This window comes from Corynebacterium sp. 51B (assembly GCF_008930785.1).
GTDB classification, from domain to species: domain Bacteria; phylum Actinomycetota; class Actinomycetes; order Mycobacteriales; family Mycobacteriaceae; genus Corynebacterium; species Corynebacterium megadyptis.
The window spans coordinates 1-55,855 of the sequence record NZ_PQMK01000004.1; the positions used below are offsets into that span (position 1 = coordinate 1).

Here is a 55,855-nt window from a genome sequence, read left to right on the forward strand (position 1 = left end):
CCCCTGTATGCCCCCACCCAAGAGTTCACGCATCGTTCATATCGCCCCATAGCCCCTGTACAGCGCATATGCGTTTGTTAGGAAAAGAAGTTCTTTAAATCAGGTGCCATGAATGCTTAATGTGTCGTTTACCCGTAGCGCGCACACTGATCGGCGTATCACCACCGTCTTGTTCACACGCCTTTTATTCATCAAGGAGCATCCTCATGCCCCAGCCGAGCGAGCTACCCGGTACCTACACGGATTTTTGGGATTGGCAGATGAAGGGAGCCTGCCGCGGGCACGAGTCCGCGGTGTTCTTCCACCCCGATGGGGAGCGCGGCCGCGCCCGACTCAATCGCGAAAACAAAGCCAAGGAAGTCTGCCATGGCTGCCCCGTCCTCGAGCAGTGCCGTGACCATGCCCTGCGGGTAGGCGAACCCTATGGCATCTGGGGCGGGCTCTCTGAATCCGAGCGTGCCATTATCCTCCGCACCCGCTAAACGTCTCGCTGGAGCCACCACAGCATAAACGCCCAGCCCCTGAGAAATTCAGAGCGCTGGGCGTTGCTGCATTATTAGCCGAGTTTAGTGGTGGTGGCCACAGCCACCCTCCTGCTCCTCGGTTTCGGCCGGTTTATCCACCACGGAGGCCTCAGTGGTCAGCACCATCCGAGCCACGGAGGTGGCGTTCACCACGGCGGAGTGGGTCACCTTCACAGGGTCAATGATTCCCTGCTCAATGAGGTTGTCATACTCCAAGGTAGCGGCGTTGAAGCCGGAACCATTGTCCATCTCTGCGGTGTGGGCGACGACGACGGCGCCGTCCAGACCTGCGTTGGCGGCGATCCAATAGGTGGGCTTGGTCAGAGCACGGGCGGTAGCCAGCACACCGATCTTCTCCTCGCCCTCGAACTCCTCGGCATAGGCCTTGAGCTCTTCGGCGATCTGCACCAGGGCGGATCCACCGCCGGCCACGATGCCCTCATCGGCAGCGGCCTTGGCAGCGTTGATGGCGTCCTCCACGCGCAGCTTGCGCTCGCCGACCTCGGTCTCGGTGGCGGCGCCCACCTTAATCACGGCGATACCACCGGAGAGCTTGGCCAGACGCTCCTGCGCCTTTTCCTTATCCCAGGTGGAGGAGGTGGACTCGATTTCGCGGCGAATCTGCTCGCGGCGCACCTCGACGTCCTCAGCGGAGCCGGCACCATCGACGATCACGGTCTGATCCTTGGTCACGGTGACGCGACGAGCGGAACCGAAGTGGCTCATCTCAGTCTCGGAGAGGTTGATGCCCACCTCCGGGTCGATCACGGTGGCGTTGGTGACCACGGCGAGATCATCCATGAAGGCCTTGCGGCGATCGCCGAAGTACGGGGACTTCACGGCCACCACGTTGAGGGTCTTGCGCAGGGCGTTGACCACAACCATCTGCAGCGGCTCGCCCTCGATGTCCTCCGCAATGATGAGCACGGGGCGCTTGGAGTCCACGATCTTCTCCAGCACCGGCACGAAGTCCGGCAGCGAGGAGATCTTGTTGCGCACCAGCAGGATCAGCGGATCGTCCAGCTCGGCGCGCTGGGCGTCGACGTCGGTGATGAAGTAGGGAGAAAGGAAGCCCTTGTCGAAGGACACGCCCTCGGTGATGTCGAGGGTGGTCTCCATGGACTGGGACTCCTCAACGGTGACCACACCGTCCTTGCCCACCTTCTCCATGGCGCCGGCCACCATCTCGCCGATCTCCGGATCGCGCGAGGACACAGTGGCCACATTCGCAATCTCGGAGGCAGCGGAGACGTCGGTGGCGCGTGCCTTGAGCAGCTCCACGGTCTTCTCCGCCGCAGCCGCGATACCGCGGTTGAGGCCGATGGGGTTGGAGCCTGCCGCTACGTTGCGCAGGCCTTCGTCAATAAGCGCCTGGGCGAGCAGCGTGGCGGTGGTGGTGCCATCGCCGGCAGCGTCGTTGGTCTTGATGGCCACAGACTTCACCAGCTGGGCGCCGAGGTCCTCGAGGGGCTCCTCCACGTCGATATCGCGGGCGATGGTGACACCATCATTGGTGACGGTCGGGGTGCCGAAGGCCTTCTCGAGCACCACATTGCGGCCGCGGGGGCCAAGGGTGACCTTGACGGCGTCGGCGAGAGTATTGACGCCGCGTTGGATGCCCTCGCGGGCCTCCTGGTTAAAAGCAATGAGTTTCGCCATAAGTGGCTCGACCCCTCCTTAGTTCTCGATGACTGCGAGAATGTCGCGCTGAGACAGCAGCAGGTACTCCTGGCCGTTGTACTTCAGCTCGGTTCCGCCGTACTTAGAGAACACCACGACGTCGCCTTCCTTCACGTCCATCTGGACGCGCTCGTCGTTGTCGCCCCAGCGGCCCGGGCCCACAGCGATGACGGTGGCTTCCTGCGGCTTTTCCTTAGCAGAGTCCGGGATAACCAGACCGGATGCGGTGGTGGTCTCGGCCTCGTTGATCTGGACCAGGACGCGGTCTTCCAGCGGCTTGATGTTTACATTCGCCACGATATTCCTCCATATGACATAGCAAGAATGGTTTCCATGTGCCGGTTGGTACTTCCAGCACAGCCGTCGTCGCGGGTGAACAACTGTGGGTCACACAACCTATTGGCACTCTACCCCCGTGAGTGCTAACGCTCAACTGTGCCCACTGCTAGGGTGCTGAGTTCTCGGGTCTGGGGCCTCAGCCTGACGTCGATGCGCCCGCGTCTGCGGAGGATCGGCGGCGCCACTGGGCGATAAAGGGCAGGGACAGGATAATTAGCCCCGCCCCCAGGGTGGCCGCACCCAGCCCGAGGGTAAAGCCACCGAGGATCAGCATGGGGGCAATAATGATCACCAGAATCTCGATGGGCGCGAATCCCACATAGGCCACGCCGAACTCCTCGAGGGTGCCGGACTTCATATTCGGATCCACGATCTTCAAAATGGCAATCGCCGTGGCCACAGAGGCGGTGGACCAGCCCCAGCCAAAGAGGGCGCGCTCAAACCACGGATCCTTGAAGGCGCGCGGCGCCACCACAAAGGCGTAGACACAGCAGAACGCCAGAGCAAAGAGGAAAAGCAGCACCAGCGCTAGGGCATAGTCGGCCACCACCGCGGGAATAATCGCGGCCACGCCCGTGACCACGAGATAGTCGGTAAACCCGCCGGAGATGGAGCCCACCAGGTCCTTATCCACAAAGTGGGGCGCTTTCACCATATGCAGCAGCCCCACCCCGAGCATGCCGACGACGAACGAGGACGCAAATAGCGGCACGGACAGCACCGGAAATAGCGACTCGAGCAGCAGCTTGATCTGATAGCCCACGAACATGGTGATACCCACGACGGAGACATGCAGGGCGATCGGCTCGATCGAGGAAGGATTCGTGGTGGCCTTACCCACGCTGGGGCGCTCGCTGCTCTGGCCGATCCAGCCGGTGCGAATATCGTCGGAGAGGCTGGAAAAATCCGGCAGCTGCGAGGTCTTGCCCGTAGACGACCCCCACTTGGCGATGATCACCCCGCCCACCACGGCGGCGAGGGTGCCGACGGTCGCCGCCGTGAAGCCGAGCGTCATCGCGGCTTCTTGGCCCTGGCTTTCTAGCGATCCGCCAACCGCTGCGGCCACGCCGAAGCCGCCCACAAAGCCGACGGGCACCATCGCGCCGAACCACTCGGGCGTGCTCAAAAGCGGGGCGAAGAGGAGCACGCCGAGCAGGGCGAATATGCCCCACTGTGTAAGGAACATCGACACCGATACCGACCACATTGTGCGCGCCCCGGAGCGAACCTCTTGGGAGAAGTTCATGGTGTAGGGCAATGCGCCGAAGACGGCCGCGATGAGCATGGTGGTGTAGGTGTTGAGCTGATCGGAGAAGGGTATCCAGCCCAGCCCTTCGGGGCCAAGGGCGAGGCCGAGAATGCCCGCGGTAATGGGCGCGGGCACCATGAGTTTTTGGAATACCGGCACGAATCGCCGCAGCAGTTTGCCCACCACGAGCAACACGGAGATCCAGCCAAGGTCTAAGAGCAAAACATAGGGCGAAAAATCATCCATCTGTGTACCTCACATCTGTGGAAGCTCTATGACTTAAGCCATATTTACAACAATGTCAGCTACACTACAGACTTTTCTTAGCGTCTCGAAACCTTCCCCCACACAGGAGGAAGCGCCCACGACGAGCGGGCGCTGTCGTGGACGCGAGGGGCACCGCGGGAGGGCGAGGCCCGTGCTGCACGGGGCGCGTCTACTCGGCGGCGCGGCGGCCGAGGTTGAGCACTGCCGCGCGCCAGAGGGCATAATCCTCCGGCTCGTCTTCCCGGTAGTTGTCCACAGCGCGGATACCGGAACGCACCTGCTCGATATCCTCATCGCTGATATCGGAGCCATCGGCGCCGACAAAGAGCACCGGCCCACAGACGGCATTGGTGGGGTCGGTGAGGAAGGCGGAGTTTCCGGTGGTGGCCTCTTGGCGGCCCATGGATGCCACGGGGTTGGGCTCGGCGCCCTCGCTGGCCGCCGCGGCGGCGTAGAGCGCGGCCACGGTGGTGCCATCATCACGGAAGGTGACGGACAAACGCTGCCCGTCGGCGCCGAGATACGAGGCGGCGTCCTCAAGCTCGAAGGTAATCAGCTGCGAAGAGGAATCGGGGTGCACGAGCAGGCCACGGGGCATGGAAAAACAACCTTTGCTAGTTCTGCGTGAGGAGCGCGCGGGCGCAGGGACATCTTCTGTGTCTAACAGAGCAACCAACCCAGGCGCCTGCCTTCGCCGCACAATTCAGCAGATGTTTCCCAAAGTTTCACCCCGCGTGTGCGCTGCGGCAACTAAGCCTGGGGCTGTTCCACCTCAAGCGAGGGGTCGGTGCCCACGCTGAGATCCGAGGGAGCAGCCCCGGCGCGGATCCGCTCGGCGCAGAGCGCGGCGATCATCACTCCGTTATCGGTGCAGTAGCTCAGCGGCGGCACCCGTAACTCGATGCCGGCGGAGCGGCAGCGCCGCTGGGCGAGCTCACGCAGGCGGGAATTGGCGGCCACTCCCCCGCCAAGCAGCAACACGCTGGCGCCGGTGTCGCGGCAGGCGCGCACCGCCTTGGCGGTGAGGACATCCACCACGGCTTCTTGAAAGGAGGCGCACACATCGGGGATATCGATCACTCGGCCTTCGCGCTCGGCCTGTTCCACATAGCGGGCGACGGCGGTTTTGAGCCCGGAGAAGGAGAAATCATAGGCGGATTTGCGCATGCCGCGGGGAAAGGCGATGGCCTTGGGGTTGCCTGTGCGGGCGAGGCGGTCGATCACGGGCCCGCCCGGGTAGCCGAGACGCAGCAGCCGGGCCACCTTGTCATAGGCTTCACCGGCGGCATCGTCCACGGTGGAGCCCAGTTCCACCATGGGCTCGCCTACCGCGCGCACCTCGAGTAGCTGGGTGTGCCCGCCGGAAACCAGCAGTGCCACGCAGTGCGGCAGCTGCTCGCCGTCGATAGCGGCGACGGCCACGTGGCCGCCGAGGTGATTGAGCCCGTAGAAGTCCACGCCCCAAGCCGCGGCATAGGCCTTCGCGGCGGAGGCGCCCACCAGCAGCGCGCCGGCAAGGCCGGGGCCGACGGTGGCGGCCACGACATCGGGCTTATCGATGCCGGCCTCCCGCAGGGCTTGGTGCATCACCGGCTGGATGGATTCCAGGTGGGCGCGGGAGGCGATTTCGGGCACCACGCCGCCGAAGCGGGCGTGCTGGTCCATGGAAGAGGCGACGGCATTGGCGCGGACGGCCATGCGGCCATCCTCGAAGAGCTCGATGATGCCGACACCGGTTTCGTCGCAGGATGATTCGATCCCGCAGATAAAGCGTGACACGACTGTGAATTGACCTAGCTGGGGTTGGGGGCGCCGTGCGGATTGCGCTGCATCACATAGGCATCGGCGCCGGAGGGCTGATAGTAGTTCTTGCGCTCGTCGATGACACCGAAGCCATAGCGCTGGTAGAGCGTCACCGCGGCGGTGTTATCGGTGCGGCATTCGAGGAAGATCGGACCCTCATAGTAGTCGGCCACGTCCACGAAAACCTGCAGCATGAGGGTGGCGATGCCCTGGCGGCGGTAGTCGGGGTCCACGCCGATGGTGTGGATCTCGAACTCGGGATCATCTTCCGGCCCGAGCATGGCGAGGCCGGCATAGCCCACGAGCACGCCATTGTCCTCGTAGCCGAGATAGATGGTGCGGCCGGCGAACTCATAGTAGAAGGCCTGCTCGCTCCACGGATCATCCTCGCCGAAGAGCTGCTTTTCCAGCTGGGCGCAGCGCGGGGCATCCTCGTTGTTCAACGGGCGCAGCGCGTCGGGCAGGATCAGCTGCCCATCGTCGTCGGTGATCGCAGGGCGCGGGGTGGATGATGACGCAGGGTTGGAGTCACTCACGGGAACAGTTCACACTTCCTTGACGGGTCTCACTCGGTGTTGATGGGCGATGCCCGGCGCTACACGGGCGGTGCCGCGATGCGCCGCTTATCTTCGACACTATACGCAGCCGCTAGCCCAGATTGATGTCGGGGATCGCCGGCGATAGCGGCCGCGGCGCGGGTTCCACGGCATCGGGCCGGCGCAAATAGAGCGGCACCAGCGGCTCGGGCTCACGTCCCCACTCCGCCACCGCCACCAGCGATGCCGGGGTGGGGCTGATATCCACGCGCCGCGCCGTGGCGGACAGCTCAATGTGCGCGGGGCAGTTGAGCACTTCCACCGGATCGTCCTGCAGCAGCTCGGCCACATGGGCGGGGGCGTGCACCTCGGGTCCGATGCTGCGCTGGCCGTCGCGGTAGCGGGACCAGTAGACCTCGCGGCGGCGGGCGTCGGTGGCCACGAGGAGGCTGCTGGGCGGGGAGGCGGCGTCGATAAGCTGCTGGGCGATCGCATCGTGAGAGACCACTCCGTGCACGGGGATGCCGAGCGCATCGCCGAGGGCGGCGGCGGTGGCCATGCCCACGCGCAGGCCGGTGAAGGGCCCCGGGCCGCAGCCGACCACGATGGCGTCGAGATCAGGCAGGGTGCAGCCGGCGCGGGCGGCGCAGTCGTGGATGGTAGGAATAAGCACCTCATTGTGCTTGCGGCAGTCGCGCACCAGCTGCACGGCGAGCTCGCCGTGGGCGGTGTCGACGATGCCGGCGACAAGTGTAGGTGTGGAGGTATCGATGGCTAAGCACAACACGATGTATCACCCTACCCACCCGCTAGGCTAGGAGCCTATGCAGGCAACAGTGACCACCGCCGTGGGCGCCTTTACTCTCACCGCGGGCGCGCACGGTATCACTCGGGTGGATTTCGGCGCGGAGCAGCCCATCGCCCCAGCTTCTGACCTGCTGCGCCAGGCCTGCGAGGAGTTGTGTGCCTATGCCGCGGGCGAGCGCCGGCAGTTCTCGGTGGCGTGGGACTCTCGCCCCCACACCGCTTTTCGACGCCATCTCTCCGCGGCTCTGAGCACTGTGGGCTATGGCGAGACCCTTAGCTATGGCCAGCTCGCAGCGCGGGCCGGCCATCCCCAGGCGGTGCGCGCCACCGGCACGGCGCTCCGGCTCAATCCTGTGCCCGTGTTTTTGCCCTGCCATCGGATTCTGCGCGGCGATGGCAGTATCGGCGGCTATGCCGGCGGGGTGGAGCTGAAGCGCCGGCTGCTGCGCCTGGAGGGCGTGGAGATCTAGTCGGCGGTGGCGCGGCGCTGGCGCACATCGTGCACCCCGATCGCGGTGGCGCTGAGCATGATGACGACGATGATGCCGAAACTGCCGGCCACGGCTACCGGCCAGGCCACGCGCTCCAGCAGGGCGAAGAGCACGGCGGTAATCATGGCCAGGCCGATGGCGGTGCCGATGCGCTGGCCCACCTGCAACACCGCCCCGGAGGAGCCGGCATAGTTTTGGGGCACATCCGCTAGCGACAAGGTTTGGTTCGGGCTGATCACGCTGCCCTGCCCCACGCCGACGATGCCGAGGGTGGCCACCAGCCACCACTCGCTGAGCATGCCGCGGTGTTCGCCGAGGATCACCAGGATGCTCAAGATCATGCCGGTGGTGGCCACGAGCATGCCGCCCACGACCAGCGGGCGGCCGAGGTCCATCACGCGCCGGCCGGCCCAGTCCGCAGAGAGCGAGGAGGCCAGCGCGGCGGGGATCCCCACGGAGCCGGCCACGAACGCCGAATAGCCCAAACCTTGCTGGAAGTACATGGCCACGATCACCCAGATGCTGGTGATGCCCAAAAAATACAGCGAGGATAGCGCGGCGCCATTGCGGAAACTCGAGACAACCAGCACATCGAGATCCACCATGGGGGCGTGGCCGGAATCCTTATAGGAGCGTTCCCAGCGCACGAAAGCGGTGAGCAGCAACAGGGAGACCAGCACTAAGAACCACACCCACGGCCTTTCTTTTCCTTCCACGAAAGGCAGCAGGAAGAGCAGCACGGCGCTGGTCAGCAGCGCCACGCCCACGGGGTCAATGGCGCGGATTACCGAGGAGATCTTGTAGCTGCCGTCCGCCGTGCGCACCGGATCGGCGCTCGCCAGCGGCCGCGGGAACCATAAAAGCCCCAAGATCAGCACGATCAACCCGATAGGCAGATTGACGAACATGGTGAGCTGCCAGCCTAAGTCTTCCCCGCCGAGGCCGATGAGGAATCCGCCGAGCACAGGGCCAATGGCCACCGCGATGCCCACGGTGGAACCGAAGAAACCGAAGGCACGGCCGCGTTCTTTACCGGTGAAATAGTACTGGATCATACCGATCAGCTGCGGATTCATCAGCCCCGCACCCATGCCCTGTACCAGCCGGGCTCCCACGAGGAAGGCGGGAGTAGGTGACAGGCCACCTGCGACGGAACCGCTGAGGAACACAATCAGGCCGATGAGGAAAAACCCAGGGCGGCCGAAAATATCTCCGGCCCGACCGGCGGGCACGAGGAAGGCACCAAAGACGAGTGTGTAGCCGGAGAGCACCCATTGGATATCGGTGTGGGTGGCGCCCAGGCCGGCCTGGATCGCGGGCAGCGCCACGTTCATGATACTCACGGACATCAGGGACATAAACACGGACACGAGCATGAGCCCGAGGATTTTCCAGCGAATAGGATCCGCGGCAGCGGGGGTGGTACTCAACTGCTTAGTCTCCTCATCTCTCCATCGTCACCACACTGGGCTCGTCCTTCATCGGCGCCGATCATGCACAGCCGCAGCGTCGCTTCTACACAGACCCGATACGGCGGGAAGGCGGCATCTCTCGCTGCCGACGTGCTGGGCCGAGCACTCCTCGAAAAAATTCGTGGAGTAGTGCTCCGGCTGAACGCAGCACCACCCTACTCATACTCCTCTTTCTCCGGCGCTGCCCACTGGACGCGCCTACAGTTATGAGCCATGGCGACATCACCGCGGAGAGTCGATGGGCTCGATATCGCACGGGCGCTCGCGATCATCGGCATGATGTACGCGCACACCGTGTATCACGGGCCGAGCGTACTCACAGATCTTTCGGACGGCTATCCTTCTACCCTCTTCGCCGTGCTCAGCGGCATCACCTTGGCCATCATCGTGGACAGACATGATTGGGGCGTGGCCACCATCAGAGGCATCGCCCTGATCGCGGTGAGTATCGTCCTCACGCCCTTCAGCGGCGCGATCGCCGTCGTCCTCGGCACCATTGGCGTGGCACAGATCCTGCTCGCGCCCCTCGCCCAGTGGAGCACGCGGCGCTTAGTCATTCTCACTGGGGTGCTCGTGCTTATCGCGCCGTTGCTGCAGACGGCGCTGCTTATGTCGATGAGTCCCATCGGCCTGATAGGAGACGGCGCCTACCCGCTGCCGGCATGGCTGGCCTACACCCTCCTCGGGGTCCTGCTCGCCAGGGTGTACTGGGCGCGAGCGCTGCTGTGGTGCATCCCCGCCGGCGCAGCTGCCGTCCTTGCCCGCTTCGTGCTTATTGATCACAACGATTCTTTTCTCGCCCCCGCAGATATGACAGATTCGCCGTTGTCCGCTGCGCTCGAGTTCTATCTGCTGCCGCTGCCGCACAGCGGCTCCATCGGCGATATGGCGGTTACCGGGCTTGCGGCCGTGGCCGTCATCGTGGCCCTGCGATATGCCCACTTCTACCCGCTGCACGCTGTCGGCTCCATGGCCCTGACGGTCTACGTCACCCACGTTCTGCTCACCGCGCCGCTGACGGCGGCGCTCAATCCCGCGGCGGATGGCTATTCCTCCGCCCCGGTATTCGGCTCCTCCGTATTCGGCACAGATGACTTCGGCCCAGATGACCCAGACACAACTCCGGGCAGCACACGCTACGAAGAAGGCGACTCGGTGGCCGACTCCGCGGACGCAGAGGTGTTGCAGCAGCGCCAGCGCGCCCTGGATGTGCTCCACATGCGCCTGCGCGGGCCTCTCAACAGCGAGCAGTTCGAGCGCGCTCTCAGCGAGTACACCCTGGACTATTACATGGCCGAGCCCGATCCCGTTATCGGCTCACCGCCGCCGCTGTCCGCCGAGCAGGAAGAGCTCCGCGATGAGCTTCTCGCACTCGACTCCCCCGCGGCGGCCAGAGAGAGTGCTGAGCGCTTCATCGGCGAGTACTCCCCCGATACAGATGGCAGCGTCGGCGAGATCCCAGCACCGGACGCCGAGCCCTATAGCTGGCAGGACGTGAGTGTGTTCAGCATCCAACTGCTGATCGTCCTGCTCGGCACCTCGCTCTATCGCCTGCGCTGGCGGCGCGGCCCCATGGAATATCTGCTCCACCGCCTCAGCATCGCCACGAGCGCCAGCGGCGGCGCGCCGCCCTCGCGCTCGCCCTCGTGGGTGCTGCGGAGGAGGCGCCCACGCGCAGCTAGTGCCACTGCCAAGAGATGAGGCGCGCCTCCGAGTCCGGGTCGGCCTCCACCGCGGAATGGCGATCGAGGGTGAGCAGCAGATAGTGCTCGGCGAGCTGCTCCATCAAGCCTTTACCCCACTCGGCCACCACCACCGCTTCGTGCAGCTCGCTATCCATATCCAAAGAGTCAAGCGCGCCCACCGGATCCACCGGGCCGCTGCCCTCCCCGAGCAAACGATAGGCATCCACGTGGATCAGGCTCGGGCCGCTGCCGCGCGGGCGATGCTCCCGAGCGATAGTAAAGGTCGGCGAGGTCACCCGCCCTTTGACATTCATGCCGCGGGCGATGCCCTGGGTGAGACTAGTTTTTCCCGCCCCCAACGGGCCATCCAGAATCACCACATCCCCAGCTTCGAGGACACGGCCGAGCCGTTCCCCGAAGGCGTGGGTGTCCTCCAATTCCTCGCAACGCTCCTGCCCAGAGGCGGGCCACTCTTTAAGCATCTACTCCTACTCCTCCACTGGGTTGTGCTGCTGAGCCGGCATATAGTGCCGCACCGTCCGCCCCTTCGGGGCGCACACCATCTCATAGGCGATCGTGCCGGCGGCCGCGGCGAGCTCAGCGGCGGTCATCTCTCCCGCGCTGCCATCGCCTAAGAGCACCACCTCATCGCCGATGGCCACCCCCTGTGCATTATCCCCGAGATCCACCACGATCTGATCCATACACACCCGGCCGATCTGCCGATAGCGCTGGCCCTTGATACTCACCCAGAGATCGGATTCGCCGCGCCGGGTCTGCATGGCGCGCGGCAGCCCATCGGCATAGCCCACCGCCACCACGGCGGTCACACTCTCCCGCGGGGCACGCCACGTCAGCCCGTAGCTAACGCCCTCGCCGGTGTGGGTGGTTTTGATGGTGGTCACCCGCGCCGTCCACCGCATCGCGGGGAGAAGCCCCCACTCCTTCACGTCTCTTCCGGCGAAGGGAGAGACCCCATAGAGCGCCAGCCCGGGGCGGATAGCCTCAAAGTAGAGATCGGGGCGCGTCAGGGTGGCTGGCGAATTGGCCAGATGCCGCAGCCGTGGGCGCAGGCCGCAGCGCTGGGCGCAGTCCCAGGCGCGGCGCAGCAACTCTGCTTGGGCGTCGATGCTGCTATTGCTGGGATCATCGGCGCAGGCCAGGTGGCTGAAGATGCCATCGACCGTCACCGTAGGGGCCGCGGCGAGCAGGTGAAAGATCTCCTCCCACTCCTCTTCATCCACCCCCGAGCGATTCAGCCCGGTATCTACCTTGACGTGCACGGTGATGGGGCGCCCCTGTAGCTGGGCGGTAAGACTTCGGGCCTGCTCCAGGTTCGCGATGCCTAGCACGACCCCTGCTGCGAGCGCAGCATCAAGGTCCTGGGCGGGATGCCAGAGCCAGCACAGCACCGGCTGCTCATAGCCGCGCGGGCGCAGCGCGGCGACCAGCTCGAGCGCCTCAGGCAGGGTGGCCACCCCGAACATATCGGCGCCCTCGCGCGCCATCACGGCAGCGCATTCCGCCATGCCATGACCATAGGCATCGGCCTTCACCACCGCGATGAGCTGGGCATTCCCGGCACGCGCCTTGAGCGCACGGGTATTGTGCGCAATCGCCTCAAGATCAATGGTGGTGCTGAGCAAATCCATAAGCCACATTGTGCCACTGTCACCGCAGCGTAGGATGAACCGCATGTTCGTTTCCGCTGCCCGCCGCCCCCACCTGTCACGATCGCGGCGCTCAGCGCTTATCGACGTCGCCCTCCTGGTCGGCAGCCTCGCCATCATCAATTCCCTCGCCCACTTCACCGAGCTGGCGTCCTATCGTTCCACGGTGCCCTTGGGAGTAGCGGCGATGGTGCTGGTGGCCTTCGCCCGCGGCTATACCCCACAAGCGATGGGGATCTCCCGGGCTACGCTGCGTCGCGGGGCGCGCTGGGCTGGGATATCGATGGCGGCGGTGATCCTCGTGGTGGGTGCTGGGCTGGCGTTGCCGTTGACGCGCGAGTTCTTCCTCAATGACTCCTACGCCACGCTGCGCCGCGCGCTGCTGGCCGCGCTGGTGATTATCCCGCTGCAAACCGTGGTTCCGGAGGAGCTGGCTTTTCGCGGCATGCTGCACGCCTCCCTCGATCGCCTCGGCGGCACCAAGCTGGTGTTTGGGGCGGGTTCTGTGTTGTTCGGGCTGTGGCATATCAGCTCCTCGCTGGGGCTGACCGCCTCCAACGCGGGCTTATCGGGGCTGCTCGGCTCCGGCAGCCTCGGCACCTGGATCGGGGTGGGCTTAGCGGTGCTGGCCACTGCCGGTGCCGGCGCGGTGCTCACCTTGCTGCGCCACCACACCGATAGCGTGATCGCCCCCATTGGTTTGCACTGGGCGCTCAACGCCACCGGGGCGCTGGCGGCCGCGGCGGCGTGGACGTGGCTCTAGGACGGCGTCGATAAGCAAAAACTCGAGCACCACGGCATGTGAGCTCGAGTTCTTTTTGTTGCTGGGACTATTCCACAGTCACGGACTTCGCCAGGTTACGGGGCTTGTCGATGTCCTCGTTACCGCACTCGCGGGCGATGAACGCGGCGAGGAACTGCAGCGGCACGGTGGCCAGCAGGGGCTGCATGATCGTAGAGGTCTCGGGGATACGGATGAGCCAGTTGGCGTAGGGCTCCACCGCGTCATCGCCCTCCTCGGCGATCACGATGGTCTTCGCGCCGCGGGCACGGATCTCCTGAATATTCGAGACGATCTTGGAGTGCAGCAGCTTCACCCCGCGCGGCGAGGGCACCACCACAACCACGGGGAGATCATCCTCGATGAGCGCGATCGGGCCGTGCTTGAGCTCACCGGCTGGGAAGCCCTCGGCGTGAATATAGGCCAGCTCCTTCAGCTTCAGCGCGCCCTCCAGCGCCACGGGGAAGCCCACGCCGCGGCCCAAGAACAGCATGGTGGGAATCGCGCCCAGCACCTCCGAGATGCGCTTGGTCTCGTCCTCGACGGCGAGCAGAGTCTCGATCTTCTCCGGGATGGACTCCAGATCGTGGTAGATATCCGTGATCTCATCCGGGTACTTGGTGCCCTTGGCCTGCGCCAGGGCCAAGCCCACGATGTAGTTGGCGGCCACCTGCGCCAAAAAGGCCTTGGTGGAGGCCACACCAATCTCCGGGCCGGCGTGGGTGTAGAGCACCGCATCGGACTCGCGGGGAATCTGCGCCCCGTTGGTGTTGCACACCGCCAGCACCTTGGCGCCCTGGGCCTTGGCGTGGCGAACGGCCTCGAGCGTATCGGCGGTCTCGCCGGACTGGGACACAGCCACCACCAGGGTGTTTTTGTCCAGCACCGGATCGCGATAACGGAACTCGCTGGCTACCTCGATCTCCACGGGGACGCGGGCCCAGTGCTCGATGGCGTACTTGGCCAGCAGGCCCGAGTGATAGGCCGAACCGCAGGCCACCACGAAGATTTTGTCCACGGCCTTGAGATCGGCCTGGCTGAAGTTCTGCTCGTCCAAGACGATGCGGCCGTCCTGGAAGTGGCCGGCCAAGGTGTCGCGCACCGCCGCGGGCTGCTCATGAATCTCCTTCATCATGAAGGAATCGAAGCCACCCTTCTCGGCGGCGCTCAAATCCCAGTCAATGGTGAAGGGCTTGCCCTCAGCGGGGCTGCCATCGAAGTTGAGGATCTCATAGGAATCACGGGTGATGATCACCACGTTGTCCTGGCCCAGCTCAACAGCGTCCTTGGTGTATTCAATAAAGGCCGCCACATCCGAGCCAAGAAACATCTCGTCCTCGCCGATACCAACGATCAACGGGGTGGAACGGCGGGCCGCAATGATGGTGCCCGGGTGATCGGCGTGGGTAAATAGCAGGGTGAATGCGCCCTCGAGGCGATTGAGCACATGCAGGGCCGAGGCCTGGAAATCGCCCTTGGTCTCACCCTCGTTATAGGCGGCGGCCAACATGTGGGCAGCCACCTCCGAGTCGGTTTCCGAGAGCAGCTCCACGCCGCTGTGCTCCAGCTCCTCGCGCAGCACCGCGAAGTTCTCGATAATGCCGTTGTGCACAATGGCCACCTTGCCATCCGCAGACAGGTGCGGGTGGGCGTTGCTATCGGTGGGGCGCCCGTGCGTAGCCCAGCGAGTGTGCCCCACAGCAGTGTGGCCCCGGAAGTTATCGGCACCTTCCTCATCGATACGCATCTCGAGGTTGCTAATCTTGCCGGCCTTCTTCACAGCATTAATGCTGCCCGCACCGTCTGCGACGGCGATTCCTGAAGAGTCATAGCCGCGGTATTCCATGCGCTTGAGGGCGCCGAGCGCCACATCCAAGCCTTCACGATGACCGATGTATCCAACGATTCCACACATGCCGTTCATCCTAACCCAACCCAGAGACACCTCCCCTCGCAGCAGCTCACCGCGCGCCGCGAGCCATAAAGCCCGCCCCTGCACCTCGGCCGTGCACTCTCCGGCCGGAGCCGCAGCCCCACGGCCTGGCGTGCATAGACTATCCTTGAACACCGTGGCTGAGAACTTGAAGAAACACCTAAGCAAACTGTCCAAGCGTGGCCCCCACCGCGTGCTCGTGGGCGATCTGTCCTATGCCGGTATCCCCGGCAAGGTTTATACGCCCGCCGAGGGCCAGGGACTGCCCGCAGTGGCCTTTGGCCACGATTGGCGACAGGGCATTAAGCGCTACCACGCCACCCTGCGCCACCTCGCGAGCTGGGGCATTGTGGCGGTGGCACCGGACACCGAGACCGGTTTCGCCCCCGATCACCGTGGCTTCGCCGCCGATCTAGAAACCTGCATGCAGATTGCCGCAGGGGTGAAGCTCGGCCAAGGCAATATCACCGTCGCCCCGGGCAAAATCGGCTTGGTGGGCCACGGCATGGGAGCCGGCGCCGCGATCCTTGCCGCCGTGGACCGCGATCTGGTCAAGGCCGTCGCCGCCATCTACCCCTCCGTTACTGCCCCCTCCTCCGAGGAAGCCGCCCGCCACGTGAACGTGCCCGGGCTGGTGCTCTCCCCGGGCCGCGGCGAGTTCCTCGATATGGGCAACCCGCCGAAGGTGGCCTTCAACTGGGGCGGCGATGTCGCCTTCCGCGTCGTGGACAAGGCGAGCCAGACCGGCTTCCGCGAGGCGAGCGTGAGCAAGCTCCTCACCGGAATCAGCGGGCTCGAGTTCGGCCCCCAAGAGACCGCCCGCGGCCTAGTCACCGGCTTCCTGCTGCACCAGCTCGCTGGGGAGAACAAGTACTCGGCATTCTCTGCCTTCGCTGCTGAGGGCAAGGGCGTGACCGGCTGGACCCGCCAAGAGCTACGCGAAGAGGTAGCCAAGCACGACCCCTATGTGAATGCCTCCACTGAGGATGCCGAGCAGGACTAACCTCCACATCTGATCTTCATCCCCGCCCCGAGCGGTGCCTTTAAGGCGAGTTTCTCAGCACTCCCCGAACAGGACCGCGCGGGGCGGGTTTCTTCTGCGCTGGGCGCGGCCATGCCCGCTCTGCCGCATTCACCGCCGGGCGCTGCGTGGTGCTCCTATGCGACGGGGCGGGAGTGTGTTCTGCGCTGCTCCGCGCCTCGCGCCGCGCCTGGGCGGTGAGCTCATCGAGGGAGCGGGAAAACTCCGCTAGCCGCGCACTCGTGTGACGCTGGAAGGTTTCGAGGTGCCGGAGGAAATCGGGGTTCACGTTAGTCACCATGCACCTGCCTTGTGGGGCCAGCTGGTGTGCTCACTGTGGTCTCCTTCGTCAGTCGGTGGGGCGGCATCGCCGGCAGCTGCTGCCGGTGCGGCAGCCTCGGCGGGCGGTTCTGGTTCTGGCTCGGCCGGTGCCGGTTCTGGGGCTGGGTCAGGGTTTGGGGCTGGAGCTGGGGCTGCCTCCTGCGCCACGTTCTGCATAGCCACCTTCTGCGCCGGCGGCTCGGGTTCGGGCACAGCGACGAGATCCTCCGGCGGGCAGGGATCGGCCGGCTGAGGCGCTTCTGGCTCAGTCTCGGGCTGCGGTGCGGGTGCGGGGTCGGCAGCCGGCGCCGCCGGGGCGCAGGGTTCGTCTACCACCGGCGGGCACTCCACTACCGGCGCGGGCGGGCAGGCGCTGGGTGCTTGTCCGAGCTCGGCGGATACCTCGATAGTGCCGGCGATAGCGGCCTCGAGGTGCGCATGAAGCGAGGCCTGAGCCTGTGCCACTCCCACGGCGGCAGCACTGGCCATCGCCTGCCCCACCGTGAGTGCCGAACCACTCACCAGCTGCCCGAGCTCGGCAGCAGGGCACGGCGGCGCGGCGGCGGGAGCAGGAGCCGGTGGCGGGGTCGCCGGGGTGTCTGGCACGCAGGGCTTAGGTGGTGCTGTCGGTGGTTGTGGCGGCGGCGCGGCGGACGCGGGTTCGCAGGCTGGGGCCGGTTGTGGGGCCGGCTGCGGCTCTACCGACGGCGCCGGCTGGGGTGCTGCCGCAGGCGCCGGTGCTGGTACCGGTGCTGGCTGCGGTGCGGGAGTCTCTGTCACGCAGGGTTCCGGCTTCGCTATGGGCGGGGCGGCCGCGGGCTCACACGGCGGCTCCGGGGTGCACGCGGGAGCTTCGGTGGCGCAGTGCTGCTCAGCGTGGGCGATCAGCTCATCAAAACAGCCCGCCACGGCGGAGTCATGATCGCCGAAGATACCCAGCAGCTGCTGGCCGGCGCTATCGATGAGCCCTGCGCCCATGTGCACTAATTGCTGCGCCAGCCCGCGGGCACCGCTACTGCCCAGCAATTCGAGGGCGTGGCACACCGCACGTACTGCCTCATCAAGGCTCAGCGTCATCGCCTGCGCCGCCTCATGGGCACTGCTAGCGACCGCCTCGATGCTATCGGCGCAGGAATGCGCGGCCGCCTCTACTGCTGCGGCACCGTCTACCCGCTGCTCCCACTGCCGCATAGCGCGGCTCAGGCCGCCGCACATGGCCCCCTCGGCCACTCCGGCGAGAGCGGGGCTGAGCACCTCCTGTACCCAGCGGCCGGCGTCCTGCGGGGCGGATTCCCCTAGGGCGCAGCTCGCGGCTGTGCGTAGTGCGGAAGTATCCAAACCGGCGAGATTCTCGGCGGCGGCGCTTAACTCCTCGGCGCTGATCTGCGGCCCAGCATAGAGCCTGCCCGCGGCCAGACGCAGCGCCTCCACCGTGGAGGCGTAGCAGGTCACGGAGCTGTTCATCTGCCCTCACCTGCCCTATCGATGCGGTGCAGAGCGTCGGCCACCTCGTGGTCCTGCTCTGAGAGGGCGCGGAGATGATCGCTGGCGGTATGCGTCGATAAGCGAGCTGCGTCTAAAGCAGTGGCGGTATCGGTGTGCAGTTGGGTAAAGACACGGGCGAGAGCTTCACCGCGTTCCCGCAGCCCCTTCCCTGCCGCGGCGGGCGGGAACTGTGGTGCGTGGCGCTGGTGCGCGCTCGTGTTCTCGGCGATAGTGCGGAGCAACTCGGCGGTATGCGCCAGCGCGGTTGGTGGATCGACATCTATGTCAGTGTGCGTCATAGCCTCCCCCATGCGAGGTCAAAGAAACGGCGGCGTGCACCCTGACAGGGCGCACCTTCTCACCGAGTTAGACGCACACTTACCCCTCGGAGGTTCCCGCGGCGCAGAAGTATTGTGCGCAGTCCGCGGGAATGATGCCGCGAGGAGGGTTTAGACCTCAGCGACCACGGCGGCCAGACGACCGGCCACCTTTCGGGCCTGCTCCTCGTGGGCGGCCTCCACCATGACGCGGAAGAGATCCTCTGTGCCGGAGGCGCGCAGCAGCACCCGGCCGGTGTCGCCCAGCTCCGCCTCGGCCTTGGTGATGGCCTCCTTGACCCGAGGATGATCCATGATTACGGACTTGTCCGAGACCGGAACGTTGATGAGCATCTGCGGCAGCACCGTCATCACGGTGGCCAATTCCTTCAGGCTCGAGCCGGTCTCGGCCATGCGGGCCATGAGCGAGAGACCGGTGAGTACACCATCGCCGGTGGTGCCGTGATCGGGGATCACAATGTGGCCGGACTGCTCGCCGCCAAGGCTATAGCCGCTGCGGTTGAGCTCGGCGAGAACATAGCGATCGCCCACCTGGGTGGTGAGCACCTCAATGCCGGCGTCCTCCATGGCCAGCTTCAGCCCCAGATTCGACATCACGGTGGCCACCAGGGTGTTCTTGCGTAGCTCGCTATTGGCCTTCATCGCTACGGCCAGAATCGCCATGATCTGATCGCCATCAACGATGGTGCCCTCGGCATCCACGGCGAGGCAGCGATCGGCGTCGCCATCGTGCGCCAAGCCAATATCGGCGCCGTGCTCGCGGACCGCGCGCTGCACCTCCTCGATGTGGGTGGAGCCGCAGCCATCGTTGATGTTGTAGGAATTCGGCTTGTGGTGAATCGGGATCACCTCGGCACCGGCGGCGCCATAGGCTAATGGGGCTACCTCGGCGGCGGCACCATTGGCGCAGTCCACCACCACCTTGATCCCGGAAAGATCCTGCGGCACGGCCTGGGCCAGGTGCATCAGATAGCGTTCCTGGGCGTCCGAGGCTTCCTCAATCACGCGGCCGATACCGTGCCCAGTAGGGCCTTCGGCGGCGATATTGTCCATGCGGCGCTCGATCTCATCCTCTACCTCATCGGGCAGTTTATGGCCGCCGTCGGAAAAGAACTTGATGCCATTATCCGGCATGGGGTTGTGGCTGGCGGAGATCATCACGCCCATGTCTGCGCCATAATCATCGGTCAAAAATGCCACCGCCGGGGTGGGGATCACGCCGACGCGCAACACGTCCACACCGCGCGATGCCATGCCCGCGGAGATCGCCGCGGCCAGCATCTCGCCGGAGACGCGCGGGTCGCGGCCCACGATGGCGACGGGGCGGCGCTTGGAGTTGCGGTACTCCTTTGTCAGTACCTCCGCAGCCGCTGCACCGAGCTGCAGCGCCAAGGGGGCCGTCAGCTTCTTATTGGCTAATCCACGTACACCGTCTGTTCCGAAGAGTCGAGTCATTCCTCCATTATGCACGCTCGGCTACCCCGATCCCACGCCAGACATTCCCCTGCGGTGGTGCTCAGACGTATGACCCGTGCCCATGCGGGAGCAGCTGCCCGTGCGCCGGGGCTGACAGCTAGTAGCCTTGCAGCCATGCCAGTAGATGCCCGCGATAGTAGTGCCGTTATTATTCGTGATCCCCGCCGCCGCCTGCTCACCGTGCCAGAGCCCGCCGGCACCGCGCTGACCCTCCCCCACGCCGTAGCTCGGCTGGGAGAATCCCCCGTACAAACCGCACTCCGGGCGCTGCAGGAACTCGGCATCACCCTCGCGGCAGCGGAGCTCACCCCCTGCGGAGAGATCACGACCCGCGCGAGCAGCACGGACACCGAGCCTGCGCGAGTGGCACTATTTCTCGTCCCCGGCTCGCCGCTTCACGACGCAGCCGCCCAGGACAGAACAGCTCCTGCGGCGGGACAGGGGCTCGGCCCCGAGCGGCAGTGGCTCGCACTCGATGCACTCGATGATCGCTCCGCGCCGCTGGCGCCGCTGCTCACAGAGCATGTGCTGGATTATCTTCAGGCCCACCCGATTCACTCGGTGGCGGTGTTTAGCGGCGCCCGCGCGGGACAGGATGAGCGCCACCTCGTGACTGCCCGCGCTGTGGGAGAAAGCCTGGCACGCAATGACATGCGCCTCGTCTATGGCGGCAGCGCGGTGGGGTTAATGGGGGCTGTGGCCACGGCGGCTCTCGAGGCCGGCGGAGCGGTGAGCGGGGTGCTCCCGCAGAGCCTGATGCACGGCGAGATCGCCCATCCTGGGCTGACGCAGCTCGAGGTGGTGGAGACGATACACGCCCGCAAACAGCGCATGAGCGAGCGTGCCGACGCCTTCCTTTGCCTGCCTGGCGGCACCGGAACATTGGATGAGTTCTTCGATGTGTGGACCGGCCAGCAGCTCGGCTATCACGCCAAGCCGATCGCGTTTGTAGACAGCGACTATTGGGCTCCCACGCTGCGTGCGCTCAGCATCATGGTGGAGGAGGGCTTTGTGCGGGCAGAGGATTATGACGCGCTCATCCTCGGCGATAGCCCCGAGGAGATTCTCCAGGCCATGCGCACCTGGACCGCCCCGAGACCGAAGTGGAGCTAGCAGCACCGCGGCGGGTGTGTCTGGCCGTGGCGCTGCTAGAGGTGCCCCAGAAACGAGCAACGCCCGCGGCCGAAGCCACGGGCGTTGAAGAAGCGTTGGTGTTTAACGCTTGGAGTACTGCGGAGCACGACGGGCCTTGTGCAGACCTGCCTTCTTGCGCTCCACGGCACGGGCGTCGCGGGTGAGAAGGCCAGCCTTCTTCAGCTGCTTACGCTCAGCCGGGTTGTACTCGTTGAGGGCGCGGGCGATAGCCAGACGCATAGCACCGGACTGACCGGTGGGGCCGCCACCGGAGATGCGGGCACGGATGTCGAACTGGTTCTCGCGCTCCAGAAGGGTCAGCGGGGTCTTGATGTCCTGCTGGTTGAGCTTGGAGGGGAAGTACTCCTCGAACTCACGGCCGTTGACGGTGATCTTGCCGGTGCCCTGGGTCATGGTGACGCGGGCGACGGCGCGCTTACGACGGCCAACGGTCTGGATCGGCTGGCTGAGATCGGCCGGGCCCTCGGCTGCGGGAGCCTCGGCGGTCTCGGCGGACTCGTCCACGAGGGAGTCACCGATGGTGTTGGTGAACTCCTCGGTTGCGGCCTGCGCTGCAGCGATGTCCTCAGCGGAGGCTACCTGGGATTCGTTCTGATTCTGTTCGGTCACTGGGCCACCTGCTTGATCTCGAAGGTCTCGGGCTTCTGGGCTGCATACGGGTGCTCGGAGCCGGCGAAGACGTGAAGCTTCTTCACCGAGGCGCGGGAGAGACGGTTGTGCGGCATCATGCCCTCAACAGACTCGAACACAACGCGCTCCGGGTGCAGCTCGAGGGAGCGACCCAGGGACATGGTCTTCAGACCACCCGGGTAGCCGGAGTGACGGTAGCGGAACTCACGCTCGCGCTTGTTGGAGGAAACAGCAACCTTGTCAGCATTGATGATGATGACGTGGTCACCGCAGTCGACGTTGGGTGCGTACTGGGGCTTGCCCTTGCCGCGCAGGAGGCCTGCGGCGGTCACTGCCAGGCGACCCAGCACCACATCAGTGGCGTCGATGACATACCACTTGCGGGTGATGTCACCGCTCTTCGGGTGATAAGTAGACAATGCAAAACCTTTCAAAGTCTATTCTGCTCGCTGCCAGCCAAACGTGTCAGTTATGGATAGCGCGGCGGCCGGTGGAGACCCGCGCTATCAGTACTCTTCCCAGCTTCCGCATCCCCTCAGAGGGCAGGCGTTACTACGGCGAGTACACACGAAGAGTGAATTTTAGCCCCCTATAGCTGCGCAGCGCAAACTCCTCGCCGCATCACTACTCCGGCTAGCTCGGGAATATCGTCTTAGGCCGTGACGTTGGTGCCGCAATGAAACACCGTGGTCTCTCCCCCAGAGTGGAACCACGAATCTACATCTTAAGGAGGACAGCTATGTCTCATATCGTCATTATTGGTGGCCACGGAAAGATCGCCCTTGAGCTGGCCCCGATTCTCAGCGAACGCGGCGATAGCGTCGCGGCATTGATCCGAAATCCCGACCATGCCGCCGATGTGGAGGCCGCCGGAGCACATCCGGTGGTGGTCGACGTGGAAGAATCCTCGACCGCAGAGCTCACCGCGGCCCTGCGTGGCGCCGATGCCGTGGTGTGGTCCGCCGGCGCCGGCGGTTCTGGTGGGGCGGCACGCACCTACGCCGTGGATCGAGACGCCGCTATCCGCAGCATGGACGCCGCCCAGGCCGCCGGGGTGAAGCGCTATATTATGGTCTCCTTCAATGGTTCGCGCTCCCCACTACAGATTCCGGAGGATCATCCCCTCTACGACTACGCCGTGGCCAAGCTCGCGGCCGATATGCACCTGGTGGGCAGCGACTTGGACTGGACCATCCTGGGCCCTGGCGCACTGGACGATGAGCCAGCGACGGGGACGGTGCGCGTCACTCCGATAACGCACGGGATGTCCTCCGAGACCTCCCGCGGCAACGTTGCACAGGTGGCGGCCGCCGCGCTGCAGCAGCCCGCCACCATCCACCGGGTGATCCCCTTTATCAATGGCTCCACCCCCATCGCCGAGGCCCTCGCCGAGGTGCCTGAAGACTACTCAGAGATCAGCTAATACCGGACAGCTCTCGGGGGGGCGTGAGACAGCACACACCCCGCGGTAGCGTGCCGCCCATTCATCACTGGCGGCTGGTGCTACTACGCGGGGTGTGGCTGCATATTGTTCGATGAGGTGGTGGTTCTTGAAACCGCGCGGCACGAGGCGGTGCGCTCACGCGAGTGGCTGGCTGCGTCCCTGGATTTTGGAGATACACGGAGAACACGGGGATTCCACGGACACGCCCGCGCGCGAGACACACCGGCCCGAGCCTCTGCGGCGGCGGGCGGCTAGCTCCAGCTAGCGGCAGCGCGGCGATTGACATCGCTCATACGCTCATTGCCTTCTGCCACAGTGCGGGAGATGGTGGCCAAAATGGTGTTGATCTCCAGCGCGGCGGCATCCCACGCGCGCTGGGCTTCCTGGTAGGCGGAGGAGGATTCGCCTTCCCACGCCGCGGTCATCGGCGCGATCTGGGCTTTGAGGTCCTCCAAGTTGGCGTTGATCTTGGCGGAGGTGGCGCGAATATCCTCAGCCGCTTGGCTGATGGCGCCGAATTGATAACGAATCGTGTCCATGAGTGGCATGAGCCTTTCTGTGTTGCGCTCTTATTAAGTGTGCTGATGCAGATGAGTGGGATGCGGCGGCGCTAGAGCGCCAAGCCGCCACCGACCTGACGGAATGCGGTTTCGTTCTCGGTCTCGGAAACGTCGAAGGCGCGGGCGTTGGCGCGGATATTCTCCGAGATGGAGCTCAGCGCCTCCTGCAGCTGGCGTGCCGAGGCGTCCCAGCGGCTCATGAGATTGGTGAAAGCCAGCTGCGCGCTGCCTTGCCAGCTACCGCCGATGGCGTCGACGGTGCCGCGCAGCCGGGCCAGCTCGGCCTGAACGTCGTGATTGGTCTGATCCACCTTGCCTGCGGTGGCGACCATGGTCTGTGATTCTGTGCGAAAGTGCCCAGTCATAGATACTCCTTGAAAGATAATCCTGTGTGCATTGATGCAGCAGCTGCTGCCGGATATATAGGGAATGGACTGCACAGTGATCGGATGTGATGCTCCCCCGAGTGCTCCACACAATCCCCCCCTGTGGTGGTGAAACCAAGCGGCTTCATGGGATATAGACGTCAGGCACAGCCACTGAGGTTCCGCCCCGGCTAAAAAAGCTTCTCCCCATCGCCGGTGGTGTTATCGCGGTGCTCGAGACTATCCACCGCCATGCGGCAGCTGGCGGTATGCGCATGGCTGGGGTGATATCGCGAATGACAGCCCACGCTGATCAACGTGTCCCGCTCAACCCACGCGGTCCAGCGCACCAGCGAGCCATCGCCTGGTTCTTCGATATAGCTGGTCTGAGCGGGCTGGCCGTGCCGGCGAAATACGGCCGCCTCGGTGCGCAGTGTCTCATCCACAGCCACCATCGCCTCTATCTCAGCAATCACCGCCTCCGGCGACACGGAGTAGACCTCATCGAAGGAGATGAGGATGCGCAGTTCGGGATCGGCACCGTTGAGCTGAAAACTACTGTCCCCGCGGTCACTAATCTCGAATCCCTCTGGGGTGCGCACCCGCACCGGGCCACGCTCTACCACTATCTCTCGCGGCGCCGCCGCGCTTGTCGACGCCTCCTCCCCGGCACTATCACTCGGCGGCGGGCTGGAATCTGGCTGCTCCGGTTCCGCCACGGTGCGCATCGGCGCCGGCTCCAAGGACTGCTGGGTAGACCACCAGCTCACCCCCACCACGAGCAGCACCACGGCCACAATGCCCACGCTAAAGAGATTGACCCGCTCCAGCAGCCGGGCGATGCCGCCACCGTGGAGGGAGCGGCGGCGCACACCCTGTGGCGGCTGCGGCCACGGGCCGTCCTCGGGCTCCGGCCGCGACGCCTCAGCAGGTCGCCGCGTGCTGGTGGGCGGGGCGGGTGGCGCTGCAGGCGCGGCGGGCTCGGGTGCTTCGACTGGCTCGGGTGGCGGCTCACCATAGCGCCAGGCCCGCACGCGGGCGGTGTGACACTGCTCCAGCAGACACTCGCCGGGTTCTTCGGCGGCGTCGATAATCACCTCCACCTGCGGCCACTGGCTACCGGTCAGATCCCGCAGCTCGGAGACTAAGCGGCGGGCCTGATCGGGCTCGCTTAAGGCGGCGGCACCAAGATCATAGAAGTAGTGTGCTTTAGCGGTGGTTGCTTCGACCACGATGGTGAGCGCATCAGTGACGGAGACTTCCCAACGGGGCATCATTTAGTCACTCACCACCTGAATGAGTCCTTCGGCACTGCCGCCGCGGATCAACTGGGCCCGGCCCGGCGCGAGGGTGGCGGGCCGCGCCCCGAAGAGCGGGCCTTCGTCTTTATCGCTGTCGAAGAGCAGCACCAGCGGCGAGGAGTCCTTCAATTCGGCGAGCCCGGGCGCGAAGAAGGCGCGGGAGGCACCGCCGGATTTGCGGGCGTAGATCAGGTGCAGGCCGATATCGCTGGCGTGCGGGAGCAGGGGCGCGAGCGGATCGAGCAATCCGTGCGGCAGCAGCTCGGCGTCGTCGATAAGCAGATATAGCTCGGGCCCGCTCCACCAGGAACGTTGCAGCAGCTGCTGCGGAGTGATGTCTTCGCTGGGGAGGCGTTGGCGCAGCGTGGTGCAGAGATCGCTGATGAGGCTGCGGCTGGCGTCGGTGGTGCCGCTATAGCCGGCCAGCATGTGCTCGGGGAATAGACCGAGGTGGCGGCGACGATGATCGATGACCAGCAGCCGCGCCTGCTCCTGCGGCAGCTGGGCGAGCTGCCGGCCCACGACCTTGAGCAGCTGGGATTTGCCGCAGCCCTTGTTGCCGAGGGCAATCACGTGCTGGGCGTCGCTGAAGTCCACCGCCACCGGCTCGAGTCGGGCTCCGCCCATGCCCAGCAGCACCTGCTCGGAGTCGGGCAGGCTGGCGGCCGGCAGGCTAAGAGGCAGGGTTTTCAGTGCCGGCACGGCCGCCATGCCGGCCTCCTCGCTCTGCCGGGCCACATGGGCGATGTCCTGGGCGCTGGACTGGGCGATGAGGATATTCTCCCCTGCCGCGTTCAGCCCCCGGCCGGGCAGGGCGGGGAGTTTTTCTTGGCGGCGGCGATCGATCATGGAGTCCATGGCCTCGGGCAGGCGGAGCTCATAGCGTTGGCCGATGAGATCCCGCACCGATGGCCGCAGGGCGGTCCAGCGGGAGGTAGAGATCACCAGGTGCACCCGCGCCGCGAGGCCCTCGCTGGCGATGCGCTGCAGGCTCGGGGTGAGCTCCTCGAAGTCGGTGGTAAGTGCCTGCCAGCCGTCGATAAGCAAGAAAGTGTGGCGCTGCTCCGGCTCATCGATGAAGCCGAGCACCTCATCCACCACGCGGGCGATGGTTTCTTCCTGCTCTCGGCCCGCCACCCCGGCGGTGTGCGGGAGGCGTTCGAGGGTGCCGAGCCCGCCGCCGCCGAGGTCCAGAGCGTAGAGGCGCAGCGTCTCGGTGCTGTGGGTGGAGGCGAGCGCGGTAGCGATGCTGCGCAGCATGGTGGTTTTGCCGCTCTGCGGCCCGCCGCAGACAGCCACATGCCCGTGTTGGCCGGTGAAGTCCACCACGAGGGGATCTTGGCGCTGCTCATAGGGGCGATCGATCACACCCACCGCAGCACGCAGCGGGCCGAGATCCTCCACCACCCCACCGAGCGGAATGGCAGCCGGCAGCGGATCCAGCCACACCTTGTACGCCTTCAGCCCCAGCTGGGCGGCGCGGGCGGTGGTGAGTTCCACGGTGAGATCCACGAGCGTCCGGGCGCTCGAGGGGTCCTGCTGCGAGCTGGCGCTGGCGGCGGGCAGGCGCGGCTCGGGCAGGGTATCGGCGCGGGTATCGAAGCGGCCCACCCGCACGATCGCCTCCGCCGCGGGGCCGGTGCTGGCACTGACTGGGCCGGAGACATAGCTGGCTTGGAAGCCGCGCACCTCGGCGGCATCGGCTTTGATGAAGCCACGGCCGGGATGATTGGGCAGCTCATAGGCGTCCGGAACGCCGAGCACATGGCGGGATTCCATGGCCGAGAAGGTGCGCAACCCAATGCGGTAGCTTAAGTGCGAGTCCAGCCCGCGCAGCCGCCCCTCCTCCAGGCGCTGGCTGGCGAGCAGCAGGTGGATGTGCAGGGAGCGGCCCAGCCGGCCGACGGCGGCGAAGAGGTCGGCGAAGTCGGGGTGCTGGCCGAGCAGCTCGGAGAACTCATCGATCACGATCACCAGCGCCGGCATCGGCTCGGTGCCGGCTGCGGCCGCGGCGGCGTTGAAGGCCTCCACATTGGGCACGTTGCCGGCCGCGCGCAGTACTTCTTGGCGGCGGTTCATCTCCCCGGAGATGGCGTCGCTCATGCGCTCTACTAGGTCAGCTTCGGCGTGCAGGTTGGTGATCACCGCGGAGGTATGCGGCAGGCCATCGAGGCCGAGGAAGGTGGCGCCGCCTTTGAAGTCCACCAGCACAAAGTTCAGCTCCGCTGGGGAGTGGCTAAGGGCGAGAGAGACCACGAACGTGCGCAGGAGCTCGGATTTTCCCGATCCAGTCGCCCCGATGCACAGCCCGTGCGGCCCCACCCCGCCGTGGGCGGATTCTTTGATATCGAGCAGCAGCGGCTGGCCATCGCTTCCCACACCGATGGGCACGTTGAGGCGAGTGGGATCGCCCGGGGCGCGCGGCGCCCACAGGGTCTCGGCGCGCACATGCTCCTGCTCGTGGTAGCCGAGCAGCGGCAGGAGCTCTCCCACAGGGGCGCTGCTGTGCTGCTCTGGCCGGTCGTGCGGATGAAGGGCCTTGGCTAGGCAGGTGGCCTCGGCGATGCTGAGGGTATCGGGCACCCCGATGGTTTCCTCGCCGCCGAGAATCGAGACCACCAGCGCGGCATCGGCGTGCAGGATCAGCCCATCATTGAAGGCTGCCTCATACAGCGGCGTGGCCTGGTGGGCGTCGATGGCGATGATGAGATCCCAGCGGCGCGAGCCCACCAGGTGGGCGGGCTGCTCGGCATCGTCGATATCCACGATGAGCACCCGGCAGGCCGCCTCGCTGGGAGTGCGGGTGTGCGGCAACCATTTCAGCCACTGCCACTCCCCCTCGGCGGCGGCAGCGACGTCGGCGGTAGTGGCTCGCGCCCCGCTGAGCACCTCGATGCCGATGGCCTCGGGGCCGTGGTGAAAGACCAGTTGGGCGATGAGTGCCCGCGCGAGAGCCCGGGCCTTCTCCCCGTGCAGCGAGAGCACGCTAAACGATCCCACCTGCACCACCAACGGCATGGCGGGCACGGTGTCCACGGCGGTCACCATGTGGCGCAGCGCCACCGCGCACACCGGGTCAAGGTCCTCGGTGGCGTTGATGTTCTGTAATTCGATCGGCGTGCAGAGCGCGGTGGTACCACGCCCGATACGCACCTCCCCCACATCGGGATCACCGAGGCTGCGCTCCCACATCCGCGGCGAGCCGGCGGCGGCGTAGAGTGCCTTCGGATCGGGGTGGCGGTGCAGCTCGTGGGCGCGCTGCGCGGCGGCGTTATTCAGCGCGGCGCGGCGCACATGCGAGAGATGCCGCAGATAGGTGCGGCGGGTGTCATCGCTATCCTCGCCGCCCTGGGGCAGAAACATCGCCAACATCGAAGCGCCCATCATCAGCGGAAAGAGCAGCATCATGGGATTAAGCTGCCGCTCCCCCGTGAGCATCAGCGCCACCATGCCCACCATGGCCAGCACCATCACCACTGGGATGATGATGCGCACCAGCGGCACCGGCTGCCGCGTCGGGGCATCCGGCACGGCTTCCGGCTGGATGCTGCCGCTGGGCAGCGGTGGTGCGGCAATCCGTTCGATCGCTCTGGTTTCTTCTACTGCCTGCGGAAATGCGACAGCCATATCTCAAACTCCCCCCGTAGCACGGATACTGGCTGCACCCGGCGCGCAGGCATGTCCCCCATCCCCGCGCCGCATGCATGATCGACGTCGCCCCCTCGCTCAGCCCCACCGGAACAGCGGTGCTCGGCCGCTGCTTCGGTGCGCCTCGAGTGGACACGGCACTGATCCTAAGCCAAGCTGATGGGCACTGCAGGCCAACGGTTGTGCGCCTGCAGCTCGCCAGCACCCCATGGCGGGTGGAGGGGGAGATGGTTCGGGGGAACCATCGCAGCAGCACTCGGCGCTATCGTCTGCGCGCGCGAGCACCGCTATCTCTCTGCGCCGTCTGTGGGCGTGATCGTGTTATCTACTCAGGGGGAATTTCTTGTGACGCTGTCACTTCACTCACCATCGGCGCCGCCGCCCGAGCCGCGCCCCGCCACCACGGCGGTGACCACCACCATCCGTCTCGACGTGCCGGAGCAGCCCGAGCGCAATCGCCAGCTCGATATTGTATTGCCGCCGCGTTCCTCACTGGCGGAGGTGCTCGATGAGGTCTTAGAGCTCCTCGATGCGCCGAGCATCAGCGTGCCCTGGCAGGGCCGCACCGCCGCGGGGGTGCCTATCGACGCCACCCGGCCGCTGCACACCGTGCCCTTTCTGCATGGGGGCGTGCTGGTGCTCGGGCCCTATGAGCAGCATGCCGCGCCGGTGGTCAAAGACACCGCCCATGCGCTTGCCGACGCCGCCAGCACGCCCTGCCGACGCGGCCTCGATACGCTACCGCTGCTGGTGGCGGGCCTAGTGCTGTGTCTCGGCGCGGTGGCCGCACCGCTGAGTGCCACCGCGGTGGCGTGGTGGGGTGCCAGCCTCACGCTGGCGGCCAGCGCGGTGGCCCTGCGGGCGCGCCGCCGGCTCAGCCCAGAGGCCACCGCCTGCTATATGGGCATTGCCCAGCTCAGCGCCGCGATATCTGGGGCCAGCGCCGCCCAGCAGCGCGGCGTGGAGGCCCTCGCGCTCTCGAGCAGTGCCGCGGGGTGGACGTTGGTGGCTGCTGCGGGTGGGCTGGCCGCCGCCACCGCCCTCGGGGCGAAGGCCCTGCATATTCGACACTGTGCCGCGGCGATCACCACGGTCGCACTACTGACGGTGTGCGGCGGGCTGCTGGCCGCGAGCGGCGAGTGGGTGGCTGCCAGCGCCGGCACCATCGCGGTGGCCATGGTGGCTATGAGCGCCGCGCCCAGTGTGGCGCTGAAAACCGCTGGTCTCCGGGTGTCGCTGATCCCCTCGGCCGGCCAGGACCTCGAGGTGGCCGATCATACGATCGCCGAGCCGGAGAAGAAGGCCCGGAGGACTGCGCAGATCCTGGGCGGTTTCTACCTCGGGCTCACGGTGGTGCTGAGCCCGCTGCTGCTGGTGCTCGCCCAGCGCGCCGATGTGTTCGCCCTCGCCTTGGTGGCCTGCACCGTGGGGTCCGTGGTGGTGCATGCCGCCCGTCATCACGATGTCTGGAGCATGTGGGCGTTGTGGGTCTCTAGCTGCGCCGGGGTGGTCGCGCTCGCACTTTGCGCGCTGCGTATAGCCACCGCAGAGCTTGCCGGCCAGGGCTCGTGGATTATCTGGCCGATGGTGATCGCTGGGGCCGTGCTCGCGCTCGCGGGTGCCGCTCCCCTGCTCACCGGGCCGCTATCCACCATGGAACCCACATGGCAGCGGCGACTCGAGCGAGTGGAGCATATCGCATTGGCCGCCATCATTCCGCTCTCCGCGCACCTCATGGGCATATTCACCGCGATCCGCACCTGGGAGTGGTAGGCCGTGATGCGCTTCGTGTGTCCCCTGTTGGCCGCCGCGCTGCTCCTCGGCTGCGCTCCTCTCGCCGTCGCCCAGGAATCGCCGCCCGCGCCGGATGCCCCAGACATTGCCTGCGCTCAGCCCGTGCAGATCAGCGACTCCGCTGACGATCGTGCCGCGTGGGATGAGGCTTTACGACGCTCCCTCGCCCTCCGCGATACCCACCAGCACGCCACCGGCGCTGGGGTAAAAGTCGCCGTGGTCGATACCGGGGTGGCACAGCATCCGCGCCTGCGCATGACCCCGGATGCGGATTTTATCCACCCCGAACAGCCGCGCGCGGATCATGATTGTGACTCCCACGGCACCGTGGTGGCGGGGATCATCGGCATGCGCCCCGACCCGAGCAGCGATGAACTCACCGGCATCGCCCCGGATGCCGAGATCCTCAGCATCCGCCACACCAGCGCCCACTATCGCAGCCCGCAGCGCAACAGCAGCGGCAATCTCGCGAATCTCGCCGAGGCTATCGATGCGGCTATCGACGCCAAGGCGGATGTGATCAATGTGTCGGTGGTGTCCTGTGTCTCTCCCGCCCGTGCCGCGGGGCTGAACACGCGAGCGCTCCGCGCTGCGGTACGGCGGGCGGAGGCCAGCAACGTCGTGGTGGTCGCCGCAGCCGGCAATGCCTCCGAGAAGTGCTCCCCCGGTGATGTGGTGTATCCGGCGCATCTGCCCACCGTGATCGCGGTCAGCGCCGTCGATCACTCCGCGCGCAGCCTCGCCGACTACGCACTCCCCGCCGCCGAGGACACTGGACTGAGGCTCAGCGCCACCGGCGATGTGCCCATAGCCCTGCACTCGGAAGGAAGTGGCCTCGCCTCTGGGGTATATGGCGACGAAGGGCAGGTACACGGATACATCGGCACCAGCTTCGCCACGCCGGTGGTCTCCGGCACCGTCGCACTCCTGCTGCAGCGCGACCGCCACGCCAGCCCGGCGGAGATCCGGGCGCGACTGGCCACCATCGCCGACCCAGCGCGGGGTGAATTCGATATCCACGCCGCGCTCACTCACCTCGATCTCGACACCCGCACCACCGCAGCGGAGCGGGATATCACCATCCGCACCGCGCAGAGCGATCCCACGCGCAGCCGGGTCGCGATCATGGCAGCGGTGGCCCTCGCCGCGATCGCACTCCGCGCCATTACCCGCGGCTGGCGCAGCGACCGAGAGGCCTAAAACCCCTCGCCCCTCGCCCACAGGCTGCGGCGAGGGGCGAGGGGATACTTTTACTCCTCTATATCGCGATGCGCGGGAGCACGGGCCGCCTCAAAAGACAGCACCTCGCCCTCCGGCAATAACGACACCACCGACCACGAGGCCGCCGTGGTGGACTCCACCCCCACCACCGCCAACTCTTTGCCCGAGGGCACCGCATGCCGCCGCCCCGTCTCCGATATCACATGCGTGCCCTGGGCGGTATCCACCCCAAAGGCCAGGCCCGAGCGCTGCTCATCCTCATAGGCCGGACGGTAATGGGTGGCATGGGCACCCAACACGGGGATCGAACCCTCCAGCGCGCCCATCCGCACCCCAGGGCCGCGCTGGGCACCCGCCGAGCACACCGCCGCTGGATGCGACTCGGGCGCGCCGAGGAAGGGGGCGTCGATAAGCGAATACGGGCGACGCAGCAGCTGCAGTGTCTGCCCACTATCGCCGAAACCACTGATGTCCTCCCGCGTGCGCTCGCGCGTCCGCGCCCCCAGTTGCACGAGAATGCTGCGTTGCATGTCCGTGAGCTCTATCAGGCCCTCGCGGCGGATGAGATAGGCGGCCCCACCCACATCCGCGATCTCCCACGGGCCCGAGGGCACCGCGAAATCCGGCAGCGCATGCACAGTATTCAGCCACGTACTAGAGGTCTCCACCACCGGCGTGTCTCTATCCACCCCCATTGCCTGGCGGGTAGCGGCCCCCAGCTCATCACGCGCAAAAGGCAGCCGGCGACGCCCCTCGGAGGTGATCAACCACTGCGTACCACGCTCATCGCGGGCCACAAACGCCTCCTCCTCCGTTAGCGGCCGATACGCAATCCCCGAGCCCACGTGCAGCTCATCACTACGCACCTCGTGGCAGGCCACCAAAGGCTGCTCCGGCGCCGAATCCGCCACGGCCGACGGCGCCACCCCGATGCCCACCTCATGCGCGAAACGCTGCGTGGCCAGCACCGCATCCGAAATCCGCGCCGGGGTGGCGGCCTCGCCCACCACCAGCCGCGCCGAGGCCAGATTAGTCACGGGATGAACACCCTCCTCAGAGCGCACATAGAGCGCCCCCGAATCGGCCACCATGATCGGCGCCTCCCCTGGATCGCGCTGCGGCGAAAATAGCGCCATCGCGCCGGCGCCCAACCCCACCACCACAGCCGCGACAGCACCAAAGGCCAGCGCCTTATTCCGCGCCCCGAGCGGATCGTGGATCATTCGAATATCGCCCATCACCGCCCCGAGCTCGGCGCGGCGGAGCAGAAACTTATAGCCGCTCACCTGCGCCTGCGTGGTGGGTTGCAGGATCGACCGCAGCGGCTGATGGTGTGTATCGGAGTGCTCACCCATGTGGCACCAGACTCCTCCCCCGAGAATGACTATTAGGACCGCGCCCTCGCACACACACTCACGCGAAAGCCTCTACGTGGCTTTTCGACGCACCCCCGTCCCCCGACGAGCGCTGATGGCTTCAAGGCCTGCAGATTCTGTGCTGTGTACATGCGCTGAGCGACGCTGCTCTCACTTTAAACGCTGCGCAGGCGGGGTGCAGGGTGAGGGCAGCGCGTGCTCCCCTGTACTCACTGAATCATTCCCCAGAGCTCTACCCCCACCCGGTATTCTGCAGAGGTTGGAGTACTCAACCATCTTGTGGAGGAACACTGTGGGTATTTTTAAGCGCCGGCCTGGGCAGACCCCTTCATCGTCTGATTCGAAGAACACCAACCTCGTGGGGTCGATGGTGGACAAGCTCGGCGCCAAGGTCGATTCCGAAATCGCGTTGCAGAAGCGGATGCTCGCCAAAACAAAAACCATCCAGAAGCATCTCCCCGCATTTGAGCATGCCTCCTGCCCTGTAGCAGTATCACAGGCTGGGACGGTCCTGCGAGACGATGAAGAGATTCTTTTTGCAGCCGTAGCCAAAGAAGCGGACTTAGATGTCCGATGCGTACTTGTCGCCACGGTGGATCGCATTTTTATTGCCTATAACAAGACGCTCAACTTCGCCCATACAGAGCTGCTCTACAGCGCAATCGACCGTATTGACGTGGGGAGTAACCTCCGAGGAGCATGGATTAATCTGTGGTCTAATGCCCAGATGATTCAACTCGAAAAGTGCACTCGGGATTTCGAGGAATTGCAGGACATTGTGCGTGAGCGCCAAACAGCCGGAGCGCAGGATGCAGCCACTCCGCCTTCCCAGGCCGCGGCTGCCCCTTCGGATCTCGATACCGGCATGGAACAGATTAAGAAACTTGCTGATCTTCATGCCCAAGGAATTCTCTCCGACGAGGAATTCGCCGCCGCGAAGGCCAAGGCCCTCGGGCTCTAATAACCGCCATACGATGAGGTATCGCTAGTCACGACATCGGGCCGCTGTGGTCGTGACGGTGGCCTGGTGGTAACACTGGAGCGCTTGGGATGGGGACACCCGAGTCAAGGGACCTCCATCCCAGTGCGAAGAATTATACGCCGTTTGTGGAGCATCGCCACAGCGCGATAAGCGATATCGCTGACTAAGCGAAATTCTGAGTTGGGAGGCCCGAAGTACGGGTAGTCTGAAACCATGTCTGTTAGCTCGTTATCTGCTAGTACCCAGAATTATGTGAAGATCATTTGGGGGCTGAGCGAATGGAGTACGGCGCCCATCACCACGGGAATGATCGCGGACAAAGCTGGGGTGAAGAAGTCCACGGTCTCCGATGCGTTGCGCAAGCTTAGTGACGCCGGCCTCGTCGAGCACTCGCGCTATTCCGCAGTGACTCTAACGGATCTGGGCAGAGAGTACGCAGTGGCCATGGTGCGCAGGCACCGCCTGATCGAAACCTTCCTCGTGGACACCTTGGGATATCGCTGGGAACAGGTGGATCGCGAAGCGGATGCTCTTGAACATGTGGTGTCCGATCTGATGATCGAGCGATTGGATGAGCATCTTGGCCATCCACAACGCGACCCACACGGGGATGCAATTCCTGACTCGCAGGGCACTATTATCCGCCCGCCCGCGGTGCGATTAACGGAATGCGAACCGCATTCCGTGGTGACCATTGCCCGCATTGCCGATGATGATCCGCAGCTTTTGCAGTACCTTGCCGAACATGACATCGGCCTCGATACGCGCGTTCAGGTGACGGCGGGGCCACCCTTTAGTGAGTCGATTACTATCACGCCGCACGATGGCGAGGAGGCGCTCACTATCAGCAGCACCATAGCGCAGTCGATCTTCGCTATTCCCTCGCAGCCGCAGGACTAACTACGCTGCGCCGCGCGATCAGAAGAATCCGCGGAGCGCATCTGGGATCTGGGGCGGCGGCCCCATCTGCCACGCTGCATCCACAAAACGAGTCACGTCGTCTTGATCGGCGTTGCGCAGGTAGAGGCTGACCATCCTCATGAAATATTCCATGACCTCTTCAGGCGCATGGGAGCTAGCCAAGATGCGCGTAGCCGATGCGGGGTTTCCCTCTTTGAGATCACTAAACATGCCCACGGCCTCTATCCAGTGACCATCGGAAGCTGGTTGTGCATCCATCGCTCTTCCTCCCTCGTATGACGAGAAGTGTCCATCCACCGCACCAGCACCGGCTGCGTCGAGGACACAGCCACTGCCCATATCGGTGAACATGTGCATGGTCTTCGGTTCGCGCACTGCAGATCACAATAGACCCTCAGTGTTCGCCTAGCCGAAGTTAAATGTTTGACACAGCCTATCACAAGCGCTCATAATTGCCGTGGATAACTACACACTGGTGCCCGCGGTCGCTTCGGGCGGGGCGGATTAGCGCATTTGTGCAGCTCAAAGTGGATCACCACCGCTGCGAATGCATGAGTACGAGCCTTTCGAGCGGGCCCGCACGGCCCCTCCGCGATGGAACTTTCCCGTCGCGTGCTCATCGTCTCAGCGGCACGTGCCTCAGCGTGGTTATGCCACAGCACGGCCCCCACACCAGGATCGTCCTCCACTGCGGGAAGCGCCGAGCAGCCCCTCAACACCAGCTACACGCGCTTTAAGGAGTATGTATGACTAACAAGAACGTAGTAGTACTTGTCGGAAGTTTGCGACGTGGATCCTTCGCCCGCAAGATCGCGAAGAATGTGATCCCCATGTTCCCCGAGGACATCTCCGCTGAGATCGTGGAGATCCGGGACCTGCCTTTGTACGACTTCGATTATGACGACCCCGAGGTTGAGGACAAGACTACCCCGCAGGAGTACACCGAGTTCCGCGAGCGGCTCAAGCAAGCCGATGGCGTTCTCTTCGTGACGGCAGAAAACAACCGCACCATCCCCGCGGCACTGAAGAACGCCGTAGATATCGGATCCAAGCCCAATTCCGATGTGGCATGGAAGGGCCTGCCCGCCGCGATCATCAGCCACTCCGTGGGCCGCATGGGCGGCTACTCCTCCCAAAAGAACCTGAAGCTCGCACTCTCCTACTTCGACATGCCGATGCTGGGGCAGCCGGAGGTATTCCTCGGCCAGTCGCCGACGCTTTTCGACGACAATGACAAGATCGCCGTGGAATCCACGGTGGAATTCCTCCAGGGCCACGTCCAGCGCTTCGTCGAGCTCATGGAAGCCAACCCACGAAACAAGGCCTAACGCCCCGCGCGGAGGGGGTACGTACACCCCAACCAATCGCGCTCAGGAACTAAGCCGCGCCAATCGTGTCGGTCTGCACGTACCGGCGATTAGTGGAGGCAACAGCTGTGGGTCCCTAGCTACCACCCACTAGCTGTGCAGCCTCCTGGCGCGGCTTTTTCGTACCTCTTTAACGGCGCCACCAAGGTGCGGTGAGTGCTATGAGGGTGCCGATCCACATGGGCGACTGGGCAGTACTCCACTATGCGCGGCTCTACCGAGCTCGCCCTCGATCACTTCGGATCCCTCAACAAACTCATTGTGCGCGGTGTCATCGGGCGGAGCGAAGCGCCGCATCGGATACCGCTATCCGGACAAGCGATAGTAGTTAGGCCGCGCGAGGAAGTGCCCTGCAGCTGCTTTGTCGTCGATGCGCATGCCGCGTTGCTCGAGCAGTTCTACCTAGTGCTCGTAGCTCAGCCAGCCTTTCGGCATCGTGTATGCCTCCATAGAAATGAAAGGCCCCGGTCATGTGTGCATTACCCACAAGGGGAAGAGGCCTGACCGAGGATCTATCACCGAAAATTCTATGTCACCGCACACACTGGCACAACGGTACTGCTGTCAGGGTATCCGGATCGGGGAACGTTCACCGGCGAGGAGCACGGCCACCTACGCCCTATGGATCGAATCCACACCTATCCGCCTTTGCTCCCCCACCCCGCTAGCTAGCGCTCATCATCTCGCTCGTCTGCGCCCTCGCCAGAGTCCCGCCGCTGCGATGGGCGCGGGCCTCTGCCGAGGACCTTGGCGGCGACCACCACTGTGGGAGTCACCAAGGTGATGAGAAAGATGAGAACAATGATGAGGATGTCGCCTGCGCCCATAGTTGCGCACCTCCGTGGTGTCGTCGGGTTAGGAGTCCTTGTCTTCTGTATCAGCGTCCAGGATCGGCTGGGGTGCTGGGCCGCGGGGAGGATCACCGAGGTGATCGCCCTTGAAGCGCCAGCCCTGCATGGTGGCAGAGAGCTCCTTCGGATCGCGGTCACGATTCTTATTGGGCTTAGAGGGGCGATGGAAATAGGGCGCCTCTTCGCCCTCGTCGTTGACGCGGGTGGGCAAGGGCGGCAGCTTCTCCGGGGAGAAGCGTGAGTTCTTGCGAATCTCCAGCAGCTCCTTGTCGGTGAAGTTAGCGTTCACCGCCCAGATCACTGTGTCGTGGTCCTTGTACACCGGGGTGAGCCCAGGCGATTCCCAGCTGCCGTGGTCGAGGCGCAAGTGCGGGTGCTGGAAGGGCCAGAAGATCGGCGGGGAGGAGATGTAGTACTTCACGTTGAGCTTTTTGACCATCTCATCGGCAAAGTTCTCCTCATCCGGATCATAGGTGGTGCCAGCGCCCACCAGGTTCGGATAATCATGAGCGATGTGTGTCGGCGAACCAATGGGCGGCTCGGGCCACTGATAGTGCTTAAACACCGCGGGCAGCCCGTTATAGGCATACATCCACCCATGACCATCCGCCGGCTCACCAATAATCGTTCCCTCATAGGCACCGGGCTGCTTGGCCAGCCAGTCGAAGGCGTGGCGATCATAGGGGGTGACCATCCGCTCTACGCGGTAGGTGGCGCCCACCGCCCACTGGTCGCCACCGCGCACAGCCGCCTCGGCCTCGTCGATGGCCACGAGTGCCACGATTCCGCTGAAGAGCAGCGATACCGCGGCAGAGGCCGCCGCCCAGACACGCACCTGCTTGCTTGGGGCGGGATCGTCATAGTCTGGGGAGTGGGCATGCTCCCCCGCCGCGGCACGGGCGCGGCGTATCTGAGAACGACGCAGCCACCAGGTCACAGGGGCCAAAGACACCAGCCGCACCGCGGCCGCGAGGGCCACGCCGGCCCCGGCGGCGATGAAGATCCCCACCGGCATCACCAGCCGGTGCGGGCCGTTGTAGTGCAACGCCGAGATCATGTGCAGCAGCTCTCCCACCCCGGTGTCGAAGGGCTCGAAGGCTTCGGTGGTGACCGCCAAGAACACTCCATAGGCTGCGGCGGCCCACAGCGCGCGACGCCACAGCAGTGCCACAATGCCGCCGGCCAATGCCAGCCAGAGCAGCCCCATGTGGAGCTCAAAAATCTCGGTGTGGCGGGTCTGCAACGTAGCGGCGTGATACCACGCCTCCGAACGGGAGAAACCGAAGTCCTCCCCGAAGGCCTCCACTTCCTTCGTTGCGCCGAAACCAGCCACAATCTGGGGCAAGAGCACCAGTATTGCGCCTGCACCAGTCGCGGCAAGCAAGCCCACATCCTTCAACCGGACGAGAATGCGTTCCCGACAATTCTCCGGTGTCGTCGACGGCGACCACAGCAGATACAACAGCCAATAACAGGCCACGAGTGTCACCACGATCGTGACTACCGAGGAATGCACTTGAGCCGCGCCCAAAAAAGCCATCCCCGCGGCCAACGCCCGGCCAGGGTTCTCCGGCACCTTCATCATCGCGCAGCCAGCGATCATCGCCATGCCTACACCCGCGATATACGGCCAGGCCCCCACATAGTGCCCGATCCAGAACAAAGCCGGAATAGCGTAAACAATGATCCCGGCGAAGGCGGCCGCAATGCCCGCCGCCATGCCGCGGGAGCCAAGGATGCGCCATGCCACATAGGCTGCGGCCATCACAAAGCCCAGTGCCGGGAGCATGATGGAGGATATATTCAGTGCCTCGATAACGGAGTAGTCGCTGGCGTCGACAAGCGCAAAAACCCCGGCATGCCAACCGGAGGGATAAAACTGGCTCACCTCGGGCTCGGGGGAGAGAACCTCGCCCATGCGGGTGGGCGACGCCATGTGGTTCTCCGCGATATAGCGCACCACATTGGCGTGCCATTCCACATCCCAGCCTTGATGGATCGAGCCCAGGCCTTCGGGGGTGTCGGTGAGGATCTCCAGCCCCCGTCGGAGGAACATGCTGACACCCAGGAGCACACCGACAGCCGCGATCAACCAGGTGTAGGTGCGGCTATTGCGCACGCGGCGTCGCACCGCGTCGGTAATGCGCGAGGAGGCATCGCCCCAGCCTTCGCCGCCGCGCGCCCGCGCGAAGCGCCGTTGGGCAATCACGAGCCGCGCCACGCCCCATAGGGCTGCGATCACCCACATGCTGATGATGCCGCCGCGGATAAATCCACCGTCGTAGTCTTTATCGATGGCGCCGGCCAACCACGCCAACAACCCGTAGATGCCGAAGCTCAGCGGCAAGGACATGGCAGCTGCGCTCGAGGGACGCAGCCCGCTGATCAGGGCGAAAATAAAGCCGGGCAACAGAAAGACCAGACTGGTGATGGTGAGCACCGAGAACAACAACGTGTCTACCCTGCCTTCATTACTCGCATGAGGGATACTGCACGGACTTTTATCCTAGACCCACTACCCCACGAGCCGGTATGCCCGCGCTGCACACCGCTAGTGATCGCGGCGTTTTTTGGTCACGAGGGAGCGCGCCTGCAGCTCTTCGACGCTTGTTGGATAGTCCACCCCGGCCAGCGCCAGCCCTCGTGCTGGGGCCAGCCGCAGCCGCGGGGAACGGGTGTCGCGAAGAAGCAGATCGTCAACGAACTCCACCGGTTCGGCGCCGCGACCTACCTCGATGCAGGCGCCGACGAGGGCGCGCACCATGTTCCAGCAAAACGCATCCGCGCTTAGCGACGCTTGCAAGAGCCGAGGCTCTAGGGCGGTGGAGATATCCTCCCACTGGAAGTACTGCAGGGTGCGGATCGTGGTGGCGTGGGGCTTGGCTTTGCAGAAGCCCGCAAAATCGTGCAGACCGAGCAGCCGGTCCGCGGCCTGTTGCATCAGCTCAAGATCCAGTTCCTGACGGACCTGCGCGGTGTCGCGGCGACGCAGCGGGTGGGCTCCGGCGCGGGCACAGGTGAGACGGTAGACGTAGTGGCGTCGTAAAGCGGAAAAACGCGCGTCGAAACCCTGCGGGGCGAGCTGCACATCGCGGACCTGGATATCGCCCTGGAGCATCTTATTCAGCCGCATCACCAAACGCGCGGGATCGCCATTGATGGAGCGGGACTCCAAGGCCGCAGCCGGCACATCGGCATGGGCGACCTGGGCGAGGGCATGGACTCCCGCATCGGTACGGCCAGCCACCACCAGCTCAATGGGCTGGCGAAAGATCGTGCTCAGCCGCTCTTCCAGCTCCTCTTGCACCGTGCACGGGCGCGGGGCATCGGGGTGCGCACGGTTGAATTGTTTGGCCCAGCCGTGAAAGTCCGTGCCGTCATAGGCGAGGTCAAAGCGCAGGCGGACAGTATCAGACTGCGCGGTGTCGATCTCAGACACGGGAGATAATCCTCCTTGCGGGATGAGCGAGACGTGGCCACGGTGACGCGGCCGTTTAGTTGTTCATAAAATACTTGGTGAAACGCTTGGAGCCGGTGAGCACCACCGTCAAACCATAAAACTGCAGCCACAGCCCGAGGGTATCGAGCGAGATGCGCTGGAAGATACCGCCCGAGGCGCCGGTGACCGCCACGAGGAACATCATCGCGGAAACAACGGAGAAAAAGAGTATGAGCGCGGTGGTGATGATGAACGCCCAGCCGGCAGCCTTCACCCCGTGCGCGGCGCGGGCGCCGACGATCACGATAAACGTGACCACCAAGGTAGACCACGCGGATATGTAGATCAGCCCCAGCATGGCCTCATGCACCCACCGGGTGATATCGAGCGGCGCCAGCCCGGCCAGGCCCACGCCCACACCCCACACGCCGATCAGCCGGGTCACGCGGGCATCTAAGAGCGGGTGGAGGCGGGTAATGCCCATGCGGAGCTGCTCGCACATCAATGAGGCGGTGAGCATCAACACCCCGGTGGCGAGGAGCGCCCCGTTAAACACGAAGAATCCCGGGGAGCAGATCTCCACCGCGGGGATCTCCATGGGCAAGGAGCCGCAGGTGCGGGCACCGAGATCATCGACACGGTTGGTCTCGATATTGAAATCGCCCAGATAGACCCGCGCGGCATAGAGGCGGGCCAGGAAAATCAGGAGCGGCCCGAGGAAGATCATCCAGCCGATCGTGCGGATGCGCGACCACTGCATCGCGGCATTGGAGGGGCGGTCCTCATAGCGGGGGCGCGGTCGCTGCTCCTCGCCCGTGTCCGCGGCGCTCGACGTGGCGCTCGGGGTGGCGCTGGGCGCAGTGCTCGGGGTGGCGGCACTCGATGTATCCGCAGCACGAGAACCCTCCTCGGGTGGCTGCGGGTACTGCGGGGCGCCGCTGGTTTCATTCACGCCTCTACCCTAACCGATCGCCTGCAACCGACTAGCGATCACGAGGAAGAAACCTCGAGCACGCGTGCGGACACCGCCACTGCCCTGCGCCACCCAATTCTTAGGGCCGCCTTGCCTAACTATCCTTGTCTCCGATAGCATCGACCTGACTAACACGCCATGATGAGCCACGAACGGGTAAAGGACAGTGCAGCATGAGCAAGGGAATATACGGCACGATCATGAAACTGCTGCGGGCGGAGGATCTGCAGTGCACGGTCGAGCGGGTGTGGATGCACACCGACACCATGAAAGCGCTGCGCATCAGCTCGCCCGAGTTTATCCGCACCCACCGACCCGCCGAGGGCGAGTATCTGCGCTGCTGGTTCCCCGAGCTGAACAACCCGGATAAAGAAGTAATGCGCGGCTACACCCTGACCGATATCGACTATGACACCGGGGAGTTCACCCTCTATTTCCTGCTCCACGAACCTGCCGGGCCCGCGTGCGCGTGGGCGCAGAGCGCCACAGAGGGCGATACATTCGACGCCGCCTACTATGGCTCCAGCCCCTTTCGTGTCGAGGGTGCAGAGCCCGATGGCTACGTCTTCATTGCCGACGCCGCGGGGATTCCCTATGTCAACGCCCTCGCCGCTGATGTAGCACCCCACTGTCCCGTGCAGGTGTGGATGCTTGATTGGCACCCTACCGACCATGACATCCCCATCATGGAGCACGAGAATATCTCGGTGGAATGGGTGGCTCCGACCAGCGAGGCACTGCTGGAAAAGGCCCGCGGCTTCGACTGGGAGGGCTGGTATCCGCACCTTATTTGCGAAACGAAGGTGCTGCTCGCCACGCGACGCTACCTGTTGAAAAAGGTGGGCATGAGCAAAGGCGATATGCACATCCACGCGTATTGGATTGCCGGCAAGGCGATGGGTACGAGCCGGGACGTCTCCCGCGCTCAGGATTAGGCGCCCGTACCGCGGCCGCGGCTCACACAGCCGAGCGGCCCAGCGCAGCCCTAGAAAAGACGAACACCGCAGGGAAATCCCTGCGGTGTATACGTCTGAATCCGACGAATGTCGGGCTTAGCGAAAGCGCTTAAGCCTTATCCTCGGTGGACTCGGTGGTCTCAGCGGCCTCGGTCTCCTCGACCTCGGTCTCCTCCGCCTGAGCCTCTTCAGCCTTCTTGGAGGCTGCGGCGCGGGTGGCGCGCTCTGCCTCGGTGGAGACGGTGGGCTCGAGCACCAGCGAGATCTGGGACATCGGGGCGTTGTCGCCGCGACGGTTCTCCAGCTTGATGATGCGGGTGTAGCCGCCCTCGCGACCCTCGAACTGGGGAGCCAGCTCGTGGAAGAGGTGGAAGATGACATCCTTATCCTGGATGTGCTTAGCAACGTTGCGGCGATCCGCGACGGTGCCCTTCTTGGCCTTGGTGATGAGCTTCTCCGCGTAGGGGCGAAGCAGCTTGGCCTTGGCGTGGGTGGTAACGATCTGCTCGTTCATGAACAGCTGGGCTGCCAGGTTCGCCAGAATCTTCTTCTGGTGAGAAGCCGAGCCGCCCAGACGGGCACCCTTCTTCGGGGTAGGCATAATGGTTCTCCTCGTATAGGAATGTTGTGAGCTTATTCCCGCCGCGGGCCCAGCCGTTTAGCGCTGGTGGGCGGCGGTTTCGCCCGGATATGTCTTACTCGGAATCTTCAGCGTCGGAGGCGTCAGTGTCCACGAAGTCGCCGGTCTCGGCGTCGTAGCCCTCGATTTGGGTGGGATCGAAGTCCTCCGGCGCGTCCTTGAGGGTCAGGCCCAGCCCTGCGAGCTTCACCTTGACCTCGTTGATGGACTTCTGACCGAAGTTGCGGATATCCAGCAGATCCGACTCGGTGCACTCTGCGAGCTCACCGACGGTGTGGATGTCCTGGCGCTTCAGGCAGTTGTAGGAGCGAACGGAGAAGTTCAGATCCTCGATGGCCACGCTGTAGGCGGCGATGTTCTCGGTCTCCTGCGGAGAGGGGCCGATCTCGATGCCCTCGGCGGCGGTGTTCAGCTCGCGGGCGAGACCGAACAGCTCCACCAGGGTCTTGCCGGCGGAGGCAAGAGCGTCGCGAGCGGTGATGGAGTTCTTGGTCTCCACATCGATGATGAGCTTGTCAAAGTCGGTGCGCTGCGCAACACGCGTTGCCTCAACCTTGTAGCTCACCTTGAGCACCGGCGAGTAAATCTGGTCCACGGGGATGCGGCCGATTTCCTTGCTGCCGTTGTACATGGTGGCGGGAACGTAGCCGCGGCCGCGCTCCACCACCATTTCGATGTCCAGACGCCCCTGCTCATTCAGCGAGGCGATGTGCAGATCCGGGTTGTGGATCTCCACGCCAGCCGGCGGCTGAATATCAGCTGCGGTGACGTCGCCTTCGCCTTCCTTGGACAGATACATCACAACCGGCTCGTCGGAGTCGGAGGACAGCACGAGGCCCTTGATGTTGAGGATGATGTCGGAGACATCTTCCTTCACACCCGAGATGGTGGTGAACTCGTGGAGCACACCGTCGATCTTGATGCTGGTCACGGCCGCGCCCGGGATGGACGACAGCAGGGTGCGACGCAGCGAGTTACCGAGGGTGTAGCCGAAGCCGGGCTCCAGCGGTTCGATCACGAAGCGTGAACGAGCCTGTTCAACGAACTCCTCGGTGAGGGTAGGGCGTTGCGAAATGAGCATGGGATAGAACTCCTTGTGTGGCGACCGCTATATGACGCCTGAGATAAGGAACATATGACGTTGGTGTGCTGCCGGTGCAACAACCACCTGGGTGACATCGCACCAGCACGAGCACGTGAAGATTCCTCTTCGGTAATGGCGCCCCGCCGGCCGCTCTGGGCCAGCGAGTGGCTGCTATTACTTCGAGTAAAGCTCGACGATGAGCTGCTCCTGCAGCGGAATGTCGATCTGGGCGCGCTCGGGCAACTGGTGCACGAGGATGCGCAGGGTGGAGGGCACGACCTGCAGCCATGCCGGAACGACGGCGTCCACCTGGTTGTCCTGGGCCTCGTCGAACCAGACCATCTTGCGGGACTTCTCACGGACATCGATGATGTCGTACTGAGAAACCTGGAAAGACGGAACGTTGATGTTCTTGCCGTTCACGGTGAAGTGACCGTGGGAGACAAGCTGACGAGCCTGACGACGCGTGCGGGCGAGGCCGGCACGGTAGACAACGTTGTCGAGACGGGACTCGAGCAGGATGAGCAGGTTGTCGCCGGTCTTGCCGGGCTGACGGTTCGCCTCTGCGTAGTAGCGGCGGAACTGCTTCTCCATGACGCCGTAGGTGAAACGAGCCTTCTGCTTCTCCTGCAGCTGCAGGAGGTACTCGGACTCCTTGATGCGAGCGCGGCCTGCCTGTCCCGGGGGGTACGGGCGACGCTCGAAGGACATATCTCCACCGACGAGGTCGACGCGGAGACGGCGGGACTTACGGGTTGCTGGGCCGGTATAACGAGCCATGAGTTTCTAACCTTCCTTTCCCGAATTCTTAAACGCGACGACGCTTCGGCGGACGGCAACCGTTGTGCGGCTGCGGAGTCACATCCGAGATCGAGAGAACCTCAAGGCCGGCGGCCTGGAGGGAGCGGATTGCGGTTTCGCGGCCCGAACCCGGGCCCTTGACGTAGACGTCAACCTTCTTCATGCCGTGATCCATTGCCTTGCGGGCAGCGTTCTCGGCAGCCATCTGCGCAGCGAACGGGGTGGACTTACGGGAGCCCTTGAACCCGACGTGGCCGGAGGAGGCCCAAGAGATGACGGCACCATTCGGGTCGGTGATAGACACGATGGTGTTGTTGAAGGTGGACTTAATGTAAGCGGCACCCTGTGCCACATTCTTCTTTACGACGCGACGGCCAGAACGGCGAGCGCCGGAGCGAGTCTTTGGAGGCATTACTTCTTCTTTCCTGCGATCGTCTTCTTCGGGCCCTTACGGGTACGAGCGTTGGTCTTGGTGCGCTGACCGCGCACGGGCAGGCCACGACGGTGGCGCAGACCCTGGTAGCAGCCGATCTCGATCTTGCGACGGATGTCAGCCTGAACCTGGCGGCGGAGGTCACCCTCAACCTTCCACGAGTTCTCGATAACATCACGCAGAGCAGAGATCTGCTCATCGGTCAGAGCGTCGGTACGCAGGTCGGGAGAGATGCCAGTCTCTTCCAGCAGCTTGGCGGCGCGAGCCGGGCCAATGCCGTAAATGTAGGTGAGAGCGACCTCCATGCGCTTATTGCGCGGGAGGTCAACTCCAGCTAGACGTGCCATGAGGCATTACCTTTCCGGTTGTTACGGTGGTTTTCTCCCAACTCGTCCCCACCAGTTGACGCTTCGCCCGGATGCGGTGCCGGACTGTGGGCCAAGATACGTAGGGCTTCAGCCACCGATTGCCGAAGGTTGGTTGAGTGCCAAGGTTGGATCCGCCGTGCAGGCGCATACATGAGCAAGAACCCAACGTGAAATAACCGTCGGGTTCCGTCTCGCCTCGGGGCACTCGGTAGAGTTAGGAGGCTGTGAGTTTTACTTGTAGCGGTAGACGATGCGGCCGCGGGACAGGTCATAGGGAGACAGCTCCACTACCACGCGGTCCTCGGGCAGGATACGGATGTAGTGCTGACGCATCTTGCCACTAATGTGCGCGAGCACCTTGTGGCCGTTGTCCAGCTCTACTCGAAACATTGCGTTCGGAAGAGGCTCGATAATTCGACCCTCGACCTCAATTGCGCCTTCTTTTGCCATATCCTCAAACATTTCCCCAGCCACTGCTGTGGCCGGTTTGATGGTCGTCTGCTACATCGGTGCGACAGCCAAAGCAGTCACACCAAATCGCAAGCTTACCGTTTCTGCTGGAAATCGCAAAATGGCGGCGTCATCACGCGCGAGGTGCCGGCGAGTTTTAGTCCTTCTTGCCGGCGCGAAGGAGGGCATCGCCTTCGAGGCGGAAGATTTCTTGATCCTCCAGCGCCCCACCGCCCATCCTAGTGTAGAAGGCGCGGCCATTGTCATTGTCCTTGGAGACATTCCACTCCATGCGGGCATAGCCGCGGTCCACGCATTCGGCGGCCAGCGAGCTCAGCAGCGCTTGGCCATAGCCCTTGCCGCGGTGCTCCTCGCGCACATAGAGATCCTCCATGTGAATGACGGGCGTGGATTCCCAGGTGGAAAATTTATAGAACCACAGGGCGAAGCCGGCGAGCCGCTCGGCGCCGTCTTCCTGAAGCACAGTGACCCGCGCCAAAGGGTGCGGGCTAAAGAGGTGCTGTTCGAGACGCTCCTCGTTGGCGCGTACGCCATTGGGAGCACCCTCGTGTTCAGCGAGACAGTGGATGAGATCGAGGATCTCAGGGATGTCTGTGTCACGGGCGGGGCGGATCGTATAGTCCTGCATAGCTATCCAGTGTAGCGATCTAAGCCACACTATGATGCCAGCAGCGGCTGAGCGCTGGCCCCGCCGCGCGTTAAGGGGTGCTTATCGACGCACGCGCCCGTTGGGAACGCCGTAGTCCACATCGCCCCAGACATAGACGAGATCGCCGATGTTGAGGTGGTTGAAGTACCGCTCGGACTCACGCATGGGCACGTGCACGCAACCGTGGGAGAGCACCTCGGGGTCACCGCCGTGGAAGGCGATGCCGTTGTAGGTGAAGTACACGGAGTTCGGCATGGGAGCGTTGAAGAACTCGCGCGAGACCTCGTCCTTGACCTTGCGGTTCACATAATGGCGACCGGCCGGGGTGTCGTAGCCATCGGCGCCGGTGGAGACGCGGATGACGTCGCTGACGCGGTGGCCCTTGCCATCTTGCAGCCATGCCACCTGGTTATCAGCATCCACGCAGGCACGTGCCTCCTTCGGGCACGGGCTGGGAGTGGGGCGCGGGCTCGGAGCCGGAGCGGGCTGCGGGGCCGGAGCGGGGGCCGGATTCGGTGCGGGGCGCGGGCCGGAGTGGCGGGCGATGATGCCTGGGTAGACGGCCTCGAGGGTGCGGTCTACGGCGTCCTTGGCCTGCTGTGCCAGCGGTGCCGGCAGCAGCTGGTCGGCGCTGCGATGCAGATCACCGCGGGTGCGCCATGCTTGGGCCTCGCCCTGGGCCTGGAAATCGGACTGGGTGGGGATGGTGAAGCCATCGAGGCTCGGCAGCTCGAACTGGGAGGAACCGAAGTTCGGCACCATGTTGTCGAGGCCGAAGGGAAGCTGTGCGTGCGCTGCCGGAGCAAGCGGGAGAGCAACAGCGAGGGTGGCGCACACGGCGGTAGCGCCGCGCACGAGCCGAGCACCAACACCGCGGTCGGAGGAGTGACGAGAGCCCATAGGAGTGTAGACGTCCTTATTCTTCAAGCGACACCTCATGTGGGCGCCGCAATGTGTATTTCAAGCCCACCCTATCTGATCACACTCAGGTTGGGCGACATTTTAGGAATCTTATCCCCTTATGGTGCGGTGCAGTCAAGGGGACACGCCCTAGGAGAAGTCCCCCTCTGGGCGCGTGGTGAGAATCCGCGGCCCCGCAGCGGTGGCGGCCACCGTGTGCTCCCAGTGCGCGGCCGGCGAGCCATCCTCGGTGACCACCGTCCAGTTATCCTCCAGCACCTCCGAATAGGCGGTGCCGCCGGCGAGCATGGGTTCGATCGCCAGCACCGAGCCTTCCTGGATGAGCGGTCCCCTATTGCCCCGCCCTTCATTGGCGAGGAAAGGATCCTCGTGCATGGTGCGCCCGATACCGTGGCCGCCATAACCGTCCACGATGAACAGCTCCACGTTGAACTTCTTCTCGGCCGCGCGGGTGGCCATCTCGAGGGCGTGGGAGATATCGGTGAGCCGATTGCCCGGCACCATGGCCTCGATGCCCTGGCGTAGCACCCATGCCGTGGCCTCATTGAGCGCGGACGTGGCGTCGTCAAGCTCCCCGATACCGAAACTGAGCGCGGAGTCGCCGACCCAGCCGTTATAGGTGGCGCCGCAGTCGATCGAGACGAGATCGCCGGGCTGCAGGATGGTCTCGGTGTTGGGGATGCCGTGCACGATGGCGTCGTTGACGGAGGCGCAGATGGAGGCTGGGAAGCCCTCGTAGCCGAGGAAGGTGGGGGTGGCGCCGTGATCGCGGACGACGGTCTCGGCGATGCGGTCGAGCTCGAGGGTGCTCATACCCTCGCGGGCGGCGGCGCGCACCTCGTGCAGGGCGTGGCCGACGATAGCGCCCGCGGCCGCCATCTTCTCTAGCTGCTCGGGGGTTTTGGCGGGAATCTTTCGGTTGTTCTTGCGACGCGCCATGGGCGGCGTTCTCCTTTGGTTCTTGGTTAGGGGTCGGCACAGCACAACGCCGACCATCCTCTCGAGGAGAGGAGGCCGGCGGAGGCGAGAGATGGACTTATTTGCCGAGGGCGCTCATGGCGCGCTCGTTGATCTCTTCGATGCTGCCTTCAGCTTCGACGGTGTAGACGCTGTCGCCGTAGTAGTCGATCACGGGGGCGGTCTGCTCGCGGTAGACCTCCATGCGGGTGCGGATGGTCTCCTCGTTATCGTCGGCGCGCCCGCGGGCGAGCATGCGCTCGACCACGACGTCCTCGGATACCTGGAAGTTCAGCACGCCGTCGACGTCCACGCCCTGCTTCTGCAGCATCTCAGCCAGCAGGTCGGCCTGCTCGGTGGTGCGGGGGAAGCCGTCCAGCAGGAAACCCTCGCTGGCGTCGTCCTCGGCGAGGCGGGATTCCACCATGCGGGCGGTCACCTCGGTGGGGACGAGCTTGCCGGCGTCGATGTAGCTTTTCGCCTCCACGCCCAGCGGGGTTCCTTCGCCAATATTTGCTCGGAATAGATCACCGGTGGAGATGTGCGGAACACCCAGCTTCTCGGAGAGAATCGCAGCTTGGGTGCCCTTGCCTGCACCGGGAGGGCCTAGGAGAACGAGTCGCATTACTTCAAGAATCCTTCATAGTTGCTTTGCAGGAGCTGACTCTCAATCTGCTTGACGGTGGTCAGAGCCACCGAGACAAGAATCAGAAGTGCGGTACCACCAAAGGGAGTTGCACCTGCGTCTATGTTACCAACTCCGAGGTCCAGCATGATGTTCGGCAACACGGCGATGATGCCCAGATAGGCCGCACCCACGAAGAGCAGTCGGTTCATCACATAGCCCAAGTACTGGGCGGTGGGACGCCCGGGGCGAATGCCCGGCACGAAGCCGCCGTACTTCTTCATGTTCTCGGCCTGCTCGTAGGGGTCGTACTGCACCGAGACGTAGAAGTAGGAGAAGAACACGATGAGCACAAAGTAGAGCACGATGTACTGCCAGGAGGAGGGGGTCTGCAGGTGCGCGATCACATTGCGCATCCACCAGTTATCCGGCGGCGTGGGGTTATTGGAGTTGACGATCTGGGTGATCAGCACCGGCATGTAGATCAGCGAGGAGGCGAAGATCACTGGGATCACGCCACCCTGGTTCACCTTGAGCGGCAGGTAGGTGGAGGTGCCACCGTATTGGCGGCGGCCCACCATGCGCTTGGCGTACTGCACCGGGATGCGGCGCTGGCCCTGCTCGATGAAGACCACGCCGATCACCAGCAGGATCACTGCGGCGAGCACGACACCGAAGACCACCCCACCGGAGGATTGCAGGATGTTCATGCCGTCGGTGGGCAGACGCGTGGCGATACCGGCGAAGATCAGCAGCGACATACCATTACCAATGCCACGTTCGGTGATAAGCTCGCCGAGCCACATCACCAGCACCGCACCGGAGGTCATCACCACGACCAGCATGAGCAGGGTGAAGATATTCGAATCTTCCACCAGCACGCGCTGGCCTTGGCCCAGTAGCTGCTCGCGATCGGCGAGCGCCACGATGCCGGCGGATTGCAGCAACGCCAACGCCACCGTGAGGTAGCGGGTGTACTGCATCATCGTGGATTGGCCTGATTGGCCTTCCTTTTTGAGCTCCTCGAATCGCGGGATCACCACTGTGAGCAGCTGCACGATAATCGACGCCGTAATGTAGGGCATGATGCCGATGGCGAACACCGAGAGCTGCAGCAGCGCACCGCCGGAAAACAGGTTAATCAGCGAGTACACGCCGGAGTTTTCCGAGGCGATCTCATGCAGCCGTGCGCTGATCTCGCGATAGTCCACGCCGGGCGAGGGGATCTGTGCACCGATGCGGTACAGCACGACCATCGCGAGCGTGAACAGAATCTTCTTTCGCAGATCAGCGTCCTTGAAGGCCGAGACAATGGCGGACACTAATAATCCTCCTGTACACCCCTAGCTCGATCTGCGGCGGCTATGCCGTGCCCGATCGAGGACATCAGGGACGTAGTAACAAATACCTAACTGGACGAATCAGCGCACGCACCAAGCTCGCGTGCCTGAGATCAAGAGTTAACAACGGTGCCACTTTACCAGCAATGCTCGCCGGCACCGATATTGCGTACTCACCACACCCTAACCTTGAGGGAGAATCCCCGCTCAGCAGGGCCGCGCGCTTATCGACGCAGCCCTCGCTCGGCCATCGTATGGGAGATAACAAAGCCGCCAGCCTCAGCTACTGCTGGGACTGGCGGCTTCCACACTCTTCACGCCCCGCGCTCGGCGCGGGACTGAGGGGTGCTACTGAGCCTCGGCGACAGAGCCGCCGGCGGCCTCAATCTTTTCCTTGGCGGAACCGGAGAACTTCTGTGCGGTCACGTTGACCTTCACAGAGATCTCGCCGTTGCCGAGCACCTTAACGGGCTGGTTCTTGCGCACCAGGCCGGCTTCCACGAGATCGGCAACGGTGACGTCGCCGCCCTGCGGGAAAGCCTTCTCGATGTCTGCAACGTTGACCACCTGGAAGATGACCTTGTTGCGGGCCTTGAAGCCCTTGAGCTTCGGCAGGCGCATGTGGATGGGCATCTGGCCACCCTCGAAACCTGCTGGCACCTGCTTACGAGCCTTGGTGCCCTTGGTACCGCGGCCAGCGGTGGTGCCCTTGGAGGCATTACCGCGACCCACGCGGGTCTTGGCCTTCTTCGCGCCCTTCGCCGGGCGCAGATCGTGGAGCTTAATAGGTTCGCTCATGAGTTATCTACTCCCCTGCTACTTCTTCGACCTCGACCATGTGGCGAACGGTGTTGATGTAGCCACGAACGATCGGGGTGTCCGGGCGAACAACAACATTGTTCGGGCGCTTCAGGCCGAGGCTGCGCAGCGTGTCACGCTGATTCTTCTTAGCACCGACGGTGCTTTTGGTCATGGTGATCTTGAGGGCCATGATTTAAGCCTCCTGACCTGCGCGTGCGCGCAGCATACGGGCCGGGGTGACCTCTTCGATGCTCTTGCCGCGGCGGGCAGCAACCTCTTCGGGGCGCACGAGCTGCTTGAGGGCATCCACGGTGGCGTGGACAACGTTGATGGCGTTGTCCGAGCCGAGAGACTTGGACAGGATGTCCTGCACGCCAGCGCACTCAAGCACCGGGCGGGCAGCGCCACCAGCGATCACACCGGTACCGGGGGCAGCGGGGCGAAGCATAACGACGCCGCCTGCGGCCTCACCCTGAACCGGGTGGGTGATGGTGCCGGCAATCATCGGGACGCGGAAGAAGTTCTTACGAGCTTCCTCGGCACCCTTCTGGATAGCGGCGGGAACTTCCTTGGCCTTGCCGTAGCCAACGCCGACCATGCCCTGGCCGTCGCCGACGATCACGAGAGCGGTGAAGCTGAAGCGACGACCACCCTTCTGGACCTTGGACACGCGGTTGATGGTGACAACGCGCTCCAAGTACTGCGAGCGCTCGTCCTGCTGGTTGCGGTCATTGCGACGACCACCGCGGCGGTCGTTGCGGTTGTTCTTCTGGTTCTCGTCGGCGGTGCGTCCGCCGTCGCGCCGTTCACGTCCTGGCATTACGCGATCCTTCCGTTGTTGAACTTATCTGCGGTGATCATTAGAAGTTCAGACCACCTTCACGAGCGCCATCGGCCAAAGCCGCAACGCGGCCGTGGAACTGGTAGCCACCACGGTCGAAGACAACCTTCTCAATGCCGGCAGCCTTGGCGCGCTCGGCGACGAGCTTGCCCACAGCGGTGGCCTTGGCCTTCTTGTCGCCCTCCATCTCGCGGATGGACTGATCCATCGAGGATGCAGCGGCCAGGGTGTGGCCGGCCAGGTCGTCGATGACCTGAACGTGCATGTGACGGGAGGAACGGTGGACGACGAGACGCGGCGCCTCGGGGGTGCCGCGCAGCTTCTTGCGCAGACGGAAGTGACGACGGGCACGAGCCTGACGACGACGGGTAGAGATGTCCTTGCCGACAGGAACGCGCTTGTTCTCTGCAGTGTTGCTCATTACTTACCTGTCTTTCCGAGCTTGCGGCGGACCTGCTCACCCTCGTAGCGGATGCCCTTACCCTTGTAGGGGTCATCCTTACGCAGACGACGGATGTTAGCGGCGACCTGGCCGACCTGCTGCTTGTTGATACCGGAGATCGAAAGCTTGGTGTTGCCATCGACCGCGAAGGTGATGCCCTCGGGGGCCTCAACCAGCACGGGGTGGCTGTAGCCGAGAGAGAACTCGAGGTTCTGGCCCTTGGCCTGCACACGGTAACCAACACCGAAGATTTCCATCTTGATGGTGTAGCCCTCGGTCACGCCCACAACCATGTTGTTCACGAGAGAGCGGGACAGACCGTGCAGGGAACGGTTCTTACGGTGATCATCGGGGCGGGAGACAATAATCTGGTTGTCTTCCACGGCAACGGTGATCGGGGCCGGGATCTCCTGGGACAGAGTGCCCTTGGAGCCCTTGACCTCAACGTTCTGGCCGTCGATCTTGATGTCAACGCCGCTGGGGATGGCGATGGGAGCTTTACCAATACGAGACATATTTAGATTCCCTCCCTCTTACCAGACGTAGGCGAGGACTTCTCCGCCTACGCCCTTCTCGTGAGCCTGGCGGTCAGTGAGCAGCCCCTGGGATGTGGAGATAATCGCCACACCGAGGCCACCGAGAACCTGCGGCAGGTTGGTGGACTTTGCGTACACGCGCAGACCGGGCTTGGACACGCGACGAACGCCGGAAATGGAACGCTCACGGGCGGAGGAATACTTCAGATCCAGGGTGAGGGTCTTGCCAACCTTGGCGTCCTCCACCTTGTAATCCTTGATATAACCCTCTTGCTTGAGGATGCCCGCGATGTTCGCCTTCAGCTTGGAAGACGGCATGGACACGGTCTCGTGGTACGCGTGGTTAGCGTTACGAATGCGAGACAGCATGTCTGCAATGGGATCAGTCATGGTCATAAGACTTAGACCTTGATACCTTTCTCGTTGCGGTTCCTAATTCACCCAAGAACCGTTGTCAGCTGTCACTAGGGAGCCGGCGACTCTGGCGCTTCCACGCACTCAATAGTGGGAAAGCTCGCTGCCTTGCGCTCACGAACGCTGGACGTTATGGGGCGAATATAAGGCCTACAACAAAGTAGGAACGTACAAAATAAAAGGATCTCGCGGGATCTCGCGAGTCCAAGAATGAAATGATACACACCCCCAGCCTGCGGGTCAAGACGTTTCAGCACGTCACCGCTCTCGGCCGGGGTAGTGCATCTAGCGCTGGAGCTCGTGTTGCAGGGCGTCTAGTTCCCCGCCGCCGGACATCTCTAGGGTGAGGGTGTCAACATCCACGTCCTCGCGCCGCGCCTGCAGCGTCTGCTTGCCGAGGGTGAGCACCACAAACCTATCCCCCACCAGCAGCGCGTGCTTGGGGTTGTGGGTGATAAAGATGACGGCGGTGCCCTGTTCCCTAGCCTTGGCGATGAACTTCAGCACCATGCCGGACTGCTTCACGCCCAACGCGGCGGTGGGCTCATCCAAAATCACCACGCGGGCGCCAAAGTAGATGGCTCGGGCGATCGCCACCACTTGGCGCTGGCCGCCGGACAGCGAGGAGACGGGCGCATCAATATCGGGGATAACAATGCCCATGCGTTCCAGCTCCGCGGCGGCGATGCGCTTCATCTTCCCCTCATTGATCAACCCCCAGCGATTGCTGATTTCCTGGCCGAGGAAGAAGTTGCGCCACACGCTCATCTGCCCCACCACGGCCAAGTCCTGGTACACGGTGGCGATACCGGCGGCGAGAGCATCGGCCGGGGAGGTGAAGTGCGTCGGGGTGGCGTCGACAAGCATCGTGCCCGAGGTGTGGGGATGCAGGCCGGCCAGAATCTTGATCAACGTGGATTTGCCGGCGCCATTATCGCCCAGCACGCAGGTGACCTCGCCGGGCACCACCTGCAGATTGATCGAGCGAAGCGCGTCGAAGGCGCCGTATTTTTTGCTGACGTCGTGCAGCTCAATGATCGGGTCCATGGGCTATTTCTTTTCCGTGTATTTCGCGACGCCGAGGTTCGTCATCACTGCGAACAGCAGCATGGCGCCGAGGAAGAACTTGAACCAGTCCGGGTTCCACCCGGCGTAGACGATGCCTTGGTTGGTCATGCCGAAAATCAGGGCGCCGATAGCGGTGCCGACGGCGGTGCCTTTGCCGCCATTCATCGCACAGCCGCCGATGACGGCCGCAATGATATAGAGGAACTCATTGCCCACGCCCTGGCCCGCCTGGATGGAGTCGAAGGCGAAGAGATTGTGCATGCCCACAAACCATGCGGCGAAACCAACGAACATGAACAGGATGATTTTGGTGCGACGCACCGGCACACCCACGGCATGGGCGGCGTCCTGGTTGCCGCCGACGGCGAAGATCCAGTTACCAAACTTGGTTTTAAACAGCAGGATCGACGCCAGCGCCACGAAGCCGATCCACCAGAACACCGTCACCCGTACCTGCACCCCAGCAACATTGACATTGGAGGCAAACACCATGTTCGCGGAGTAGAAACCCTCCATATCCGCGATGGTGGGGGTGGCCACCGCGCCGGTGACGAGCTTGGTGATGGCCAAGTTCAGCCCCTGCAGCATGAGGAAGGCGCTCAG

General features: G+C 64.1%; 58 protein-coding genes (1 of these 58 cut by a window edge). 13 read left to right on the forward strand and 45 right to left on the reverse strand.

The annotated features are described in order from the left end of the window. The first annotated feature begins 206 nt into the window (after positions 1-206). Positions 207-482 (forward strand): WhiB family transcriptional regulator, encoded by a 276-nt coding sequence (locus tag GBB14_RS05705; protein WP_151528879.1) that lies wholly within the window; start codon positions 207-209, stop codon positions 480-482. Positions 483-566: 84 nt separating this feature from the next. On the opposite strand, the gene groL is transcribed toward GBB14_RS05705, so the two are convergent. The 7 genes from groL to tsaB form a co-directional block, all read right to left on the reverse strand. Further along, a complete protein-coding gene (groL, locus tag GBB14_RS05710) occupies positions 567-2,183 on the reverse strand; it encodes a chaperonin GroEL (protein ID WP_151528880.1) in 1,617 nt (538 codons plus the stop codon). 18 nt (positions 2,184-2,201) lie between these two features. After that, positions 2,202-2,501 (reverse strand): co-chaperone GroES, encoded by a 300-nt coding sequence (gene groES, locus GBB14_RS05715; RefSeq protein ID WP_151528881.1) that lies wholly within the window; start codon positions 2,499-2,501, stop codon positions 2,202-2,204. A 178-nt stretch (positions 2,502-2,679) separates the two neighbouring features. Further along, positions 2,680-4,038, reverse strand: coding sequence for a sodium/glutamate symporter (locus tag GBB14_RS05720; protein ID WP_151528882.1), 1,359 nt, complete (start codon positions 4,036-4,038; stop codon positions 2,680-2,682). 190 nt (positions 4,039-4,228) lie between these two features. After that, positions 4,229-4,657: a hypothetical protein gene (locus GBB14_RS05725; RefSeq protein ID WP_151528883.1), complete on the reverse strand. Its 429-nt coding sequence runs from the start codon at positions 4,655-4,657 to the stop codon at positions 4,229-4,231. Between the two features lie 152 nt (positions 4,658-4,809). Next, positions 4,810-5,838 (reverse strand): tRNA (adenosine(37)-N6)-threonylcarbamoyltransferase complex transferase subunit TsaD, encoded by a 1,029-nt coding sequence (gene tsaD / locus GBB14_RS05730; protein WP_225976613.1) that lies wholly within the window; start codon positions 5,836-5,838, stop codon positions 4,810-4,812. Positions 5,839-5,852: 14 nt separating this feature from the next. After that, the gene (gene rimI / locus GBB14_RS05735) at positions 5,853-6,353 is read right to left on the reverse strand and encodes a ribosomal protein S18-alanine N-acetyltransferase (protein ID WP_370451568.1); all 501 of its coding nucleotides are present in this window, start codon (positions 6,351-6,353) and stop codon (positions 5,853-5,855) included. A 157-nt stretch (positions 6,354-6,510) separates the two neighbouring features. Beyond that, on the reverse strand, positions 6,511-7,185 hold the full coding sequence (tsaB, locus tag GBB14_RS05740) for a tRNA (adenosine(37)-N6)-threonylcarbamoyltransferase complex dimerization subunit type 1 TsaB (RefSeq protein WP_151528885.1): 675 nt from the start codon (positions 7,183-7,185) through the stop codon (positions 6,511-6,513). 37 nt (positions 7,186-7,222) lie between these two features. On the opposite strand from tsaB, the gene GBB14_RS05745 reads away from it, so the two are divergent. Next, positions 7,223-7,675: a methylated-DNA--[protein]-cysteine S-methyltransferase gene (locus tag GBB14_RS05745; RefSeq protein ID WP_151528886.1), complete on the forward strand. Its 453-nt coding sequence runs from the start codon at positions 7,223-7,225 to the stop codon at positions 7,673-7,675. Here the strand turns inward: GBB14_RS05745 and GBB14_RS05750 are convergent. After that, complete coding sequence (locus tag GBB14_RS05750) at positions 7,672-9,126, reverse strand: MFS transporter (RefSeq protein ID WP_151528887.1); 1,455 nt, start codon at positions 9,124-9,126, stop codon at positions 7,672-7,674. The two genes, GBB14_RS05745 and GBB14_RS05750, sit on opposite strands and share 4 nt — an antisense overlap. Positions 9,127-9,381: 255 nt before the next feature. Here GBB14_RS05750 and GBB14_RS05755 point away from each other — a divergent pair, with 255 nt between their 5' ends. Further along, the gene (locus GBB14_RS05755; RefSeq protein WP_151528888.1) at positions 9,382-10,869 is read left to right on the forward strand and encodes a hypothetical protein; all 1,488 of its coding nucleotides are present in this window, start codon (positions 9,382-9,384) and stop codon (positions 10,867-10,869) included. Here GBB14_RS05755 and tsaE read toward each other — a convergent pair. Both tsaE and alr read right to left on the reverse strand, forming a co-directional pair. Beyond that, positions 10,847-11,335, reverse strand: coding sequence for a tRNA (adenosine(37)-N6)-threonylcarbamoyltransferase complex ATPase subunit type 1 TsaE (gene tsaE, locus GBB14_RS05760; RefSeq protein WP_151528889.1), 489 nt, complete (start codon positions 11,333-11,335; stop codon positions 10,847-10,849). The two genes, GBB14_RS05755 and tsaE, sit on opposite strands and share 23 nt — an antisense overlap. Before the next feature lie 6 nt (positions 11,336-11,341). Next, complete coding sequence (alr, locus tag GBB14_RS05765; RefSeq protein ID WP_151528890.1) at positions 11,342-12,505, reverse strand: alanine racemase; 1,164 nt, start codon at positions 12,503-12,505, stop codon at positions 11,342-11,344. 43 nt (positions 12,506-12,548) lie between these two features. Between alr and GBB14_RS05770 the strand changes: the two genes are divergently transcribed. Next, a complete protein-coding gene (locus GBB14_RS05770) occupies positions 12,549-13,286 on the forward strand; it encodes a CPBP family intramembrane glutamic endopeptidase (RefSeq protein ID WP_151528891.1) in 738 nt (245 codons plus the stop codon). 67 nt (positions 13,287-13,353) lie between these two features. Here the strand turns inward: GBB14_RS05770 and glmS are convergent, their stop codons facing one another. Beyond that, positions 13,354-15,219, reverse strand: a complete 1,866-nt coding sequence (gene glmS, locus GBB14_RS05775; RefSeq protein ID WP_151528892.1) for a glutamine--fructose-6-phosphate transaminase (isomerizing) — start codon at positions 15,217-15,219, stop codon at positions 13,354-13,356. 154 nt (positions 15,220-15,373) lie between these two features. Here glmS and GBB14_RS05780 point away from each other — a divergent pair, with 154 nt between their 5' ends. Continuing rightward, positions 15,374-16,240 (forward strand): dienelactone hydrolase family protein, encoded by an 867-nt coding sequence (locus GBB14_RS05780; protein ID WP_151528893.1) that lies wholly within the window; start codon positions 15,374-15,376, stop codon positions 16,238-16,240. 312 nt (positions 16,241-16,552) lie between these two features. Here the strand turns inward: GBB14_RS05780 and GBB14_RS05785 are convergent, their stop codons facing one another. The 3 genes from GBB14_RS05785 to glmM form a co-directional block, all read right to left on the reverse strand. Then, complete coding sequence (locus tag GBB14_RS05785; RefSeq protein ID WP_151528894.1) at positions 16,553-18,043, reverse strand: hypothetical protein; 1,491 nt, start codon at positions 18,041-18,043, stop codon at positions 16,553-16,555. Continuing rightward, positions 18,040-18,363: a hypothetical protein gene (locus GBB14_RS05790; RefSeq protein ID WP_151528895.1), complete on the reverse strand. Its 324-nt coding sequence runs from the start codon at positions 18,361-18,363 to the stop codon at positions 18,040-18,042. Before GBB14_RS05790 ends, GBB14_RS05785 begins: the two co-directional genes overlap by 4 nt. Positions 18,364-18,513: 150 nt before the next feature. Beyond that, positions 18,514-19,857, reverse strand: coding sequence for a phosphoglucosamine mutase (gene glmM / locus GBB14_RS05795; RefSeq protein WP_151528896.1), 1,344 nt, complete (start codon positions 19,855-19,857; stop codon positions 18,514-18,516). 135 nt (positions 19,858-19,992) lie between these two features. On the opposite strand from glmM, the gene GBB14_RS05800 reads away from it, so the two are divergent. Further along, complete coding sequence (locus GBB14_RS05800) at positions 19,993-20,991, forward strand: TIGR00730 family Rossman fold protein (protein ID WP_151528897.1); 999 nt, start codon at positions 19,993-19,995, stop codon at positions 20,989-20,991. Positions 20,992-21,093: 102 nt separating this feature from the next. Here GBB14_RS05800 and rpsI read toward each other — a convergent pair whose 3' ends face one another. Together rpsI and rplM are read right to left on the reverse strand one after the other, a co-directional pair. Beyond that, the gene (rpsI, locus tag GBB14_RS05805; RefSeq protein ID WP_151528898.1) at positions 21,094-21,642 is read right to left on the reverse strand and encodes a 30S ribosomal protein S9; all 549 of its coding nucleotides are present in this window, start codon (positions 21,640-21,642) and stop codon (positions 21,094-21,096) included. After that, on the reverse strand, positions 21,639-22,082 hold the full coding sequence (gene rplM / locus GBB14_RS05810) for a 50S ribosomal protein L13 (RefSeq protein ID WP_151528899.1): 444 nt from the start codon (positions 22,080-22,082) through the stop codon (positions 21,639-21,641). The genes rpsI and rplM overlap by 4 nt, the downstream gene beginning before the upstream one ends. 320 nt (positions 22,083-22,402) lie before the next feature. On the opposite strand from rplM, the gene GBB14_RS05815 reads away from it, so the two are divergent. Then, complete coding sequence (locus GBB14_RS05815) at positions 22,403-23,086, forward strand: SDR family oxidoreductase (RefSeq protein WP_151528900.1); 684 nt, start codon at positions 22,403-22,405, stop codon at positions 23,084-23,086. 272 nt (positions 23,087-23,358) lie between these two features. Here GBB14_RS05815 and GBB14_RS05820 read toward each other — a convergent pair whose 3' ends face one another. From GBB14_RS05820 to eccCb, 4 genes are all read right to left on the reverse strand, one after another. Then, positions 23,359-23,646, reverse strand: coding sequence for a WXG100 family type VII secretion target (locus tag GBB14_RS05820; protein WP_151528901.1), 288 nt, complete (start codon positions 23,644-23,646; stop codon positions 23,359-23,361). A 71-nt stretch (positions 23,647-23,717) separates the two neighbouring features. After that, positions 23,718-24,032 (reverse strand): WXG100 family type VII secretion target, encoded by a 315-nt coding sequence (locus GBB14_RS05825; RefSeq protein WP_151528902.1) that lies wholly within the window; start codon positions 24,030-24,032, stop codon positions 23,718-23,720. Between the two features lie 191 nt (positions 24,033-24,223). Continuing rightward, on the reverse strand, positions 24,224-25,309 hold the full coding sequence (locus GBB14_RS05830) for a type VII secretion-associated protein (RefSeq protein ID WP_151528903.1): 1,086 nt from the start codon (positions 25,307-25,309) through the stop codon (positions 24,224-24,226). Beyond that, complete coding sequence (gene eccCb / locus GBB14_RS05835) at positions 25,310-28,960, reverse strand: type VII secretion protein EccCb (protein ID WP_151528904.1); 3,651 nt, start codon at positions 28,958-28,960, stop codon at positions 25,310-25,312. It abuts the gene before it with no gap. A gap of 366 nt (positions 28,961-29,326) precedes the next feature. Here eccCb and eccD point away from each other — a divergent pair, with 366 nt between their 5' ends. Both eccD and GBB14_RS05845 read left to right on the forward strand, forming a co-directional pair. Beyond that, complete coding sequence (gene eccD / locus GBB14_RS05840; protein ID WP_192796143.1) at positions 29,327-30,754, forward strand: type VII secretion integral membrane protein EccD; 1,428 nt, start codon at positions 29,327-29,329, stop codon at positions 30,752-30,754. A 6-nt stretch (positions 30,755-30,760) separates the two neighbouring features. Then, positions 30,761-31,975, forward strand: coding sequence for a S8 family serine peptidase (locus tag GBB14_RS05845; RefSeq protein WP_151528906.1), 1,215 nt, complete (start codon positions 30,761-30,763; stop codon positions 31,973-31,975). Positions 31,976-32,025: 50 nt separating this feature from the next. Here the strand turns inward: GBB14_RS05845 and eccB are convergent, their stop codons facing one another. Then, positions 32,026-33,351: a type VII secretion protein EccB gene (gene eccB / locus GBB14_RS05850; RefSeq protein WP_151528907.1), complete on the reverse strand. Its 1,326-nt coding sequence runs from the start codon at positions 33,349-33,351 to the stop codon at positions 32,026-32,028. Positions 33,352-33,664: 313 nt separating this feature from the next. On the opposite strand from eccB, the gene GBB14_RS10685 reads away from it, so the two are divergent. Then, on the forward strand, positions 33,665-34,333 hold the full coding sequence (locus GBB14_RS10685; RefSeq protein WP_225976612.1) for an SHOCT domain-containing protein: 669 nt from the start codon (positions 33,665-33,667) through the stop codon (positions 34,331-34,333). Positions 34,334-34,567: 234 nt separating this feature from the next. After that, positions 34,568-35,254, forward strand: a complete 687-nt coding sequence (locus tag GBB14_RS05860) for a metal-dependent transcriptional regulator (RefSeq protein ID WP_151528908.1) — start codon at positions 34,568-34,570, stop codon at positions 35,252-35,254. An 18-nt stretch (positions 35,255-35,272) separates the two neighbouring features. On the opposite strand, the gene GBB14_RS05865 is transcribed toward GBB14_RS05860, so the two are convergent. Further along, positions 35,273-35,650, reverse strand: a complete 378-nt coding sequence (locus GBB14_RS05865; protein ID WP_151528909.1) for a hypothetical protein — start codon at positions 35,648-35,650, stop codon at positions 35,273-35,275. Positions 35,651-36,021: 371 nt separating this feature from the next. Between GBB14_RS05865 and GBB14_RS05870 the strand changes: the two genes are divergently transcribed. Next, a complete protein-coding gene (locus tag GBB14_RS05870; protein WP_151528910.1) occupies positions 36,022-36,603 on the forward strand; it encodes an NADPH-dependent FMN reductase in 582 nt (193 codons plus the stop codon). A 707-nt stretch (positions 36,604-37,310) separates the two neighbouring features. On the opposite strand, the gene GBB14_RS10605 is transcribed toward GBB14_RS05870, so the two are convergent. The 4 genes from GBB14_RS10605 to GBB14_RS05885 form a co-directional block, all read right to left on the reverse strand. Beyond that, positions 37,311-37,469, reverse strand: coding sequence for a hypothetical protein (locus tag GBB14_RS10605; RefSeq protein WP_192796142.1), 159 nt, complete (start codon positions 37,467-37,469; stop codon positions 37,311-37,313). Between the two features lie 28 nt (positions 37,470-37,497). Then, positions 37,498-39,933 carry a DUF6541 family protein gene (locus GBB14_RS05875; RefSeq protein ID WP_151528911.1) on the reverse strand — a complete coding sequence of 812 codons (2,436 nt, stop codon included), beginning with the start codon at positions 39,931-39,933 and terminating at the stop codon, positions 37,498-37,500. Positions 39,934-40,044: 111 nt separating this feature from the next. Then, a complete protein-coding gene (gene truA / locus GBB14_RS05880) occupies positions 40,045-40,923 on the reverse strand; it encodes a tRNA pseudouridine(38-40) synthase TruA (protein ID WP_151529075.1) in 879 nt (292 codons plus the stop codon). 64 nt (positions 40,924-40,987) lie between these two features. After that, positions 40,988-41,884, reverse strand: a complete 897-nt coding sequence (locus GBB14_RS05885; RefSeq protein ID WP_151528912.1) for a DUF998 domain-containing protein — start codon at positions 41,882-41,884, stop codon at positions 40,988-40,990. 194 nt (positions 41,885-42,078) lie between these two features. Between GBB14_RS05885 and GBB14_RS05890 the strand changes: the two genes are divergently transcribed. After that, on the forward strand, positions 42,079-42,840 hold the full coding sequence (locus GBB14_RS05890) for a siderophore-interacting protein (RefSeq protein ID WP_151528913.1): 762 nt from the start codon (positions 42,079-42,081) through the stop codon (positions 42,838-42,840). 130 nt (positions 42,841-42,970) lie between these two features. On the opposite strand, the gene rplQ is transcribed toward GBB14_RS05890, so the two are convergent. The 19 genes from rplQ to GBB14_RS05985 all read right to left on the reverse strand — a co-directional run. Then, entirely contained in the window at positions 42,971-43,462 is a 492-nt protein-coding gene (gene rplQ, locus GBB14_RS05895) for a 50S ribosomal protein L17 (RefSeq protein WP_151528914.1), read from the reverse strand. 94 nt (positions 43,463-43,556) lie between these two features. Further along, a complete protein-coding gene (locus GBB14_RS05900) occupies positions 43,557-44,582 on the reverse strand; it encodes a DNA-directed RNA polymerase subunit alpha (RefSeq protein WP_151528915.1) in 1,026 nt (341 codons plus the stop codon). A 177-nt stretch (positions 44,583-44,759) separates the two neighbouring features. Continuing rightward, on the reverse strand, positions 44,760-45,365 hold the full coding sequence (rpsD, locus tag GBB14_RS05905) for a 30S ribosomal protein S4 (RefSeq protein WP_151528916.1): 606 nt from the start codon (positions 45,363-45,365) through the stop codon (positions 44,760-44,762). A gap of 28 nt (positions 45,366-45,393) precedes the next feature. Next, positions 45,394-45,798, reverse strand: coding sequence for a 30S ribosomal protein S11 (gene rpsK / locus GBB14_RS05910; protein WP_018018725.1), 405 nt, complete (start codon positions 45,796-45,798; stop codon positions 45,394-45,396). After that, complete coding sequence (gene rpsM / locus GBB14_RS05915) at positions 45,798-46,166, reverse strand: 30S ribosomal protein S13 (RefSeq protein WP_018018724.1); 369 nt, start codon at positions 46,164-46,166, stop codon at positions 45,798-45,800. The genes rpsK and rpsM overlap by 1 nt, the downstream gene beginning before the upstream one ends. Before the next feature lie 252 nt (positions 46,167-46,418). Continuing rightward, the gene (gene infA, locus GBB14_RS05920; RefSeq protein WP_012359610.1) at positions 46,419-46,637 is read right to left on the reverse strand and encodes a translation initiation factor IF-1; all 219 of its coding nucleotides are present in this window, start codon (positions 46,635-46,637) and stop codon (positions 46,419-46,421) included. A 157-nt stretch (positions 46,638-46,794) separates the two neighbouring features. Then, positions 46,795-47,286, reverse strand: coding sequence for a GNAT family N-acetyltransferase (locus GBB14_RS05925; RefSeq protein WP_151528917.1), 492 nt, complete (start codon positions 47,284-47,286; stop codon positions 46,795-46,797). An 81-nt stretch (positions 47,287-47,367) separates the two neighbouring features. Then, complete coding sequence (locus GBB14_RS10775) at positions 47,368-48,207, reverse strand: L,D-transpeptidase (protein ID WP_192796141.1); 840 nt, start codon at positions 48,205-48,207, stop codon at positions 47,368-47,370. A gap of 150 nt (positions 48,208-48,357) precedes the next feature. Continuing rightward, positions 48,358-49,167, reverse strand: coding sequence for a type I methionyl aminopeptidase (map, locus tag GBB14_RS05935; protein WP_151528919.1), 810 nt, complete (start codon positions 49,165-49,167; stop codon positions 48,358-48,360). Positions 49,168-49,264: 97 nt separating this feature from the next. Beyond that, positions 49,265-49,810: an adenylate kinase gene (locus GBB14_RS05940; RefSeq protein ID WP_151528920.1), complete on the reverse strand. Its 546-nt coding sequence runs from the start codon at positions 49,808-49,810 to the stop codon at positions 49,265-49,267. Beyond that, positions 49,810-51,132 (reverse strand): preprotein translocase subunit SecY, encoded by a 1,323-nt coding sequence (gene secY / locus GBB14_RS05945; protein ID WP_151528921.1) that lies wholly within the window; start codon positions 51,130-51,132, stop codon positions 49,810-49,812. The genes GBB14_RS05940 and secY overlap by 1 nt, the downstream gene beginning before the upstream one ends. Positions 51,133-51,498: 366 nt before the next feature. Continuing rightward, positions 51,499-51,948, reverse strand: a complete 450-nt coding sequence (rplO, locus tag GBB14_RS05950; RefSeq protein ID WP_151528922.1) for a 50S ribosomal protein L15 — start codon at positions 51,946-51,948, stop codon at positions 51,499-51,501. Between the two features lie 7 nt (positions 51,949-51,955). After that, positions 51,956-52,141, reverse strand: a complete 186-nt coding sequence (gene rpmD / locus GBB14_RS05955) for a 50S ribosomal protein L30 (RefSeq protein WP_151528923.1) — start codon at positions 52,139-52,141, stop codon at positions 51,956-51,958. 3 nt (positions 52,142-52,144) lie between these two features. Beyond that, complete coding sequence (rpsE, locus tag GBB14_RS05960) at positions 52,145-52,771, reverse strand: 30S ribosomal protein S5 (RefSeq protein ID WP_151528924.1); 627 nt, start codon at positions 52,769-52,771, stop codon at positions 52,145-52,147. Between the two features lie 40 nt (positions 52,772-52,811). Beyond that, positions 52,812-53,213 (reverse strand): 50S ribosomal protein L18, encoded by a 402-nt coding sequence (rplR, locus tag GBB14_RS05965; protein WP_151528925.1) that lies wholly within the window; start codon positions 53,211-53,213, stop codon positions 52,812-52,814. After that, positions 53,213-53,749 carry a 50S ribosomal protein L6 gene (rplF, locus tag GBB14_RS05970; protein ID WP_151528926.1) on the reverse strand — a complete coding sequence of 179 codons (537 nt, stop codon included), beginning with the start codon at positions 53,747-53,749 and terminating at the stop codon, positions 53,213-53,215. Before rplF ends, rplR begins: the two co-directional genes overlap by 1 nt. Before the next feature lie 18 nt (positions 53,750-53,767). Continuing rightward, on the reverse strand, positions 53,768-54,166 hold the full coding sequence (rpsH, locus tag GBB14_RS05975) for a 30S ribosomal protein S8 (protein WP_151528927.1): 399 nt from the start codon (positions 54,164-54,166) through the stop codon (positions 53,768-53,770). Positions 54,167-54,469: 303 nt separating this feature from the next. Then, positions 54,470-55,231: an ATP-binding cassette domain-containing protein gene (locus GBB14_RS05980; RefSeq protein ID WP_151528928.1), complete on the reverse strand. Its 762-nt coding sequence runs from the start codon at positions 55,229-55,231 to the stop codon at positions 54,470-54,472. A 3-nt stretch (positions 55,232-55,234) separates the two neighbouring features. Further along, a protein-coding gene (locus GBB14_RS05985; protein WP_218364877.1) for an ABC transporter permease crosses the window boundary here: on the reverse strand, positions 55,235-55,855 show its 3' portion. 381 nt of this gene lie beyond the right edge of the window; 621 of the gene's 1,002 nt are visible here — the last part of the coding sequence; its start codon lies off the right edge, out of view; its stop codon occupies positions 55,235-55,237.

What these genes read in the sequence shown, in the direction of transcription:
- GBB14_RS05705 (WP_151528879.1), top strand. Translation starts at nt 207, where the DNA reads ATGCCCCAGCCGAGCGAGCTACCCGGTACCTACACGGATTTTTGGGAT.
- groL (WP_151528880.1), bottom strand. Translation starts at nt 2,183, where the DNA reads ATGGCGAAACTCATTGCTTTTAACCAGGAGGCCCGCGAGGGCATCCAA.
- GBB14_RS05720 (WP_151528882.1), bottom strand. Translation starts at nt 4,038, where the DNA reads ATGGATGATTTTTCGCCCTATGTTTTGCTCTTAGACCTTGGCTGGATC.
- GBB14_RS05725 (WP_151528883.1), bottom strand. Translation starts at nt 4,657, where the DNA reads ATGCCCCGTGGCCTGCTCGTGCACCCCGATTCCTCTTCGCAGCTGATT.
- GBB14_RS05745 (WP_151528886.1), top strand. Translation starts at nt 7,223, where the DNA reads ATGCAGGCAACAGTGACCACCGCCGTGGGCGCCTTTACTCTCACCGCG.
- GBB14_RS05755 (WP_151528888.1), top strand. Translation starts at nt 9,382, where the DNA reads ATGGCGACATCACCGCGGAGAGTCGATGGGCTCGATATCGCACGGGCG.
- tsaE (WP_151528889.1), bottom strand. Translation starts at nt 11,335, where the DNA reads ATGCTTAAAGAGTGGCCCGCCTCTGGGCAGGAGCGTTGCGAGGAATTG.
- alr (WP_151528890.1), bottom strand. Translation starts at nt 12,505, where the DNA reads ATGGATTTGCTCAGCACCACCATTGATCTTGAGGCGATTGCGCACAAT.
- GBB14_RS05770 (WP_151528891.1), top strand. Translation starts at nt 12,549, where the DNA reads ATGTTCGTTTCCGCTGCCCGCCGCCCCCACCTGTCACGATCGCGGCGC.
- glmS (WP_151528892.1), bottom strand. Translation starts at nt 15,219, where the DNA reads ATGTGTGGAATCGTTGGATACATCGGTCATCGTGAAGGCTTGGATGTG.
- GBB14_RS05785 (WP_151528894.1), bottom strand. Translation starts at nt 18,043, where the DNA reads ATGAACAGCTCCGTGACCTGCTACGCCTCCACGGTGGAGGCGCTGCGT.
- GBB14_RS05790 (WP_151528895.1), bottom strand. Translation starts at nt 18,363, where the DNA reads ATGACGCACACTGACATAGATGTCGATCCACCAACCGCGCTGGCGCAT.
- glmM (WP_151528896.1), bottom strand. Translation starts at nt 19,857, where the DNA reads ATGACTCGACTCTTCGGAACAGACGGTGTACGTGGATTAGCCAATAAG.
- GBB14_RS05800 (WP_151528897.1), top strand. Translation starts at nt 19,993, where the DNA reads ATGCCAGTAGATGCCCGCGATAGTAGTGCCGTTATTATTCGTGATCCC.
- GBB14_RS05815 (WP_151528900.1), top strand. Translation starts at nt 22,403, where the DNA reads ATGTCTCATATCGTCATTATTGGTGGCCACGGAAAGATCGCCCTTGAG.
- GBB14_RS05820 (WP_151528901.1), bottom strand. Translation starts at nt 23,646, where the DNA reads ATGGACACGATTCGTTATCAATTCGGCGCCATCAGCCAAGCGGCTGAG.
- GBB14_RS05825 (WP_151528902.1), bottom strand. Translation starts at nt 24,032, where the DNA reads ATGACTGGGCACTTTCGCACAGAATCACAGACCATGGTCGCCACCGCA.
- GBB14_RS05830 (WP_151528903.1), bottom strand. Translation starts at nt 25,309, where the DNA reads ATGATGCCCCGTTGGGAAGTCTCCGTCACTGATGCGCTCACCATCGTG.
- eccCb (WP_151528904.1), bottom strand. Translation starts at nt 28,960, where the DNA reads ATGGCTGTCGCATTTCCGCAGGCAGTAGAAGAAACCAGAGCGATCGAA.
- GBB14_RS05845 (WP_151528906.1), top strand. Translation starts at nt 30,761, where the DNA reads ATGCGCTTCGTGTGTCCCCTGTTGGCCGCCGCGCTGCTCCTCGGCTGC.
- eccB (WP_151528907.1), bottom strand. Translation starts at nt 33,351, where the DNA reads ATGGGTGAGCACTCCGATACACACCATCAGCCGCTGCGGTCGATCCTG.
- GBB14_RS05860 (WP_151528908.1), top strand. Translation starts at nt 34,568, where the DNA reads ATGTCTGTTAGCTCGTTATCTGCTAGTACCCAGAATTATGTGAAGATC.
- GBB14_RS05870 (WP_151528910.1), top strand. Translation starts at nt 36,022, where the DNA reads ATGACTAACAAGAACGTAGTAGTACTTGTCGGAAGTTTGCGACGTGGA.
- GBB14_RS10605 (WP_192796142.1), bottom strand. Translation starts at nt 37,469, where the DNA reads ATGGGCGCAGGCGACATCCTCATCATTGTTCTCATCTTTCTCATCACC.
- GBB14_RS05890 (WP_151528913.1), top strand. Translation starts at nt 42,079, where the DNA reads ATGAGCAAGGGAATATACGGCACGATCATGAAACTGCTGCGGGCGGAG.
- rplQ (WP_151528914.1), bottom strand. Translation starts at nt 43,462, where the DNA reads ATGCCTACCCCGAAGAAGGGTGCCCGTCTGGGCGGCTCGGCTTCTCAC.
- GBB14_RS05900 (WP_151528915.1), bottom strand. Translation starts at nt 44,582, where the DNA reads ATGCTCATTTCGCAACGCCCTACCCTCACCGAGGAGTTCGTTGAACAG.
- rpsD (WP_151528916.1), bottom strand. Translation starts at nt 45,365, where the DNA reads ATGGCTCGTTATACCGGCCCAGCAACCCGTAAGTCCCGCCGTCTCCGC.
- rpsK (WP_018018725.1), bottom strand. Translation starts at nt 45,798, where the DNA reads ATGCCTCCAAAGACTCGCTCCGGCGCTCGCCGTTCTGGCCGTCGCGTC.
- rpsM (WP_018018724.1), bottom strand. Translation starts at nt 46,166, where the DNA reads ATGGCACGTCTAGCTGGAGTTGACCTCCCGCGCAATAAGCGCATGGAG.
- infA (WP_012359610.1), bottom strand. Translation starts at nt 46,637, where the DNA reads ATGGCAAAAGAAGGCGCAATTGAGGTCGAGGGTCGAATTATCGAGCCT.
- GBB14_RS05925 (WP_151528917.1), bottom strand. Translation starts at nt 47,286, where the DNA reads ATGCAGGACTATACGATCCGCCCCGCCCGTGACACAGACATCCCTGAG.
- GBB14_RS10775 (WP_192796141.1), bottom strand. Translation starts at nt 48,207, where the DNA reads ATGGGCTCTCGTCACTCCTCCGACCGCGGTGTTGGTGCTCGGCTCGTG.
- map (WP_151528919.1), bottom strand. Translation starts at nt 49,167, where the DNA reads ATGGCGCGTCGCAAGAACAACCGAAAGATTCCCGCCAAAACCCCCGAG.
- GBB14_RS05940 (WP_151528920.1), bottom strand. Translation starts at nt 49,810, where the DNA reads ATGCGACTCGTTCTCCTAGGCCCTCCCGGTGCAGGCAAGGGCACCCAA.
- rplO (WP_151528922.1), bottom strand. Translation starts at nt 51,948, where the DNA reads ATGAGCGAACCTATTAAGCTCCACGATCTGCGCCCGGCGAAGGGCGCG.
- rpmD (WP_151528923.1), bottom strand. Translation starts at nt 52,141, where the DNA reads ATGGCCCTCAAGATCACCATGACCAAAAGCACCGTCGGTGCTAAGAAG.
- rpsE (WP_151528924.1), bottom strand. Translation starts at nt 52,771, where the DNA reads ATGCCAGGACGTGAACGGCGCGACGGCGGACGCACCGCCGACGAGAAC.
- rplR (WP_151528925.1), bottom strand. Translation starts at nt 53,213, where the DNA reads ATGAGCAACACTGCAGAGAACAAGCGCGTTCCTGTCGGCAAGGACATC.
- rplF (WP_151528926.1), bottom strand. Translation starts at nt 53,749, where the DNA reads ATGTCTCGTATTGGTAAAGCTCCCATCGCCATCCCCAGCGGCGTTGAC.
- rpsH (WP_151528927.1), bottom strand. Translation starts at nt 54,166, where the DNA reads ATGACCATGACTGATCCCATTGCAGACATGCTGTCTCGCATTCGTAAC.
- GBB14_RS05980 (WP_151528928.1), bottom strand. Translation starts at nt 55,231, where the DNA reads ATGGACCCGATCATTGAGCTGCACGACGTCAGCAAAAAATACGGCGCC.